Genomic DNA, 57,671 nt, shown 5'->3' on the forward strand with positions numbered 1-57,671 from the left:
AGTTGTATAGTTTACTGCTTTAACTTCGATTGTTCCATCATAGTTTCCAGTTTCAGTTCCTGGCGGAATATTTAATGAAATCCAGACAGGCCTAACTGATCTGCCTGGCACATCAAAGCGATCAAAGGCTTCAAACCTGTCAGGCATAAGGTAAAGATTTTTATAAGGACTCGCTCCGCAGGTTACATCTTTAGCGGCGTACGGATAGTTGCTTATAACATAACGAACCATGTTGACCTGCAGGTTGCTTTTGCTTAAAATGCTGCCTTTGTCATTCTTTAAATCTTTTATTATAAAACGAACCTGTTGCAATGTGTCGGGCGACCAAACGAGTACTACAGCATTAAGCCTTTCTCCCTTCCAGCCCGTTCCTTTCCATGACTGTGTCTCATTTGATAGTTCGGGCACTTCGCTTCTGAAATACAGTTGATCTGTTGATGCAAATGATACATGTATGCCCTTTGCCTGTTTCTTCCATGCTTCGGAATCTAACGTAGTATCAAACGTATATTCCTGCTGGTAATGTGCAGCAGGAACTGGTATTTTTGAAAAGTCAACTTGCCCTTTAAAAGCTTGCCCCACAGCAATTCCTGAGTATAAAAGGCAGAAGAAAAAGATTGTTGCTATATTTTTCATATTCGTTCTTTTGGCAAAAAAAGGCCTGTATATTTTGTAAACATGTTTTGCCTTGTTGTTTCTGTAATGCCGTTTTCTTAAGATTTTGTTGCCGAATTATCATTGTTGAGATGCTTAGAAGGTTCTTGCACTTATTCATCTCTATTCATTAATTGAACATTTTGCCTTAAAAATATAATACGAAGGTAACAAGTAGTTATTGCGCAAGCCACATTAAAAAGCAAGCAAATTTATGAACATTTGTGCCACTGCAGGTTGTTGACTAACATCCATAATAAACTCGAAAAAAAGGTTTATTCTAAAAATTATTAGAAATATTTGAACGGTTAGTAAAAAAACTGTTACCTGGATAATTGATTTTATACATCACCTCATTCATGTTTTTGTACTATGTATAACTATTTATTCATAAAAAACAAATTTTAAATAACAACGATGCATTTAAATAGAAAGACGGAGAATTGATCTGTTATATAAAATAATAAATTTAAATAAATAGGCACTATTTATAAATAAATGCCGTTTAGGTATAGACTTGATATTGAAAAGTACTTGCAGTTAGATTAATAGACAATGGACTTAAAAATTAAACATATAATCTTAGCAGACGATGATTATGATGATAAAGATCTGCTGGAAGAAGCGATTAAAAAGAACTGTCCTGATGTATTATTCACACATGCAGATAACAGCACTACTTTGTTCGATTTATTAAAATCCTCTCCTGCACCCGATATTATTATCCTGGATATCAATATGCCTTATCTTAATGGAAATGAATGCTTGCAAATAATAAAAGGTAATAATGCATTGAAAGGAATTAAGGTTATAATGTATTCTACTTCATCTAATAAAACTGATATAGAAGAATCATTCTTACATGGAGCTGACCATTATGTAATAAAACCGGATAATATTGAAGCCTTACATAAACTTGCGAAAGATATATGCAATGGAACAATAAAATCAGGTGAAAGATATTAATGGCTCCTTGACGATAAGGATATAGAAACAAATCTTCCCATAAGCCAACTTCAAACAATTATTTTAAAAGCCCGCTGTTACTTGTAACCTTTTTTATTTCGATTTACTCCAATGTAAAAAACTCAAGAAATGAAAAAGATAAAAGATTTTATGGGAATCGTTGTTGCCTTCAGCATAATAACCATCGTAACCATTACCCCCGTTTATGCACAGCAAAAATCAAAATTGACTGATCCGGAAATAGCTTCGGCTGCCGTAGTAGCTAATCAAAACGATATAGATTTTGCAAAAATTGCAAGACAGAAATCTAAAAATGAAGAAGTTTTGAAATTTGCAGAAACAATGGCAAAAGACCATAAGGCTGTAATTGACCAGGCCGTGGCACTGGTTACAAAACTGAAGGTCACACCTAAAGACAATACACTAAGTAGAAAGTTAACAGCAGATGCTGCTAATACAAAAAAGATGCTTCTTTCAAAATCGGCAAAGAGTTTTGACAAAGCATATATTGATAATGAAGTAGGTTATCATAAAGCTGTTATAGCAACGGTAGAAACTGTACTGATACCACAATCAACAAATGAGGAATTAAAGGGTTTATTGCAAAATGTTGTACCGGCACTGAAAGCTCATCTTGAACATGCAGAAATGGTTCAAAAAATGTTTGCATCTAAATGAGAAGATTATTAAAAATATCGAAAAAAGGGGTAGCAGTCCTTTTTGCAATTACCTGCCTTTACAGCTGTACCTCGCCTGAAGAAAGAATTAAGAAAAATGAAGTGGCGGTAAGTACTAAAGCTCACACTGTGGTAATACAACAAATGAAATTTGCGCCAGCAGAACTTATCGTAAATGAAGGCGATACTGTAACATGGATCAACAGGGATATTGTAGATCATAATGTAACTGAGGAAGCAAACAAAGAATGGTCATCCTCAAACCTGCGACAGGGGAAGACGTGGAGTATGGTCGTAAAGAAAGCTGCTACTTATTTTTGTACTATTCATCCTGTAATGAAGGGTAAATTAATTGTAAAACAGTGAAACTAGTCCTTATATTTCAGCAACTAAAAGTCTTTTAATTGCAACTTCAGTCTGCCGCCAAATCCATAGGTAAATTTTTAATTGTTGAAAGCTCCACCAACAGACAATAGAGGAAAGAATTGAAGTCATTCTCAAATGTTTCAATAACCGTATTCTTCACAGATAACTTTACCAGGCAAATTTCTGGCATTAGTAAAAGGTATATGTAATTTTGACTCCAGAAAAAACATTGCTCAAATAAATAGAATGAATGGAAAAGTTTGAAACATTATGCGTACATCCTCTTGGAAAAGAAGACAGTTTAGAAGGTTCTGTTACCTCTGTAATTTTTCCCTCTGCTGCATACAATTACCTTGATAACGACGAACTGCAGTACCCCGGATTTTACTCAACTTATAACCAAAAAAGGCTTGGGCAGATCATTGCCACGCTTGAAGGCGGTGATTGGGGAATAGTATTCAGCTCCGGAATGGCAGCTATAAGTACAGCTATTTTATCGTTTGTACAGAAGAATGATCATGTTATTTTTTCAAGGGATTTATATGGGGGAACCTGGCAATTTGCGGAACAGGAACTTCCTAAAAGAAGTATTTCGTGCAGCTTTGCAGATAATACTTTGGAAAGTTTCCGGTCTTTAGTGCGGGAGAATACAAAGCTTATTTATATAGAAACTCCCTCAAACCCCTTGCTGAATATTGTTCCTCTGAAAGAAATTGCAGAGTTCGCGAAAAAGCAAGGCATCGTTACCATTGTAGATAATACTTTTGCCTCACCCATCAATCAACAGCCATTATCACACGGTATCGATATCGCTGTTCATAGTGGCACTAAGTATCTTGGTGGCCATAACGATCTTCCCTTCGGTGCATTGACCTCTGGTATTCCGTCTCAGAAAGATGCGATTTATGCAACTGCAAAAATGTATGGCGGCTCTCTTTCTCCGTATCAATGTTACCTGGTTGAGCGCAGCTTAAAAACTTTAGCCTTAAGAATTCACAAACAAAATGATAATGCTTTGCAACTTGCAAAATACCTGTCAGCTCGTAATGCTGTTAATCAAGTCTATTATCCCGGCCTTCCCTCACACAAAGGTTATGAGATAGCTGTGAAACAAATGGCGGGTTTTGGGGGAATGTTATCTTTTGAATTAGATGTTTCTCCTGAAAACCTGGTTGTCTTTATGAAAAATCTTTCATTAATTCAGCCGGCATTAAGCCTCGGAGGAGTTGAAAGTTTAATTTGTGCCTCCGCTGCAACATCTCACAAAAGGCTGACTGCAGACCAAAGGCTTAGTCTTGGAATAAAAGATAATCTATTGCGATTATCAGTTGGTATTGAAGATATAAATGATTTAATCACAGATATTGATTTAGCTATTTCAAAAGTTGCATAACTCAGACTTTTGTTACCTGCGAAAACTTGGATATTAGTTGTGTTTTTAGAACTTTTTAGGAAAAAAATTAAAAATCTGTTGCTGGCCTCACTAACAGTCTTTTATTATTGAAACTGTTAAAACAGTGTATATAAAATTTAAAAATATTCTTTAGGACTGGTAATAGAAGCTTTCAAAGAATAAATAATTAAATTTTTGTAACCTACCAGGCTGCCGGGGTCTCTAATAGTATTAAAAAGGTAAAAAAAATTATTAGTCAGAGAATTTGATATTAATTATGAAAACTTTTAACGTACTAATACGAAAAGACATTATGACAACATACCGACAGTTGCCGGAAGTCGAACTAATCCACAGGGTTATTAGTGGTGACATTGCTTTGTTTGAGGTGCTGATAAGAAAGTACAATCCTTACTTATATAAAATTGGAAGGTCATATAGATTTAACCATGAGGATGTTCAAGATCTTATGCAGGATACTTTTATCAATGCTTACCAAAACCTTTCGAAGCTTGAGAAAAAGGAATATTTTAAAACCTGGTTAATAAGGATTATGTTGAATGAATGCTATAAAAAGAGGCATAAAGCTATAGCACGAAAAGAGGTTGCAACAGATACTTTTTCATACGAAATAAATATACCGATGTTTTTAAGCAATAGCAATAGTGATACGGAAAAAAAAGTTGGTAACAGGGAACTGAATAGTGTGATTGAGAATGCTATTCAGGAAATACCAATTAACTACCGGATGGTATTTTCTTTAAGGGAATTAAATGGATTGAGTGTACTTGAAACCGCAAAGGCATTAAATATTACCGAAACAAACGTCAAGGTGAGACTTAACAGGGCAAAGGCGCTGCTTAGAAAAGAAGTTGAAAAAATGTACACTCCTGAAGATATTTTCGAGTTTAACCTTGTTTATTGCGATGCTATCGTTGCAAGGGTGATGGAACGGATAACAAACAAATAATTTTGAGACTTGTATCAAAAAACTACATTTTAAAGTACATCAATTAATTGTACAGCAACTCCTGCCATTCTTTTCACAATTAAAGTAGTAATGAGTAGGCCTGTAAGGACAGCGCCTGTGCATGAATTTAAATGGATAATGTTTCTGCTTCAACTAAAAAAAATTACAAATGCTTGTAATTATCGAGAGCGCGTCATCCAAATAACACCGCTCCGGCGCTCGATCATTCAGAATGATTTGCCAATACATTTTGTAAATTGAAACGTTTTTCTGTAATTATTAATTGAGAAGATTATTATAACTTACTGCCTCAAAAATTAAAACAGGCAAAATGAGGCAATTATCTGTGATACCATTAATGGTATTGTTAATGATATTCGGTTCTTTCGAAAATGGCGGACACAGCAAAGGTAATGTTAATGGTAGCCTGCCACCTTCCAATCCTTTTTTTACCGAAAGCAGTCTCCCTTACCACGCTCCACCTTTTGATAAAATAAAAGATACTGATTTTAAGCCTGCGCTTGAAGAAGGCATAAAAGAGCAACTTGCAGAAATTGAAAAAATTGCTGATAACTCTGCCGCGCCTACTTTTGAAAACACGCTTGTAGCAATGGAAAAAAGCGGACAGCTGTTAACACGGGTAAACAACGTGTTCAATGTACTAACCGGGGCGAATACAAATCCTGAATTGCAAAAAATACAAGAAGAGGTAGCGCCTAAGCTGGCAGCAAACCAGGATGCGATTTATTTAAATTCAAAGTTGTTTAAACGTATAGAAACGATTTATAACAATCGCATTAAGTTAAAAACTGACGATGAATCTAACCGGTTGATAGAGTATACCTATCAGCAATTTTTATTGGCAGGGGCAAAACTATCAGATGCGGATAAAACAAATCTGAAAAGGTTGAACGAGGAAGAGGCTTCTCTTAGCGCTAAGTTTACCAATCAACTGCTTGCTGCTGCAAAGGCTGGCGCATTAGTAGTAAGCGACTCCTCGGAACTGGCAGGTCTGTCTAAGGCAGATTTTGATGCTTACGCACAAAAGGCGAGGACAAATAAACTTGCAGGAAAATGGCTCATCCCTTTACAAAATACTACCCAGCAACCTGCCTTGCAGTCGCTGTCAAATCGAACTACCCGTCAAAGACTTTTCGAGGCTTCATGGAACCGTGCAGAAAAGAAAGACTCCAATGATACCCGTAGCACTATTGCGAGGATGGCACAGATACGCATTGAAAAAGCAAAGCTTTTAGGATTTCCAAATTACGCCTCCTGGAAACTTCAGGATCAAATGGCTAAAACACCGGCAGCAGTTGAAGAGTTCTTTGCTCGACTGGTTCCTTCCGCTACAGCAAAGGCCAGGGGAGAAGCTGCAGAGATACAGGCTTTGATTGATAAACAAAATGGTGGATTTAAGCTCCAGCCATGGGATTGGAATTATTACGCCGAGCAGGTACGTAAAGAAAAATATAACCTCGATGAAAACGAAATCAAGCCTTACTTTGAATTGAATAAAGTGCTTGAAAATGGGGTGTTTTATGCCGCAAATCAATTGTACGGTCTGACCTTTAAAGAGCGTCATGATATACCCGTCTATCAGAAAGATGTGCGTGTTTTTGAGGTGTTTGATAAAGACAATTCTTCATTTGCCCTGTTTTATTGTGATTATTATAAAAGAGACAACAAATCTGGTGGTGCATGGATGAGTAATATGGTAAACCAGTCTAAATTATTAGGTACAAAACCGGTAATTTACAACGTCTGTAATTTTACAGAACCTGCTCCCGGACAGCCTGCCTTGATCAGTTTTGATGACGTAACTACTATGTTTCACGAATTTGGCCATGCCTTGCATGGTTTATTTGCCAAGCAGCAGTACCCATCTTTGTCAGGAACCAACGTAGCAAGAGACTTTGTTGAGTTTCCCTCTCAGTTTAATGAACATTGGGCACTCGACCCGGCGGTATTTACTAAATATGCAGTACATTATAAAACAGGTCAGTTGATGCCGGCGGCACTGGTAGAAAAAATAAAAAAAGCTGCTTCATTCAACCAGGGATACAAGCTGACAGAATTATTGGCAGCAGCAGCGCTCGATATGCAATGGCACACGCTTACAAACGCGGACTCGTTGCAGGATGTGGATAAATTTGAAACAGCCGCACTTCAAAAGACACACCTTGATTTACCTGAAGTTCCTACCCGTTACCGTTCCAGTTACTTTCTCCATATCTGGGGCAATGGGTACGGCGCGGGCTATTATGCCTACTTATGGACAAAGATGCTTGAAGAAGATGCCTATTCCTGGTTTAGCGAACATGGTGGTTTAAGCAGGACAAACGGGCAACGATTTCGTGATATGATTTTGTCTCGCGGCAATACAGAAGAGTATGGCAAAATGTTTCGTGATTTCAGGGGTCACGATCCCAATATCGAACCAATGCAAAAAGCTTTGGGATTACCTTTAAAGAATTAGCTTTCACAAAATCATATTTATCACGAGCAACAGATATTTTTTTTAAAGTAATTATATGAATATATTTATTTAGTTAAAACGGCTCGGCAGGAAATGAAAATTCCAGAAGATGCGTTAATTGAATTTTAAGTCAATAATGAATATATATATTGGAACAAATAGCCACGGTTACTTCGGGCTTGGGAAGATGCCCTTTTTATAGGTTTTAAAAAAATAAGATGGAAATAGGAAAAACCCTTAATACTATTCTTACACTCATAGGTGGTATTAGCTGGACGATTGTTTACATTCTTATCATTATTCGTTCATTTCGTGACAAAACATATGGAATGCCTTTTTGGGCTTTGGCCTTTAATTTTGGTTGGGAACTGATTTTTTCTTTTGTACTACCGGGAGATTCGCCGGGACTCCAGGGGATTATTAACAAGATATGGTTGGCTTTTGATGTATTTATTTTAATTGCTTATTTTTTGTATGGAATAAAAGAATGGCCGCAACGGATAAGTAAAAACCTTTTTTATCCATACTCATTATTTGGATTAATTATAGGTTATCTGTTTGTTTATCTGATGTCTGTAGAGTTAGATCATTCTCAAGGAATGTACGCAGCTTTTGTTCAGAACCTGATGATGTCTTTATTGTTTATAGCAATGGCAAACAACAGGAAAAGCAGGGCGGGGCAATCTATAGGTATTGCAATCTTTAAAATGATAGGCACTCTTGCCCCAACCATCCTCTACGGGGTGAAGTCTAACTTTGTTTTATTCTTGGGGTGCAGTTGTTTTGTAGTCGATATCATTTACATTTTTTTGCTTCTTTTTGTTTATAAAAGAACTGATATAAAAACATCAAAATATTCTTTTTTAGCTTAAAAAGATAAGTTAAGCCAAACTTCCTAATGACCTCGTTTAATGTTTATTTATTCGATTTGATTCTTAAGCGGGCATTGCATAAAAACTATTGCTGATACACATCGGTATTTACCAAATGTGGCAGCGGTTTTCCTTGTAATCCTGCAATGACATTTTTAGCAGCTATTACGGCCATTCCATCTCTTGCCTGCCGGGTTGCCGAACCTATATGTGGCAGCACCGCAACGTTAGGCATATTTAGTAATGGATTGTCAGGATGCATTGGTTCTGGATTAGTGACATCTAAGCCTGCTCCCCATATTGATCCACTTCTTAAAGCATCTACGAGATCATCTTCGTTATGAATCGCCCCTCTTGCTGTATTAATGAAAATCGAATTGTTTTTCATTTTACCGTAAACATTCTTATCAAATTTGCCTTTTGTTTCATCTGTAAGTGCTGTATGTATAGAAAGCACATCGCTCTGTTGAAGTAATTCATCAAACGAAACTTTTACTGCATTTAACTCCTTTTCAGCTTCGAGGTTATTATGCCGGTTGCAATAGATCACCTTCATTTTATAAGCTCCAACACAACGCCTTGCCATTTCTGTTCCTATTTTCCCCAACCCCCAAATGCCTAACGTGCATCCCTGCAATTCTATACCCAAATTGTTGGTAGGATCATAAAATCCCCATTCATTACTGAGAATCTTCTTATGAAGAAAGAATGCTTTCCGTGATACCGCCAGCATCAACAAGAAAGCGACATCGGCCGTTGCGGCGCTTAATACATCCGGCGTATTTCCAACAGGTATTTTAAGGCGGGTTGCCTCCGCAACGTCTACCCTGTCATATCCGACTGAATACAAGGAAATAACTTTTAAATGTGCGCATTCGTGCAAAAACTTGTCGTTTATATCATTAGAACCTGCGCTCAAGAGTGCATCATTTTCTTTACATCGCGCTACCAATTCCTCCGGAGTCATATTTCTTTTTTCTGTCCATTGGCTTACAGTTAATCCTGCATCCTTCATCATTTGTATACCAATTTCAGGTATCACTCTTGTTACATATACTTTCATCCTACACATTTTTAAGGCGCAAATAAACTTTTTTATTTTTTCTAATTACTTATTCTATTACATTTATTGTTCCAGCAATCAAAGTATTGCAAGGGCTGGCATATGTAGAATCAGTGTATCATAAAATCTAATGAAAGTAAGACCAAATGGAAAAAACAATTGCTCCGTCGAGATGGTATCGCCTTATACCAATAGCTTTTATCACTTATAGTCTTGCCTACCTCGATCGGGCCAATTTTGGTTTTGGCGCAGCAAGCGGCATGGCTGAGGATTTGCACATTACGCCTTCCATGTCCTCGTTATTAGCTTCGCTGTTTTTCCTGGGCTATTTCTTCTTTCAATTGCCCGGAGCGCTTTATGCCGCAAATAAAAGTGCAAAAAAATTGATTTTTTGGTCTCTTATACTATGGGGTGCAATGGCTACGGCAACAGGCCTGATCAGTAATGTAAGTTATCTGATAGTTATACGGTTTACACTGGGTGTGGTGGAAAGTGCAGTTATGCCTGCTATGCTTATTTTTTTAAGCAGGTGGTTTACAAAAGCTGAACGGTCACGCGCCAATACTTTTTTAATTCTTGGGAACCCTGCAACTATACTTTGGATGTCTGTTTTGTCTGGCTACCTGATCAATGCAGTCGGCTGGCGATGGATGTTTATTTTTGAAGGCTTTCCCGCAATCATCTGGGCATTCTTCTGGTGGCGGATTGTAGAAGATAAACCTAAAAATGCAAAATGGTTAACAGAAGATGAAAAGCAAACATTGGAGCAACGGTTACAACAAGAGCAGGCGGGTATAAAACCCGTTAAAAACTTTGCTAAAGCATTTAAATCAAGAATTGTTATTTTGCTGAGCCTGCAATATGCATTATGGAGCATTGGGGTTTATGGCTTTGTAATGTGGCTTCCCTCTATCATAAAAGCAGCACCTGACATGGATATCGTAAGTACAGGCTGGTTGTCTTCAGTTCCTTATGTATTGGCTATAATTGGCATGTTAACTGCTTCATATTTTTCTGATAAAACACTCAACAGGAAAGCGTTTGTCTGGCCTTTTCTGTTAATTGGTGCAATAGCTTTCTATTGTTCATACTTACTCGGTACTCATCATTTCTGGATTTCTTTTGTGCTACTCATTATTGCCGGCGGAGCTATGTATGCTCCGTATGGACCTTTTTTTGCAATTATTCCTGAAATTTTACCGCAAAATGTAGCCGGCGGAGCAATGGCGCTAATCAACAGTTTCGGCGCATTAGGATCCTTTGTTGGTTCTTATATTGTTGGCTACTTAAATGGAACAACCGGCGGATTTAGTGCCTCTTATATTTTTATGGCCGGATCATTACTTCTTTCTGCTATCATTACTATTATTGCAGTAAAAGCTCCTGTTTCTGTAACTAAACCAAAGTTGGTAGAAATATAATTGTAAGGAGAAGAAACAGCCTGTCAAGTAAATATCTATATAAAAAGGCTATCATAACAAAAGACTATGCGAGAACGCTTTTTTTGAAACCTGCATTAGTTGTGATAGTAATGCAGGTTCTGTTTCAACGCGGATCGGCATCTATTTGTGTTAATAAAAATACTGTTACAAATACTTTTGTACTATTATTCTCTTTTTGAAAATCTGTGGCGCTTTTGTAACTACAGCAGTTATAACGGTTATTCCGGATCCTTTGGTTTACCTGTAAAAGGGTTAATTGTACCTTCTTCTTCAAGAGGTTCTTTTGGGTCAATGAATCCTTTTAATTCTGTAAGTTGAGGATCGGTTTTATTTGTTTCAATCCTTTTTGCATCTCTCGCTTCTTTATCTTCAGAAGCTTTTTGATTTTCGTTTTTTGAATCTGGTGTTAAACTCATAATAAATAATTTTAGATGTTATTATTTTTTGTAACAAAGGAAATAGAACAAAGGTTCAATAAACGGGAAGCATTTAAGTTAAAATAGTCTACAAATATGGTAAAACCGAAAAGAAAAATCTTTAAAGCAAACAGATGCAGTACGGAAATTAACAGCTGAAGATATTTTTCCCGGTAAAAAAACTTTGCTTTTTAAAAGTTCTATAGTCTTTGTAATTTCAGAAGTAAATCAACATAATTTTTATCTCTCAATTTTAATGATTCTCTCAGGTTTATGTATGCTTTTTACATAAGAAGAGGTTATACCTTTATTATCTATTATTTTAATTTATGATAAAAGAAATTAATCCAGGCGATACAGCCCTCTCAGCTAATGCTTATAAAGATAATTCCACATCTACTTATAATTTTTTAAAAAGTTTGGAAATCAGAGAAAACAACTCTGGGGTATCGACAGGATTGCAATGGTTGAAAAGTAAAGGAGAAACGATAGCATCCCATTCTCCTGTTGATGGAAAATTAATTGCAGTTGTTACCAGCGCTGACAGGGAAAGCTATACAACTGTAATCAATAAAGCCGGTGAAGCTTTTAAACTGTGGAAAATGTGGCCTTCTCCAAAGAGGGGTGAGGTCGTAAGGCAGGTGGGTGATGCGTTGAGGCGATATAAACAGCCTTTAGGCAAATTGGTAAGTTATGAAATGGGCAAGAGCCTACAGGAAGGATATGGAGAGGTTCAGGAGATGATAGACATATGCGATTTCGCCGTAGGTCTGTCCAGGCAGCTGCATGGGTTTACTATGCATAGCGAAAGACCTGGGCATCGCATGTATGAGCAGTGGCACCCTTTAGGCATTGTAGGCATTATCACCGCATTTAACTTTCCGGTTGCTGTTTGGAGTTGGAATACAATGCTGGCCCTGGTCTGCGGCGATGTGTGTGTATGGAAGCCAAGCGAAAAAACGCCTTTATGCGGCATTGCCTGCCAAAATATAATTGCAGAAGTTTTTCAAAAAAACAATGTGCCGGAAGGAGTTTGCTCTTTAGTACAGGGTGGTCGTGAATTGGGAGAATGGATGGCAAACGATACAAATATTCCATTAGTTTCTGCAACTGGTTCTACAAAAATGGGTAAGTCCGTTGCTGCTGCCGTTGGAGCGAGGTTAGGTCGGTCTTTACTTGAGCTAGGAGGCAACAATGCTATAATAATAAGTAAAGATGCAGACCTTGATATGTCATTAATCGGCTGCGTTTTCGGAGCGGTTGGCACAGCAGGTCAACGTTGCACCAGTACACGCCGACTAATTATTCACGAGAGCATATATGATATATTTAAAGACAAACTTGTAAAAGCGTATCATCAGCTAAGAATTGGGGATCCTTTAGATGAAAACAATCACGTGGGACCTTTAATTGATAAAGAGGCTGTAAGTATGTACCTGGCAGCAATAGAACGATGTAAAAAAGAGGGCGGTAATTTTATTGTTGAGCCGGGAGTCTTGAAAGGTAAAGGTTTTGAAAGCGGCTGTTATGTAAGACCATGTATAGCTGAAGTAACAAAAGACATGGACATAGTGCAGCATGAAACCTTTGCCCCGGTATTATACCTGATAAAATACCATGACCTGGAAGAAGCTATTGCCATCCAGAATGGTGTTCCTCAAGGGTTGTCATCGGCTATGATGACATTAAACCTAAGGGAGGCGGAGCAATTCTTGTCGTCCGCAGGAAGTGATTGCGGCATTGCTAATGTAAATATTGGAACAAGCGGGGCAGAAATAGGAGGGGCCTTTGGCGGAGAAAAAGAGACTGGCGGAGGGCGTGAAAGTGGTAGCGATGCCTGGAGAACTTACATGCGTCGTCAAACTAATACAATAAATTATTCAACAAACCTTCCACTTGCTCAAGGGATAAAGTTTGACTTGTAAACATTTGCATACAATTGGTGCTATAAACATTGTTATCATCTATTTGTCTGAATCTGCTTGCCGTAACTCAAAAAAAAGCAGTTTTAAAAATCAAAAATCATTATTAATTTAGTATGTTCTAATTAATTATATCCTAAAACTTTACAGGCTGATTTTTGAAATAAAAACAATTCTCAATTTTGTAGATTAAAATCAGTTCGATTATAATGCATATCGGGAAAAAGTTTCTTCTAACCGGATTATTGTTTGTCAATACCATTGTTTTTGGACAATCGGATTCCTTAAAAGGCTGGCATTTGCGCGATGAGCAAACAGACAGTTTACATGGCATAAGTATAAATAAAACTTACCAGTTTTTAAAAGGCAGGAAAAGTAAACAGGTTATTGTCGCTGTTATAGATAGCGGTGTAGATACTACCCAGGAAGACTTAACAAGCGTCTTATGGAAAAACCCTAAGGAAATTGCAGGCAACGGTATAGACGAAGATGGTAATGGATATATAGATGACGTGCATGGCTGGAACTTTTTGGGGGGTAAAGATGGGCGCAATATTAAAACAGAATCCGCAGAGGCTACGAGAATTTACCATCGGTATAAAAGCAAATTTGCTAATAAGCAAATTAATGAAACGGAATTGTCTGGCAACGAAAAGGAACAATATGAACTGTGGAAGCAAGCTGCTGGAATTATTAGCGCTAAACCCGAGGATGAGGTTGAATTAATGTTTCTTGAAATGGCCTTCAAAGCAGTTAAAAAACATGAAAAAGCATTGAAACAAGCTATGAAGAAAGATACCTTCACAATAGCCGATGTTGAAAAATTTTCACCTGAATCTTCTTCAGCTCAAAAGGCAAAACTGTCTTATCTCACCTTCATGAAACTAACCGGTATAGAAAGCGAAGAAACTAATACCAGCACTTTTTCTCAATTGGAAGAATATATCGACCAAAAGAAAAAAACAATTGCAGCAAAGGACTCGGCTCCAGAAAATCAAAGGGAAGAAATTGTAAAAGACGATTATAATAACATTAATGACCGATTTTATGGCAATAATGATATAATGGGTCCTTCACCCATGCATGGTACACACGTAAGCGGCATTATCGCGGCGCAAAGAGGAAATGGAATAGGTGCAGACGGCGTTGCCGACAATGTAAAAATAATGATGATCAGGGCCGTTCCGGATGGTGATGAATATGATAAGGATATTGCCCTCGCAATAAAGTATGCGGTTGATAACGGGGCCAAAGTAATTAATATGAGTTTTGGGAAAGGAATTTCTCCTGAAAAAAAATGGGTGGACAGTGCAGTAAGGTATGCGGAACTAAAAGATGTTTTAATTGTACACGCGGCAGGAAATGATGCAGAAAATAATGATACTACAGGCAATTTTCCTAACCCCGACCTCAAAGTTTTACACCGTAAAGCAACCAATTTTATTACCGTTGGTGCAAGCAGCGACCCAAAGGTTAGCGGTGATTATATTGGAGATTTCAGTAACTACGGCAAAAACAGCGTTGATATTTTTGCTCCTGGCGTAAAAATTTATTCCACTTTACCTGGTCACAGTTCTTACGGATTTCTGCGCGGAACGAGTATGGCTTCACCTGTTGTAGCGGGCGTTGCTGCCGTTATCCGTTCTTACTTTCCTAACCTGTCTGCCAGCCAGGTGAAGTATGTAATTGAAAAATCTGCTGTTCAAGATACAGCCATCACAGTGACCAGGCCGGGTACTAAAGAACGAATGAAAATGACTGAACTTTGTACTTCAGGCGGATGGTTAAACGCTTACAATGCAGTGAAAGTTGCAGCATCTTTACAACCTGAAAAAAAGGAAATCAGAAAACAAGTGCTGCCTAAATCAACATTTAAAAATATTCCGGTAAAACAATAATATGCCTAATCTTACTCCTGGCACTTACCCTGCTTTTATTACAGGCTACTTAGGTTTTGTAAACGCTGACACAGTGCAGGAAGCAGTTGAAAAATATTCTGCTGGTATAGCCGATTTCTTTAAAAGTATTCCGGATAATAAAGTTAGTTATCGATATGCAGAAGGTAAATGGAATATAAAAGAAATGCTGCAGCATATTATAGATGCTGAAAGAATATTTGCTTATCGGGCTCTAAGAATTGCCAGGCACGATAAAACTCCATTGGCTGGTTTTGATGAAAACAGTTATGCTGAATATGCTAACGCCGATGCAAGAACCTGGGAAGATTTATTACAGGAATTTGAGGCCGTACGAAATTCAACTGACCTTTTATTACAAAGTTTTACAGAAGATCAGCTCCGACAAACCGGTACTACTAATGGGGAACCCAATTCAGTTGAAGCACTTTCATTTTTGGTATTTGGCCATATTCTCCATCATATAAATATTCTGAAGGAAAGATATCTGTAAATCTTATCAGATCTGATATCTTTCCTTTATCTATAACTATGTTTTGTTATTGTGAAAAAAACATAGTTCTTACAATTACATTTTCCTAATATTACCCCTTTTGCAAAAAATATAAGTAATTAGTAAAAAATATATTAGCTGCTTTACGAATATTTGCAGTTTAAATAAAACAATAATGATTTTATCTGACGAACGGATTTTGGAAGAGATGAAAAAAGGCACCATTAAAATTGCACCTTACGAAAGAGAGAGTCTTGGCAGCAACAGCTACGATGTGCATCTTGGTAAATGGCTGGCGACGTACGTTGATGAGATTTTAGATGCAAAAAAGCATAATACAATAAGATATTTTGAAATACCTGAGGAAGGATTTGTATTGCTTCCCAACCATTTTTACCTGGGGGCTACAGATGAATATACTGAAACCCATGCTCATGTTCCTTTTTTAGAAGGCAAGTCTTCAACAGGCCGTCTGGGCATCGACATTCATGCAACTGCGGGTAAAGGAGATGTAGGTTTTTGCGGCAACTGGACGCTTGAAATATCGTGCAAGCAACCCGTTCGCATTTACAAGGGAATGCCTATCGGACAACTAATTTACTTTCCGGTAGATGGAGACGTACAGGTAAAATATAACAGCAAAGCAAATGCTAAATACAGCGGGCAGCCCAACAAGCCAATTGAAAGCATGATGTGGAAAAATAAGTTTTAATTGACAATATCTGCATGGTTTTAAAAATGCGGTTATTATATTTTCCCGTATTTTTTTGAATAAGCGATCAGCCATCCTGTTACCTCATTATAACTTTTTACGCCCTTACTTTGTTGGTTTGCCTTTAAGTAATGGTCGTAGAAAACTTTTATGATAGGTTCTATTATATTGTCGCTTTTTTGCCAATATTCCCTCAACTCTTTTATATCGCTTTTAACTAAAGGGCTTAGTTTGTTGTAGTTCTCTTTAGCAGCGACTGAATCTTTTTGATAAAGTTCACCATTGGCATAATTGAATAAATCAAAATACGTAGAATAGTGAAATAACGTATCTGTTGATTGCGTCGCGGCAAGGTATCCTACAAAATTTGCTTCACTCTCGCTCGCATATCCTAGCTGGTGGGCAATCTCGTGGCATGTAACGTAAGGAATTAGAAAGTTGGGCATAGTTAAGTTTAACTGTGCTTCTCCCGTAAAAGGGTTATAATATCCAAGAAACCCAAGGTAGTTTCCCATTCTCCCAAATAAAGAACGTTTCACTGATCTTGTATCGTAGGCTAAAAAGGAAAAACCGGCAGAGGTAGATTGGCGGTAAGCCGTTTGAGCCTCAGAGAAAATTTTGGGATAAGGTTTATATTTAATTCTCCCATTACCTAACATCACCCGGCACTCATTTACTTTTTTTAATAAATTTTCTGTAAGCACTTTTAAATCCTCAACATTATGCTTCTTGCTATTTAATTGTAACTGGTAAGCTATTCCCGGGCGATTATAGTTTAGTCCCCATGAAAGATTGAAATAGATATAAATTATGCAAAAGAAAAAAAAAGCTTTTTGAATCGTTTTTCTTACATCTTCTCTTTCAATCTGCTTATGTATCAGTTTTTTAAATAGCTTAACAACATTTAACAATAGCAAAACTCCTGCTGTTAAATATAAAATATCACCTACACTAATAGGTATCCACCCAAATGTAGTACGGTATAGCCACGAAATATTCGGGTAAACACCCCTGCTATAGTTTTTTTCGATCCAGTGAGGATAAAAAGTAGCAACCTTTATAAATACAATGATAATCAGGAGGCAAAATGCCGCGCTGATTGTCACTATTTTAAAATTATTACCTTTTTTCATACTTGAATAACGAAGTTAAGGGTAGCAGTTAAATTTGAAATTGTAAATTTGTGCTATTTCAGTTATAGTAAAGACGAGTAAAAAATCAGCGGGTTTAAAAGGAGTTGCACGAGTGCCGAATGAATTATTCTAACATTCTGCTAATTATTCAAAGGAAAATTGCTACCTTTGCATGCCCAAAAAAATGACTATGAGCCACCGGAGAGAATATGAGATTGCTTTTGTCGGATTGAAGCCCGGGGAGCATTTTTTTACCTACGAGATAACGGACAAATTTTTTGAACCCTTTCAAGAACAGGATTTTAAAAATTGCCAGGCAACGGTAAAGCTAAAGTTAGATAAGAAAACGGGCTTTATGCTGCTTAAGTTCGATGTCGATGGGCATGTAGAATTGATTTGTGACAGATGCGGGAACAATTTGAAGTTACAATTGTGGGATGAATTTAATATCGTTGTAAAAATGGTAGATGATCCTGATGTAATGAATGAAAGGGAAGAAGACCCGGACATTTATTATATAAGCAAAGGAGAAAGCCATTTACATGTAGCAGATTGGATTTATGAATTTATCAACCTAAGCATCCCGATGCAGAGAATGTGCAAAGAAGATGAAATGGGTGGCCCACAATGCAACATAGAGGTGCTTGATAAACTTAAAAAGATGGAAGATGATGCGCAATCAGCAGAAACAAAATCCATCTGGAAAGGACTTGACCAATTTAAAGATTTACAATAAATTTTTTTGATATTTTAAAAAGTAAGATATGCCTAATCCTAAAAGGAGACATTCCCAACAACGCAGCGCTAAAAGAAGAACACATTATAAAGCTGAATCAGTTACTTTAAGCAGAGACACTACAACAGGTGAATTGCATGTGCGTCACCGTGCCCACGTAAGCGAAGGTAAATTGTATTATAAGGGTAGAGTGGTTTCTGAAAAAGCACCTTTAAAAGCCTGATAAAAAGAACCAAGAACAGAATTATCCATACCTCAAAAAGGATGGATAATTTTTTATTTGTGTAAAGCGGTTTCCGCTAGCGGATTTTCGTTGATTTTATCGAGCAGAAGATGGAAATTCTAACACTAATTGTTTAGCTCTTGAGCTGTATACTTTTAACGCCACTAGTTTTCCCGGGCAAACTTTATGTCTTTCGGTGGGTCGTTTCTATGAAACGCATTGTTTTATCTCCAATCCTTATAGTTGTGTAAATTGCAATAAATTTTTTTATGGATTTTGGAAAAGTGTCTCCGGAAGAATTGAAAACAATTAATTTATGCTTACCAGATGATCCTAAAGAAAACTCCGCCGTTTTAAAAGGCAGGAGAGTAGATACGCCCAAAGTGTATGTTGGTTGTGCAAAATGGGGCCGAACAGAATGGATTGGAAAAATCTACCCGGAGGGAACGAAAGAGGCAAAATTTCTTGATCATTATGTAGAGCATTACAATAGCATTGAGCTTAATGCAACTCATTATAAAATTTATCCGCCCTCTTCCATTCAAAAATGGGCAGAAAAGGCTGAAGGAAAAGATTTTGTTTTTTGCCCCAAAGTGCCTCAAACTATCAGTCACTATAGTTCTTTTGTAAACATAGAAGATAAAACCAACTCTTTTCTTGACGGAATTTTAGCCTTTGGAAAACATTTGGGTCCTGTTTTTTTGCAGGTAAGTGATAAATTTAGTCCTAAACGAAAAGAAAGCCTTTTCAATTATTTGGAAAGGCTTCCACGCGATTTGCAGTTTTTTGTAGAAGTAAGAAATCCCGACTGGTTTACAAAAGAAGAGAGTGAAAAGCTGGTAAACACTTTGAGAAAATTAAATGTCGGGTACGTAATTACAGATACTGCCGGCAGACGCGATTGTGTTCACATGCATTTAACCATTCCAAAAGCTTTTGTAAGATTTGTTGGTAATAGTCTTGACCCTACCGACTATGCAAGAATAGACGCCTGGGTGCAACAGGCGAAGATTTGGCTAGATAATGGACTCGAAGAGTTATACTTTTTTATGCATATGCACGATGAGACCTATTCTCCTGAACTTTCTTCTTATCTGATTCAGAATCTTAATACTGTTTGTGGATTGTCATTAAAGGAACCTTTGTTTATATCTGACTTAAAAGAAGAAACAAAGAAAAAAACAATCAAATCACAAAAAGGTTTGTTTCCCGATTCTTAAAAACCCTACATCACAGATTTCCAGCACGGGTCATATTTTCCTGTTTTTCCGATAGCTACATTTTGTTTAATTATAAATTTCCTTAATTTCCATAATGCTTAACCTCGTTTTGCATTCTTCAAGGTTGTCATTAGTAGATTCCGAATTTAGAATTAACTGCTCCATAAGCATTAACAGTTTTAACAGTCTTTGCTCTAATATTGAAGAAATATCTAAAGAACTCTTGTTATTTAATTCGTGTTGAAACAGGATATTAAATTTATCATAATATTTTCGGATCTCGTTTAAATACTGTTCCATTTCAGCTTGCATATCTGTTATATCTTCACTACAAAATGATGTGTTTTCTTCTTTTACTTCATTAGAAAATAGCAACTTTAGCTTATTCAATACATCTTGCTGCACTTTTACCTGAAAATTATTGATGAATAGCGAAAAGGGCTTTAATAAATACAGGATTTCGTTGAAATAACCAGCCGTAAACGGCTCATCAGAAACATGGGAAGAAAATTGTTTTACTAGTTTAGCCACAAAGCCTGACAGCCGTCTGCTGCACGGATTATCAATATTCTCCAGTTTCATAATTACCCTATCGGTAGCTTCTGAATGGCTTAAATTTTCTACCAGCCACTTTTCAAAAAGTATTATTTCGTTTCCATCGCCTTTAAACTTTCTGATATGAAAATTTTTATACTGGTATTCCTGTGCACATAAGCACAGTGTATATTGCTTACGAAATTGTTTAATAAAGTTGGTGTGTAAATTTGCGTTTTGCATAATTAAAAGGTTTATTAAAAGTAGCAAAGGCTTCATGCACATAACGAATAAGATCAATAAAAGCTACAATTACTGTGCATATCAACTTACATCGGGTTGTAACTCGTGCCGGCCTTTTTACTTTATAGGTTTTTGCTTTTTATTTAATTTTAAAAATAAGAGTAATAATTAAGTTTTATTAATCCCATCCCTGCTACCAGTTAACAAACTTTATCATCATAAGCAAAACTTTTTCACTGCCTAGTATTGATTTCCATTTTCCCAAAAAGTTTCTTTATTTTAAAAAATTAAGACCTTTTTTCTCGGGTCTGGACTCTATCCACAAACAAAATTGTTCAAATTCTCTAATAGTTATTATGATTGTAATCAATATATAAGGTGATTAAGAGCTATGTTATTAATGTTACATGTTGGCGAAAAATATCAATTCCTGTTTCTTTATTAGTAGGCAGTCTTTTGTAAAAACAAGCAATTATGGTAACTGTAAAAGGTATTTAGAAGGAGAAATATGGATATTGGCATTGGAAGAAAACGTGCCTGGAATCACAATTTAAGTTGTATATTGTTAACGTTATATGACTTTTTTTTAAGTTACACTTAGTTTTTCTACCTTTGTGCTTTAATTCGCTTACCTTAAAAATCTTATTGAGGCATGTTGCAACACAATTTGTTAGAAAAATTACAGATTACAAATCAAAAAAACTTTCTTATTCAGGGTCTTCCTTCCTCAATTGAAAAGCAATTTATAAAATTATCTTATTCAAAAAATGTTACTCCGCTTTTAAGAATTAGAAAAATCGATTTTGCACTTGTTTTTGCTATTAATTGCAATCAATTAAATTGTATTTTAAAAGATGTTATTCCAAGTTTGAGCAAAGAAGGAAAACTTTGGGTAGCGTATCCTAAAACTGCAAGTAAGATAGCAAGTGATCTTAATCGCGATTGCAATTGGGAAGTTTTGGTTCAGAATAATTTTGAAAGTATTTGTGAGGTTACGTTAGATCATGTATGGACTGCTTTAGAGTTTAAAAAGACAGAGGCGAAAGAAGGGGAAACAACACAGGAAGTGCAAAAAATCGAAGTTGCAAAATTCGATTTTGATAAAAACCTTGTTGTACCGTCGGCAGAATTAGAAAAAATATTTACCTCTCACAAAAAAGCGAGGGAAGTTTTTCAAAATCTGTCACAGGTTAATCAAAAAGAATATGTAGAATGGATTGAGGGGGCAAAAAGAAAAGATACCAAAAACAGGCGTTTAGAAGCTACGGTTGAAAAGCTATTGGCCGGTAAAAAAAGCCCTTTGGAAAAGTAAGAGTTTATTTAATACTAGGAAAGTGCATTCAAATTGGATGCACTTTTTTTATTTAAGGCACTTTTAAGTCCATCTTATGTTTCCTTGGGTGGTGTAATTACTTTCAGAAAAAGGTATTTTTTCTTCAACTTTTTCAGAAGTTCTTATTTAAAAATCACTGTTCCTAACAGCTGCGTAATTTTCTGTTCTTCAACTTTAAGAACATTATGTATCTTGATCATGTCTATTTGTTCTTCATACGTTCTTGCTTTCTCAAGGTCTCTTTGGTTTTCATCAAACATCTTTTTTATTTTTCTAAGCTTAAAATAGTTAAGGCTCATAAGCACATCCTGCCTGCTGATATCCCGGTTGTTTATGTTCATTCCTTCCATTTTAGCGTCCCAGTTAGGGCTTAATTCGTATTTCTGTACGCTTAAGTCTATAACAAGTTTCCTTATGGTTGGGTCTTCGTGGTATAAAAGGGTCTTTGCAGATGGCTGCAAACCTTTATAATAATAGTCTTTATATACGTTGAAAAGATTTTCTAAATCAGGATTTTCAATGTGATAATGCTCGAGTTCTTCAAATATATACTCCGCCATTGTTTTTTCCTCATCCCATTGCAATAACCCGTACTCGAGTAAAGCCCGCACCAGATCACGCTCCTGGTACTCGTCATCGACAAGTAAAGAAGATGTGTCGCTTGGTGCAACACTATCATTTTCAGTTACAGCCGGCGATGGAATAGTTTCGATTTGCCTGCTTTCTTCCTTTGTTATTCTTTCGCGTTTTAGCTTATTTACAAGGTTAGTAAGGCCTCCTTCATCTATTTTAAGTATGCTGGCACATTGCCTCACATAGTCTTGCTGTTTTGTAAAATCTTCAGCTTTATTAAACTTACTTAATGTCTCAGCTACATGATTTACTACGGTGGAACGTTTGGAAGTGTCATTTCCAGCATCTTTTAACATCACCTCCAACTGAAAAATAATAAAATCTTTTCTATTTACGTCTACGAATTCCCGGAAAGATGTTGCACCAATTTTCTTTACATAACTATCAGGATCTTCATTGTCAGGTATAAGAACAAGTTTTACATTCAATCCTTCCTCAATGGCCATATCAAGCCCTCTTAAGGCCGCTTTTACACCGGCAGCATCTCCATCGTAAATAATAGTAAGATTGCTAGTATGCTTTCTTATTAAGCGTAACTGGTCTGTTGTTAATGAAGTGCCACCACTTGCAACCACATTTTCTATTCCAGCCTGGTGAAGGCTCACTACATCTGTATACCCTTCAACCAGTAAACATTCGTCGTACTTGTTTATAGCTTGCCGGGCAAAATAAGTGCCGTATAGGATCTTGCTTTTTACATATATTTCATTCTCAGGTGTGTTAATGTATTTTGGTGCTCTATCATTAGATTTAATCACCCTGGCACCAAAGCCGATAATTTTGCCGCTTTGGTTGTGTATGGGGAAAATGATCCGGCCGCGGTAGTTATCCATTACCTGATCATTTCTGACGACTACCAGTCCGGCTTTTTGAGCATATTCAATATTAAATTGGTTGGTAATAAGTGCACGGGTAAGATCATCCTTTGCCTCAGGACTGTATCCTATTTGAAATTTTTTTATTATTTCGTCTCTGAAACCCCGATGCTTAAGATAAGTAAGAGCAATAGCTCTGCCTTCTTCGGTCTCTGTTAAGTTAGTTGAAAAATGTTTTTGTGCAAAAGCGTTTAAGATAAAAAGACTTTCAGCAACCTCTTGTTGTTGTTTTACTTCCGGTGTCGTTTGGGTTTCTTCAATTTCAATATTATAACGGGCTGCGATCCATTTTAAAGCTTCTACGTAGCTATACTTCTCATGTTCCATGATAAACCCAATCGCATTACCGCTTTTGCCGCATCCAAAGCACTTGTAAATTTCTTTGGAGGGTGAAACAGTAAATGAAGGAGATTTTTCATTATGAAAAGGGCAGTTGCCAAGGTAATTCACTCCACGTTTTTTTAACTTAACAAATTCACCAATTATCTCTACTATATCTATTCTGTTGGTTATTTGTTGTATAGTATTTTGTGTTATCATTACTTTAAATAATAGGGAATAAATCATTAATGATCAATCCCGTAACTAATAATATTTTAATTTTTAAGCCCAAGCGCACTCTAATAGTCCTGCGACAATACTTATAAAGCTGTAGGAGTGTTCCCACGCGTGACGCCTCTTTTTTTATAATCTGATATACTCCTCGCAGTTATTTAGGCCTAAATTTTTGTAACGCATCAATTGTTTTAAAAAGTATTTTGTATTCAGTAGAAATAATTGAAAGAGTTATTCGATTCAATTTAAGGCTTGGCCGTAAATGAAATCGTAATATTTTTTGTTAGAGAAATCTTATTAACAATTTTCCTATTTGTTCTCCTTTTGAATAGTAATTAAAATATATTCAATTTTTGCCGCCCCTCATAACGGAAAGGGATGTTAAGGTAAAATCCTCCTCTACCCATACGAGTTGTTCCGCGCGCTCCAATCAGAACCTCATTACTCATTAAAAGGTTTAGGGAATTTTTCAACACATTTTTCATTTCTACATCTAAACTGGCAGGCAGGGTAAACTCTGTTGCTCCGCCGATATGCATAGTAGTATCCAATAAAAATTTTCCTACATAACTACTGTCAAGATAAACGTCACAATCCACCTTTTTCAAATCTACCGGAAAACTATTAGGATTAAAAAAAACAAAGTCCATAGATACTCTTGATTTATTCAAACCAAAATTATCGAGGTGAAAATTTTTTAAATCCCTGTACTGAAAGGCCAGGGGCGTTTTGCAGGAGTAGCAAAATATTATAATGATTACGAGAAGAAGAGGTAGCAGTTTTTTCATTAAAGAATTTGGTGCAAAATAAGCACTTTCTATGGAAGCTCCGACAAGCCGGTAAAAAAGGGACTATATTTGTTGCTAAGTTATTTAGGCGAGAAGGTGATATAAATATAAATAAGGGCGCGCTTATGTTTCTAAATATCTTAGTTTTAATATTTATAGTACAATTAGTTAAAATTCAATTGTTTAATTGTTGTTTCTTATATATTAACTTAAATATAAAACGTGCGTTATTATTATTATTTCAGCAAGTTTAATGAGCGCATCTTAACTTAGTCTTTTAATTCTAATTAGTATGTCTTTAATTATTGAATGTCAATGCTTTCCGTGTGTTGGTTACATTGAAAAGTTAATTCGGTATAAATATATAAAAATAGAGCAATGTGAGAGTTTCCAAAAGATGAGTTTTAGAAACCGTTATATTATTTTGGGAGCAAATGGTATTCAAAATCTCACTGTTCCGGTAGTAGGTGGACGTGAACAGAAAACACTAATAAAAGAAGTTAGAATTGACAACTCAACTGATTGGCAAACAAAGCACTGGCGTAGTTTACTTTCAGCATATAGTAAAGCTCCTTTTTTCAATTATTATTCTCAGGATATAAAAGATCTTATCTATTCAAAGGAAGAAAACCTGTTTTCTTTTAATATTAATATTTTAAACTGGGTTTGCAACACATTGAGAATTAATCCGGTAATAGCATTTACTGAAGAGTTTAATTTAGAGTACTCAGTTGAGGACGATTGCCGGAACTATTTTTTGCCTAAATCTTTTCAAAAGGTTGAAGAAACGTTTCCCTATTATTCGCAGGTTTTTGAAGATCGTACGGGATTTCACCCTAACTTGAGTATAATTGATTTGATATTGTGCGAGGGACCAAATTCTCTGAATTTAATACGACAATTTTCTAAATAAAGACCAAAAGCCCGTTCCCGTTTCCAGGCATATCTTTATTTATTAATGTTTTAAATTGTGTACGAAAAGCAGTATTTTTCTTTCTATGCAGCGAAAGCTTATATATGTAATTTTCCTGCTGTTTGTTTATTTATTTGGTAAGGCTCAGGACTTTTCAAATAAGGGCAAAGAGTTTTGGGTTGGGTATGGATACCATCAGTCAATGACAAACTCAGCTAACCCGCAGGATATGGTCCTTTACTTTACCTCAGATGTCGCTGCAACAGTCAAAGTAGACATACCGGGAATAGGATGGTCGAGGACCTACCAGGTTGCCGCCAATAGCGTAACGGAGTCTGATGCTATGCCAAAAAGCGGAACACAGGATGCAAGATTACTTTCAGAGCAGGTATACAATGCCGGTATTCATATAACCAGTGACAATCCTATTGTTGCATATGCACATATTTATAGTACGAGTGTTTCCGGCGCTTCTTTGTTGTTTCCTGTAAACACATTGGGCCAGGATTATTATTCTTTGAATTTTACCCAAAAAACAAATGCTCCTGAGTCAAACTCCTGGGCGTTTGTTATCGCTACTGAAGATAACACGCTTGTTGAAATAACGCCTTCTGCTAAAACGCAAACTCATGCTGCCGGTCAGCCTTTTACTGTTGCGCTCAATAAAGGGCAGATCTTTAATGTAATGGGTGCAACTACAGGAAATGATGGAGTGGATCTTTCAGGAACAAGAATTCGTTCAATAAGTACAGGAAGTGCCGGTTGTAAGAGGATAGCAGTTTACTCGGGAAGCGGCCGCTCGTCGATCGCCTGTGATTATAGCACTTTTCCATCATCTGATAACTTATTTCAGCAGGCATTTCCACAAAACGTGTGGGGAAAAAAGTTTCTGACTGTTCCTACTTCCGAGCTTTCGAATAATTATTTCAGAATTGCGGTAAGTGACCCTACAACTGTGGTAACGATAGATGGAGTTCGCGCCACTAATCTTATAAATAATTTCTACTACGAGATAATGGCGAATGCTCCAAAAAGCATTCTTTCGGATAAACCTATTATGGTTGCCCAGTATATAACTTCGGCAGATGCATGTAATAACGTGTCAGATGGAAAAGGAGATCCTGAGATGATTTATATAAGCCCCGTTGAACAAACTATTGATAAGATCACTTTAAACTCAACAAGCCATTACCAAATAACTTCCCACTATATTAATGTTGTTATTAAAACTTCGGCTGTTAACAGCTTTACTCTTGATGGTGCAAGTTCTCCCTCTGCTTTCAAAACCCACCCGGCAGATCCCGCTTTTTCTTATGCGGTATTTCCCGTAAAGCAAGGTTCTCATAGTCTCAAGGCCGATTCGGGTTTTAATGCAATAGCCTATGGGTACGGCGTAAAGGAATCATATGGATATAATGCCGGTACCAACATTAAAAATTTGCATGAATTCGTAAGTGTTAAAAATCCTTACGCGGTAAGTACTACTACCTGCAGCAATACTCCTTTCTTTTTGGCTGTTACATTACCATATAAGCCAACTTCACTGGTATGGGATTTTGGTAATCTTCAAAACCTTACCCCGTCTCAAAATATTACAGAAAATAATCCTGTAGCTGACAGCAGTTATATTACCGACGGAAAAACTTTATATGTTTATAGACTGAAAGTTGCATTGACGTATAGCGCTACAGGCACTTTCCCCGTTAAAATCTTTGCCAACAATCAAAGCAGTGATGGTTGTAATGGTGAACAGGAAATAGACTACGATGTGCAAGTGTTTACAGCCCCAAAAGCCAGTTTTTCAATTGCACCTGCTGGTTGTGCTACTGACACTGTCAAATTTGCCGATGCTTCAAACGGTAATGGTAATGCGATTATAAAGTGGAAATGGGACTTTGGAGATGCAACTACCGATACCGTTGCCAATCCTTCAAAAACCTATAAGAATGCCGGAACATACAATGTAAAACTCACTTCTATAAATAACATTGGTTGCTTCGCTGATACGACAATGCCTTTTGCGCTCGCCTCACCGCCGGTGGCTAAATTTGGTTTTACTGCGCCTGAGTGCGTAAACAATGTAATCAGCTTTACTGACTTGTCAACTATATCGCAAGGTAATATCGCAAAGTGGAATTGGAAATTTGGAAATGGAGATTCCATTACAAATAGCACAAATGCGTCACCATCCACAATTTATCATACCCCTGGAGCATACAGTGTTAATCTACAAGTAGAAAATGCTGCAGGCTGTAAAAGCAATATCGCCTCCCAAACTATTACTGTACATTCTAGTCCCGTTGTAGACTTTAGTATGCCTGGAGTCTGTTTACCTGCCGGAGTAGCTCAATTTACTAATCTTTCTACTATAAATGATGGTACTGAAAATTCATTGACATATGTATGGGATTTTGGTGATGGAGTAACGTCTACAGAGAAAAGTCCCGCACATGTTTATAAGACTGCCGATTCTGTTAATGTAAATCTTAAAGCCACTTCTGTTTTTGGATGTTCTACAGACTCTGTAAAGATTTTATCAAACATTTACGCTCAACCTCATGCCGATTTTGCGGCTAGTACAACAAAAGTTTGTGAAGGAGATAGTGTTGCGTTTACTGATGCCAGTTCGGCCCCTAAAAGTTCTGTAAACACCTGGTTTTGGAATTTTGGCGACGGCTCTACCAGTAATGTTCAAAATCCGGTAAAAAAATTCCCATCAGCGGGCCCTTATATTGTTACTCTCTATATAAAATCAGCATCCGGATGTATGTCAGATACTATTCAAAAAACGATTACTGTAAACAAAGCTCCAACAGCGGGTTTTACTGTTGCAGCCTCTGCTTGTGAAAAACAAGCGGTAACGATCAATAATCAATCATCGTCTTCGTCAGGAAATATTACCAACTCGTATTGGACTTTTGGTGACGGAACTACAGCAAACAATCAAAATGGAGCTTCTTTTCCGAAAACTTATCAAAACCCCGGAAGTTATACTATACAACTTGCTGTGCAAGATGCCAACGGTTGCCAAAGTGATACAACTGGACATACAGTAACTATTAATGCAGCACCGGTTGCAAATTTCATATCGCCTGTAGCTTGTGTAAATGATCCTGCTGCTACTTTTACTGACAGCAGTTATATTCCCGGATATTCAGATGGCGCTTTAACATATAGCTGGAATTTCGGCGATCAGAATGCAACAGCTTTAAATCCTAATACAGCAACAGACCAAAATCCAAAGCACAAGTTTTCTTCACCAGGTTACTATAATATTTCTCTGACAACTACTTCAAGTACAGGATGTTCTTCTACTGTAACAAAACCTTTTACCGTAAATGGAGTTCCGGAGGCGGCATTTACCGTACTAGACAGCTCAGTCATTTGCAGTAATTCCAAGGTGCTTATTCAAAATAATTCTACCGTAACTCCGGGAGTGATAACAAAAATTGAAATTGTATGGGATGCTGATAATGCGCCTGGTACATTTGATACCGACAATAATCCTTCTGCAGCTGAGGTATATTCTCATAGTTACTCTTCTTCATTATCAACCAAAAAAACCTACAATATAAAAATGCGTGCATTTTCAGGAATAAATTGTGTAGGTGAAAAAGTATTGCCAATAACTGTACAACCATCTCCGAAAGTTACTTTTTCTACTATTCCGGGTATATGCTTAAGTGACAGTGCTTACACAATTACCCAGGCACGGGAGACAACAGGACTTACAGGTATGTTTGTTTTTTCAGGAAAAGGTGTTTTGCCAAATGGACATTTTTATCCTTCGACTGCTGGTGCAGGTGTTTCAACCATAAAATATACATTTACATCCAATGACGGTTGTAAAGATTCAGCTGAACAAACTATTGAAGTTGTACAGAACCCAACCATTAAGTTACCGGCAAAGGTTTATTCACTGGAAGGTGGTTCAATAAAGCTGGAGCCGGAAATAATAGGTAATATTTCCAAATATTTTTGGTCTCCAGGTACCTGGCTTGATAATGCCAATATAAAAACTCCAACAAGTACTCCATCAGCAGATATTACCTACAATCTCACAGTTAGCACTCCTGAAGGATGTACTGCATATGGAAGTGTACTGGTTTCTTTTCTTACTGCTCCAATCATTCCTACAGCATTTTCACCAAATGGTGATGGCATAAATGATGTTTGGAATATTCCTTCGCTGCAATCTTTTAGCAACTGTACGGTACAGATATTTAACAGGTACGGAAAAATTGTATTTTCTTCAACAGGTTACAGTAAACCGTGGGATGGAAGTTATAATGGGAGCATTTTACCGGTAGGTGTTTACTATTATATTATAAATGCAGGTAATGGTAAAAGACCCTATAGTGGCTCTTTAACTATTTTGAAATAGAAAAAACAGGAAAGACATGTAGAAAAATTAATTATCATTCTTGAAATACTAACATTCCTTGTAAAACCGTTTCTAATACATTTATTCGAATTCCTTTAATTTTAAATAATGAAAAGAAAGCTACTGAGTGTTATTGCGTGTTGTGTAGGGATTGCTTCTTTTTCCCAACAACTACCTCATTATACGCAATATATCTTAAATGGCTATATCTTAAACCCGGCGCTTGCTGGAATAGAAAATTATACTGATGTAAAAATCAGTCATAGGCACCAGTGGGTCGGCATAGAAGGAGCGCCTGTTACCACTTATTTAACTATTCATGGTCCACTCAAAAAAAGTGATTACGAGCGGGAAACTGCTACAGGTTTTCATGCCTCGGGAGAAAATCCCCGTGGGAAAGCCTATTGGCAAGAGTATACTAAGGCAGACCCGCACGCAGGAATTGGTTTAACTATATTAAACGACCGTACAGGACCTTTAAATCGTTTTGCTGCCTACGGCACGTTTGCATATCATTTGGGTATTTCTCCAAAAACAAGTATTTCGGCAGGTATCTCCGCGGGACTAAAAAATACCTCTCTCAACGCAAGTAAACTTTCTTTTGATATCCCTGTCGATCCGGCAGTTGCGGGAAGCGGCTATTTAAATAGAATAAGTCCTGATATAAATGCGGGTTTGTACTTATATTCTGCTGATTATTTTGTTGGTCTTTCAGCACAAAATATTATTCCTACCAAACTGAAATTTGCAGAAGATACTGTGAAGCTTGTAGGAGGCAGACTTTTACCCCATCTTTTCTTAATGGCAGGTTACAAGTATTTCCTTACAGATGATATTACTTTTCTTCCCAGTGGCTTATTAAAATACATTTCTTCAACACCGGTCAGTTTTGATATCAATGCTAAATTTCAATACCAAGATTTTATTTGGGTAGGAGGAAGCTACCGTTACCAGGACAGTTTTTCTGCTATGGTTGGTATAAATATAAGTAATGCACTAAACATAGGCTATTCATACGACATTACCACTTCGCGACTCAATACAGTAAGTAATGGCTCTCATGAAATTGTTGTAGGTTTCCTTTTAGGAAATAAATTTGGAGACTGGTGCCCAAGAAATTTATGGTAGCGAGTTCAACTTTCAGCGCGTTAAATTCTTATAATTACAAAATGATTAGCTTCTTCTTCAAAGAGTCTTTGTTCTCGTTCATTTAAATTAAAAGGTTTAGCACTTTTCAGTTTTAAACTACTGTTATCTTCTACAGGTGTTTTATCAATCTTTTTTCCTCCTTTTGGTTTGAAAAATAAGGTGCCCGGTGCGGCCTTTGGCTCTGTTGAAAGTTCAAAAGAAAAACTATGTGGTTCTTCAATGAAAGGAAGATTATAAATAACTGCAGGCATCTTTAAATTATTGTTATAATAAAAACGAGGGTTTCTTTCAGCTTCTCTATTTCTTTGTTTTTCTGCTTTTTCTGCCCGCAATTGTAATTCTTTCGCTAGATGCTCTAATTTATTCATGGTGCCGAAAGCAAATTCAGACCTTATTCTTGCCTGGTTTACTTTTGCAGCATTTCTTTTCGCATGTTCTCCTAAGGTTATTTCAGTTTTTGAATTTATCAGTTGTATTTTAATGTTCTTCAATTGATCAAAAGCTGCTTTTATTTCTGCAATAACCCTTTTTTGGTCAAGTAATGTTTTGTTTTCTTCAAACACATGTTGGGCCAGTTCTTTAAGTTGTTCTTCTGCCAGGGCTACTTCCTGATCTTTTTCTGCCGCAACATTAAATTTAACTTCATCTAATACCGGGTTTAATACTTCAATGTTTTTTTCTACGTTTTCTGCAGCAGGAAATTCCGGATCATTTAATGATGCACGATTTGCTTCTGCAGGTACTTGCCTACGCAAATTTTTTCTGTTGTTATTAAGTTTTGTACCCCTGCTGACAAGGGGAAATAAATTATCCGAAATGTTGTTTTTTGAAACTTTTTCAGTTGCCTGTTTTTTAGAAACTAATATTTTTTCTGAAAAAGGTGCAATAAAAAAATCAGGATTATACAAAGGATTATGTACAATTTCCATCATAGGTTTTGCAATTACTTGTCTGGGGGAAGTTGAAACGGTTGACGCGTTTATATGATGATTTGCCGACAATATGGCGAGTGATCCTAAAACTGTTAACATAACCAATAAAGCCATCAACTGGTATCTGTAATTGAAAAAGGTTTTATCCTTTTTTTCAATCATTCTTATTATCCTGTTAAGCAATACTTTTTTGTTATCTGCAGCCTTAAGGGCTAATAAAGGTGAAGATTGAAAAGTTGCTATTTGCAGTAAGGCATTGGCATAAGAAGCTGGATTATATTGATATTGTAAAACCCAGTCATCACAACAATTTTCTCTTTCGCGTTTTAAGTGCCTGTTAATTAAATGCATAAAAGGATTAAAAAACAGTGTAATCTCAATTAAGGCAAGAAAAAGATTAAACAGGTAATCAAAACGTTTTATATGTGCAAGTTCGTGCAGAATCACTGCTTCCAGTTGATGTGTAGTCAGGTGATTAAGGCTTGCTATTGGAATTAATATAACTGGTTTTAAAAAGCCGATTGTCAAAGGAGTGTGCACCAATTCAGAAAGGTAAATTTTCACTTCGTGTTTTATACCAAGTTGAGTCGATAGTTGTTTTACAAATAATCGCCAGTTAGCTTCAATTTTTTGTATTCCTCTTGTTTTAAGCGATATGGTGATATTATAAACCCTAACCCATTTGAGACATAACAATAAAAGTATCAGCAGGTAGGCAACAGATAAATAGGGTAGAAGACGTTCGCCGTGAATAATTCCCGCAAAAAATTTTTCTCTGATTGTTAACCCATTATTTACAGTTAACGCAAAAGATATTTTTTTCTGCTCTAAAAAGTAGATTTCCTGTAATTGAATAAAACGCCGCAAATAAAAAGTGAAGGTAGCTGTAAACCCAATGAAACCTACCGACTGTATTAATAGGCCAGCTAAATATTTTTTTTGAGAAGATAATTTTAAAAGAGTATGAATTGATACATATATAAGCCATAAACCTGCAAACTGCCAGAGGCTGTTAATGATAGTATACCCCAAAGCCTGCAGAAAAGGTGACTGGGTTAACTGTAACATGTTACTGCTTTTTCAGATTATTGAGATATTGTTGTATTTCATCAATCTCTTCTTTGGTTGGTGACTGGCTACCAAGCGCCTGCATTACCAATTGAGAAGAAGAACCTCCAAAAAGACTGTTTATCATTCGGCCAACAAACTGACTTTGTGTTTTTTCCTTACTAATATTTGCCTGGTAAATGTGGGTTTTTGCAGAATCGTCTCTGGTAACCAAGCCTTTCTCAAACATAATCTGCATTAGCTTAAGTGTAGTTGTATAACCTGCATCTTTTGATTGTAGTATTATTTCATGCACTTCTCTTACGGTTGCTTTACCTTTTTCCCAAAGCACCTGTAAAATTTCTAATTCTCCCTCTGTTGGTTTAACCTGCTTTGCCATATACGAGTAATTTCGTATCAATAGTAAAAATTATTCTTCAAACCATTTTACCTGCATTATTAGTTAACTTAAAATTAACAGTCGCTGAAAAGTTAAATGTTAATAGTTATAGGACGTAAATTCCTCAAGATTGTTACCACAGGCATTATTCAACCTTATGTCTACTCGTTGTTAAAAAAGTCAAGCTTTATTTATTGCTCACACATGCATTCGTATAATCACATATGTTACTATACACAAAAACAGGAGAATGAGAATAGCAAGTACAGACCATTGAAGATCTTTTAGCCGTTTTCTGTTTAGCCGTTGTTTTTTGTGGCGCAACAGGTGAGGTAGTTTCTGGTTTAATTGATGCACGTGATTGTGTAACTTTTCTTTGTCTTTTATTTGCTGCAAACCTTCAACAGCATCAGTCTCAAAAGATCCTGTAAGTTTTTTTTCAAAAGAGTTTTTCTCTTCTTCCGGCAGATTTTCATGTAGATATCTTAGCAGTTCTTCATCTGTTAGTTTTCCTTCTTTATGTGATAATATGTCTTTCCATTCATCCATTTACTTTCAGCTTTTTTTTCTCCACAATTAATTTTAAATTTCTCTTTCCGTTTTGAATGTAACTTTTTACCTGTGACACATTATATCCGGTCAGGTCTGTTATCTGTTGATATGATTTCTGGTCAAAATAAAATAATTTCAGACATAACCTTTGCTCCTCATTCAGCTCGCTTAGCCCTTCTTCGACTAACGAAAGTGCCTTGTCTTTTTCAAATAGCTCAGTCTTAATGTTCATTTCTTCATAAGCAACTACATCATCTGTCAGTTCTATTGGTGTACGTCCCTGCCTGTCTCGAATTCTCATGAGGCAAAGATTTTTAGCCAGCATATATAACCAGCTTTTAAAAAACTCAACTTTATATTTTGGTATTTCTGTTATTACTTTCAAAAATATTTGCTGTACCGCATCTTTGGCCTCTTCTTCATCTTTAAGATATTTCATACAGACTCCCAGTAATAACATTGTATATCGTTTAAGAAGAATTCCTAACCATTCATTATTCCGGTCACAATAAAACTTAGTTAGGAGTTCTTTATCTTCGATATGTGCAAATGCATCTTTAGCCACGCTTTAAGGTAAGTAATTTTTTAAATGAGATGCTGCTAAAGATATTTTCCATAATGCTTTTAACACTATTATTATGGCTTTTTTAATTTGTATGGTTCCTGTTTGTCCTATACGGGCAGACGCTTCACACAGAAGTGAGCAGGTGAGCCAATTGCTGTTTGGGGAAAAATGTGAATTACTGGAAAGATCAAACGAGTTTGTTAGGGTAAGAGTACTGTATGATAGTTATGAAGGCTGGTGCCAGCAAACGCAGGTCCAAGAAACAGAGGTAGAAATATTTTCTGAGAATAAACGGCTGGCAGGGGAGTGGGTTAATAAAATATTAATACACGGACAATCCATGTATGTTCCTTTTGCAAGCTCTTTGACCTTTTTAACTGACAAAGGCGTAGCCGCAAAATATAATCTTGCCTACAATGGTATTTATATTAATCCAAGTTCAAATTCGATTACGAACAGTTTGATTAAAAAGTTTGCATTTATGTTTTTAAATACTCCCTACCTGTGGGGAGGACGATCGGTTTTTGGAATTGACTGCAGTGGTTTTACCCAACAGGTTTTTCAATGCATGAACCTTCCGTTATTTAGAGACGCTTATCAACAGGCCGACCAGGGAGAAACAGTTGAAGATCTCGAGGATGCAAAATGTGGGGACATTGCTTTTTTTGATAACGAAGCCGGAAGGATCACCCATACGGGAATTCTGCTCGATTCAAATACTATTATTCATGCCTCGGGCAAGGTGAGAATTGATGCGATCGATAAACTAGGCATCGTACACCTTGATAATGGCGGAAGAACACATCATTTGAAAACAGTAAAGAGGATAATTAAAACCGTAATTATCGATTGATTACATAGGAGATGTAAAAGATACTAAAGGAATAAAGGTGATTTTTCTTTTCTAGAAATAAATGTGAAAGCGCGCTTTTTTCTGTTGTGCTTCTTCCTGATAACAAAAGAAGCACAACAGTAATGAAGCTATATTTTATTTGCCGCAACAGAGCCAGCTTTAAAAGTCTGCTGGTATAAGTCCATTGCCTCCTGAATAATCTTTAATGCCATGGTTTTGTCCTGGAACTCTTCGACTTTTACAGCTTTATTTTCGAGCGTTTTGTATTCTTCAAAAAAGTGACGCAGTTCACCAAAGAAATGTTTTGGTAATTCTTCTATATTATTTATGTAATTAATAGAAGGGTCATGTGCTGCAACAGCAATAATTTTATCATCAGCATCACCGCCGTCGATCATTTGCATTACACCTATCACCTTTGCAGTAACAAGGCACATTGGTACGATGCTTAAGCTTGATATAACAAGAATATCTAAAGGATCTTTATCATCACCATAGGTCTGAGGGATAAAGCCGTAATTGGTGGGGTAGTAAAAAGATGAATAAATTACCCTGTCTAACTTTAAGAGACCGCTTGGTTTATCTATTTCATATTTTGCTCTTGATCCCTGCGGTATTTCTATCACTGCATTCACAATTCTTGGTGCCTGCTCTCCGCATTCTACTCCATGCCATGGGTGCAGAACGTTTTGTATTGTATTCATATAGTGTTTAAATGTTCTTTTTTTTAATAAATTGCTTACCTGTATAAAATATACTGCTACAGCAAATAAAACCAAGACGCTATTGCATATATTAAGGCTGCAATATTACGTTTTTAGCTTCTAAAATCAGAAAAAGAAGTAAATCAGGGGCTAATAGTATAAATATTTGAAAGATGTCGTAAAGAAAAAGACTTTTTAAAGGTTCCCGGAAAAGGTATACTTAAAATCTACTTTCCAATCACCTTTATATTTAATTACTTTTAGTTTTTGAGGTATGTTCTTAAATGAATTGCTAAAATGAATGATGGTAACACTATCTGGTATTACATCATCAACTTCAGAAATATTTATGGAAGCCTTGCTGTAAGATGCCTTTTCCTGCTCACTTATTTTATTAAATTCCTGCTTCCATTTATTCAGCCAGTATTGATTGTCCTGGTCTTGCAGCATATATTTATTAGCCGTATTGAATTTTCCTTTCAATGATTGCTCTATAAATTCTCTTCCCGCATCAAAAGCATTTTCAGGTTTATGAAATTCATCTTCTTTGTTTGTACAGGAAAAAACGAAAAGACATGCAAAAATTGTTAATAGATATTTCATTTAGAGATAAATTAAAAAAATAACAAAAATTCGGTTAATAAGAATTATACTGTTTAAATTGACAAAGGCTGCAAATGTATGCAGCCTTTGTGTTTTATATTTCGAATTATTCCTGGTTTATTTACCTGTTGTTGCCATGAAATCCGTGCACCTGTTCGGTTTCTTTATCGCGATCATATGCTTTTATAATTGCTTTTACAAGCCTGTGACGAACTACGTCTTCCTCATCAAGTTCTATGTGTGCAATACCATCAATGTTTTTAAGAATACGGGTTGCTTTTTCCAGCCCGCTTCTTTGGTTTTTAGGTAAGTCAACCTGGGTCGGGTCACCTGTTATAATTGCTTTAGCGCTGGCACCTATTCTTGTCAGAAACATTTTCAACTGAAGGTCGTTTGTATTCTGCGCCTCATCAAGAATAATAAAAGCATTATCCAGTGTACGTCCGCGCATATAAGCCAATGGTGCGATCTCTATGGTGCGGGTACTCATATAGTAGCCAAGCTTGTCGGCAGGTATCATATCATCTAGAGCATCATACAATGGACGTAAGTAAGGATCAATTTTTTCTTTAAGATCGCCGGGCAAAAATCCAAGATTTTCTCCTGCTTCTACTGCGGGGCGGGTAAGAATTATTTTCTTTACCACCTTGTTTTTTAAAGCTCTTACCGCCATTGCTACAGCGGTGTAAGTTTTTCCGGTTCCTGCAGGACCAATGGCGAAAAGAATATCGTTTCTGTCACCTGCCTGTACCATTTTTTTCTGATTTGCCGTTCTTGCCCTTACGGTTTTGCCATTTGGCCCGAATACAAGTATATCAGTTGGATTTCGATCGACAAAATTGTCAATAACCTCTGCATCATCGCCTCCCAGTATTTGTTCAAAATAATTTTCACTCAGGTGGCCATTTCGCTCAAGATATTGAAGAATCAAATCAATTTTTTCTTTGGCTGTTTCTATTTGTTCAGGTGCACCGCTTAGTTTTATCTGTGTTCCCCGGCTTAAGATTTTTAATAGGGGAAATTTCTTTTTAAGGAGATCCAGTTTTCCATTGTTTACACCAAAAAATTCAATAGGATTAACTGTTTCGAGATTAATAATAGTTTCTGTCAAATTTTCTATGGATTTTATTTTTTTATTAATAGCACTGATGTTGGTAAACCTGTCAGCACCTTTTCCTTTGTAATCAAATATAATCAATAACGCCTCAAATTCTATACTAGTTTATACACAACATGTGAATTTGCTGTGAAAACTATGATGGAAGTTTTTAATATAATTTTTATATTATGAAATACTAAATTTGTCAAGAAGACTTGTGGTTCTTCGAAGTTATTTCAAAGCTGATTCCATTGATTGTTCATCTATTGTCAGAAAATTGTATTTGAGGACTAATTTTATTAAAGCAACATATTAATTACTGTTTTACTACAGGATAACCTTTATCTATCCAATCCGCTTTAATGTTATGTGGCAGATCGAGGAGGTAGTAGTTTGTAAATTTCATATCTTTTAAAGCAGCAATGGCTGGTCTTACGTTAGGACAATGTTCAAAAGGGCAGCAACCACAATAAATAACAATTTTTGCATCTTTTGGCATTGACTGCAATTTGGCTTTTAAGGTATCTACGTTCTCCTTTTCTTTTGTCATTCCGATTGCAATAGAATTTGGAATAGTAACTCCTGGTCCTACGCTGATTATTATGGGTACGTCTTTTCCTGATTCAATAACCCGGGCCAGGTCTGCAGGCTCAAGTAATTGCTTGCTTGTCCAATTTTCAGGGTTTTGTGCAAAAACTTTTTGTGTGATTGTTATTAATGCTATAAGGACAATAAACTTTACTATTTTTTGTGTTTTCATTCTAAAATTTTGCATAAAGGTAAAGGCAGTTGTTCTAAATGATTATTAAACTTATTGTGAATTCTTTTTTGATTTTATTATATTATTAAGTATTGTTAAGTTGGTCATCAACACCAATATAACTGCTAAGAATAAAAACTGACTCTTATTCTTATTATTGTATTTACCATTCTGTTTCAAATAAACTCTTGTCATCAATTTCGCAATCCGCCTTTTTTCTACTCCGTTCTTCCTCATTTTAGTCTCGTTGGTACAAGTTATTTGCCGTTCGTCTTTACACACATATTTATGCGATTGTCACTTGCTCTTTTCAACATTTTTTTTGCAATCAAATTTAAAAAACCAACACAAATTAAATGTTTATGAAAAAGATGTATTTAGTACTGGCAACCTTTATTATTACTACGGCTGCTTTTAGCCAGGTTCGCATTGGCGGTCAAATTATCGGGAATGCAAGCAGTGTTTCATTTAAGTCTACAGAAATTCCGAACGCCAAAAAATCTTTACAACCGGCTTTTGGAGCAGGCATAGTTGCAGATGTTCCTTTAGTAAGTAACTTAAGTCTTCGGCCTTCTTTAAACTATCTTCAAAAGAAGAACAGTATCGAGTTTGAAAACTCAGGAAAAACCAACAAGATGAAAACTTCATTAAACTACCTTGAGCTGCCCTTGGATGTAGTATACACAATTCCATTAAAAGTTGCGAAAGTTTATTTTGGTGCAGGGCCTTCTTTAAGTTATGGCTTAAGTGGGAAGATGAAATATACAGGATTTGTAGAAGGTGAAGACGGGCAACCTGTTGCTGTAAATGAAAGTGTTGAAGCTTTTAAAAAAGAAGACAAGGGTGGTGCAGGCTTAAGCCGTATGGATGTGAGTGCCCATGTAACAGGGGGGCTTCAATTCGTTAACGGAATTTTTGTAAATGCAGGTTATCTCGGCAGTCTACGCAATCTGGCATCAGGAGATGGAAAGTATAAAAATTATGGTTTTCAATTAACTCTTGGATACTTTTTAAAGTAGTAAGTCTTTTTACTTAAGATTTGTAGGAGGCCACCTTGAGAAGACGGCCTCTTTTTATATTATTAATAGTGGCTGTCTTATCGGCAATTCAACCCTTCATTAATGGTCTAAGAACTCTATTTCAATACTCTTATCAAAAATTTCAAGTCGCTTCTGTAAATAGTGTTTTCTTTTGCGCCGCTGTACTATGTATTCTTTCTAAAGTTGGATCATTAAAAATGATGATCTTTTATTATTGGTCGTACTTTATGATTAATAGACATGCGAGGGAAAAAAATTTATTTTAATAAAACCTGCCTCAAATAGTGTTAAGTAATCATTAAAATCGTTTATTTCGCAAATGATTAATAGCAGTAAAACTGTTAAAAATCTTTGTTGCTGTTGCAGCATTGTTGATTTTCATGCTGTCTTCGTTGTTTCATTGCTAACTAATTGCGAAACCAAATGTATTTATCCAGCAAAGCTCCTTCTTTTTATACTTTTTGCCTTCACATTCCTTTTGATATTAAAATTCTTGGTCAAGATAAATTTTTCACTCGGACCTATCATTCAAAATAAAACCTGTTATGAAATTAATTGAACACTTATCCTTTCTATGGAGAAAAAAAAGACTGCTTTTACCGGGCTTTCTGTTATTTTCTTTACATACTGTTTTCGCACAGTCTGGAACTAAAATACCTATTACCGGCACTATTGTAGACAGCGCCGGAGTTGGAATACCAACGGTGACCGTGACAGAAAAAGGAACTAAAAATTCTACAGCAACCAGTACTACGGGTGGCTTTTCTATGAATATTGCTGGCCCACGGTCTGTTCTGGTAGTAACATCGGTTGGTTATGCTCCGCAAGAAGTACGGGTGGGCACACAAACCAGTTTAATAATCAGGCTGCAGCAAACCAGTGAGGCACTGGGTGAAGTAGTAGTTGTAGGTTATGGTACGCAAAAGAAAGGTTCGTTAACAGGATCAATTGCAACTGTAACCAGTAAAGATTTAGACCGTGTACATGGAGGTTCTACAGTTAGTACAGGGCTGGCTGGTAAACTGGCCGGAGTCACTTTTCGTATGCCGGAAGGCAGACCTGGTGCATCTGCAAATATCCAGATACGTAATATGGGTACTCCCTTATACGTTATCGATGGTATTCAACAGGATGAAGGCCAGTTTAATAACCTTGCGCCGAATGACATTGAAAGCATTTCCGTTTTAAAAGATGCTTCGGCAGCTATTTATGGAGTTCGTGCCGCAAACGGGGTAGTGGTGGTAACTACAAAAAAAGGTGCAACCGGCCGTAATACCATTAATATAGATGCTTATTCAGGCTGGCAAAACTGGTATCGTTTCCCCAATGTAGTTAATAATTCATACGACTACATGCGATACCGCGCAGAGGCTGAAGTAAATACGAATGGCAGCACCAACATCACTCAATCTGAATTGGATAAGTACAAGGCGGGCACTGATCCCGCTTATAGAAGCTTTGATTGGCGTAAATATGTTCTTAGAAAAAATGCTCCGCAAAACTCGGTAAACATAAATATCAACGGAGGATCAGATAAAGTTACTTATTACGTTTCTGCTACCAACTTGTTTCAAAATTCTATGTTGGGAAGAGAGTATAAATTTAACCGTTCAAATATTCAGTCAAATGTAACAGCAAAGTTATCTAATCGGCTAAAGGTTGGTGTTGATATGAACGGACGGGTTGAGAGCAGGGAAAACCCAGGTGTGCCTGGGGGAGATGATTACTTTTTGGCAAGGTTTGCTGTATTAAGAAATACACCACTCGAAAGACCTTATGCTAATGATAATCCAAATTACCTGAATAACATTGGTCATACAGAAACAAACTATGCTTTTCTTAATGAAAAAATTTCCGGTAAATTCCGCAGCGACTGGAGGGTTTTGCAAACTATTCTTCATGCAGACTATGAGATACCTGGAATCAAAGGGTTAACCTTAAGAGGAGCTTATTCTTACTACATAGCTGACGAGTTAGAAAATAACCAGGAGTACACGTATAATGCTTATACCTATAACCCTGATACTAAAAATTATGATATTACGGGAGGCAGCACCAACCCCTGGAGAGACCGTGAGCAGATTAAACAGATAAATACCAACGCGCAGCTTCAATTAAATTATAGCAATACATTCGGTGAACATACCATAGGTGCTACAGTAGTTTCTGAAAGAATTAAAAATCATCGCACCAGGAACTGGCTTCACGCTTCACCTATTTCAAACAACCTGCCTCTTATTTACTTCCCTACTATGGATCAATACCAGGACGAGGATAATACAGAGTCTCGTATAGGTTATATCGGTCGTGTAACTTATAATTATGCAAACCGGTATTTCCTTGAAGCATCAGCACGTCGTGATGCCTCGTATCTGTTTGCGCCTGGTTTCCAGGTTGGTTATTTTCCCGGCGTTTCTGCAGGCTGGAGAATTACAGAAGAGCCTTTTATGAAACAATTGGTTGGTAATAAAAATATACTAAGCGATTTGAAATTAAGAGGTTCTTATGGTGTATTAGGAGATGATAGAAATCCTTCAAATGCCACTCTTCCTATCGTTACTCCTTATGCTTATCTCGAAGGATATAATTATAACCAGGGAACTGCTATTCTTGATGGAAATGCAGTAACTGTTTCACGGGATAAAGGTGTACCTACAACGAGAATATCGTGGTCGAAAAGCAAGATAACAGATATAGGAATGGACTTTACCATGTTAAAAGGAAAGTTAAGCGGCTCTTTTGACTATTTCTATAGAAAGCGTACTGGTTTGCTTGGCAATAAAAATGATGTTTTGGTGCCTGTTGAAATTGGTTACAGTTTACCTCAGGAGAATATTAACAGCGATGCGCAGTACGGTGAAGAGATGTCTCTGGCGTATAACGGAAAAGTCGGCCAAGTAAATTTTAATGTCGGTGGAAATGTGTCGTATACCCGTGCTAAATCCTTAAATTCTTATAATCCGCTTTTCTTTAATTCATGGGATCAATACCGTAATTCTACTGAGAACAGGTATTCGCATATTGACTGGGGCTTTATAACAGACGGACAATTTACATCGCAGGAACAGATTAACAATTATCCGGTAAATATTGATGGTAAAGGAAACCGTACATTAATTCCCGGCGACCTTATCTACAGAGATGTAAATGGTGATGGTAAGATAGATAATTATGATGAGCGACCGATTGGCTTTGGCTATGGCACCCAACCAAACATAAACTTTGGCTTTACAATCGGGCTAATGTATAAAGATTTTGATTTTAATGCTGATTTCTCGGGAGGGGCAGGATATACCTGGTTTCAAAACTGGGAAACTCGCTGGGCTTTTCAGAATAACGGAAATTTAAATACCATTTTTGAAGATAGATGGCATCGGGCTGATCTTTTTGATGTAAACAGTGCCTGGATACCAGGCAAATATCCCGCAAACAGGGTAAACCCTGGGCATGGCCATAGTGATTATGGTGGTCCGGATGGTAACCATTGGAATTCTACGTTTTGGTTGCATAATGTTAAATATGTCAGGGCGAGAACTATACAGTTAGGATATAAATTGCCATCTGTTATTTTAAACAAGGTTAAAATACAAAAGGCAAGAGTGTATCTTAATGCATATAACATGTTCTCGTTCGATAATCTTAAGCAGTACGGTGTCGACCCCGAAGTTTCAGATGACAATGGCCTTCAGTTTCCTCAAAACAAAGTTGTTAACGTGGGCATCAATATCACTTTTTAAAAAAATCCAGAGTATAAATTAATTCAATGAAAAAGTTATTATTCATAACAATGTCTGGCCTCCTTCTGGGTGCATGGGGCTGCAAAAAAGACAGTGAGTTTTTAGATATTCCTCCTATCCAGATTGTTCCTAATGAAGTTGCGTTTTCAGATCCTGCTCTCGTCTTATCTATATTAGGTGATCTTTATAACAGGCAGGTAGATTTTACCAGCCTCGACGGATATTCAGATGGAACACCGGGTTGGAGAACTTTTACTGATTTTAGTGAGAGTTTTCCTTCAGAAAATGGAAGTAATTACATCGTGCAAAGAACAGGCTGGGGGTATGGAGAGTGGGCCACCTGGGATTATGCATATATACGTGATCTTAACCTCTTTATTCAAAGAGATAGTGCAGCAACACAACTGACAGAGTCTGATAAATCACGGTTTTTAGCAGAAGCCCGTTTTCTTCGGGCTAACTATTATTTCGAACTGGTAAAAAGGATGGGCGGTGTTCCCCTGATTACAAATCCTTTGCAGTATGATTATAAGGGTGACGCTACTTCCTTGCAGGTACCGAGAGCAAAAGAATCTGAGGTATATGATTTTATAATCAGTGAAGCAGAAGCGATTAAAGACAAATTACCCGCAGACGCTAACGTAAAGTCAAGAGCAAGCAAAGCTGCAGCGCTGGCTATGGAAGCACGGGCTGCTTTATATGCAGCATCTATAGCAAAGTATGGAGCAAACACTCCCCAGGTATCGCTGCCGGGAGGTGAAGTTGGCATACCAGCAACTATGGCAAACGGTTATTATACTACTGCTTTAAAAGCTGCCCAGGAAATTATTAATGGCAATGCTGGACCTTATCAATTATATAAAGTCTTACCTGATCTTTCAGACAATTTTGCTGCTATCTTTTTAGATAAAAGCAGTGTTAACCAGGAGTCGATATTTATTGAGGATTTTAAAGTCGGAGGGAGAACGCACGGTTTCACAGTAAACGATCAGCCTTTTTCCATTTCAGATGAAAACGGTAGTTCAGATGCCGGCCGTTTGAATCCTTCATTAAACCTTGTACAATCCTTTGAAAGACTCGATAACACCTATGTACCTATTCAAACTACAGATGTTTCTGGTAATCCTGTTTATTATGCAGATCAACTTGATGCTTTTGCAGCAAGAGATGCACGCCTTGCAGGTACTGTGCTTTTACCCAATGGTCTCTTCAAAGGTAAAAGAGTGGATATTTGGGCTGGTTACCAGTTAGCTGACGGAAGTATTATCAGCAGCGACAATTACGTAAACCAGAAGCCATTACCCGGCACAACCAATCCCGTGCAGGTTGTTGGTTCCGACGGTACGGTTAACGGCCTTGAAGCAAGATCGCAAAGCGGGTTTTATATCAGAAAATACCTTGATCCTACAATTGGTTCAGGAAGAAGAGGCAGAGGCAGCGAAGTGGCATTTATTCGTTACAGATACGCTGAAGTTTTATTGAATGCAGCAGAAGCTGCGTTCGAATTAGGTCAACCTGCTGTGGCGGCGGGTTATATGAACCAGGTACGCGCAAGGGCAGGATTAACTACACCGTTAGCTGTCACAGATATTACATTCGACCGTATTGTTCATGAGCGTCGGGTTGAGTTGGCTTTTGAAGGTCATATCTTATTTGATATGAAGCGGTGGAGAATAGCACACATTGTGTGGGACGGTACACCAATGACTAAGGCTGATCTTGTTAGCAATATAGGCAAAGCTACCAAAAGAAATACGCAGCCCTGGGGTTTATGGTCTTATAAATATTACAACCCGGGAAATCCGAATAACGGTAAATGGATTTTTAAGGAAGTTCTCCCTGCGGTTGTTACTGGTGCTAACAGGTTTCAATTCGGAAACTATTATTCTACAATCAACGATAATATACGGGCAGCGAATCCTAAGATAGTAAGACAACCAAACCAATAAGCTTTTCATTTATCAAATTGCTCATCATGAAAATTAGATATTATTATATTGTTTTAATAACGTTATCCATTGCAGTTATTTCATGTAAAAAAGATAACTACGACGCTCCTTCGTCTACCTTGAAAGGACGCCTCGTTTATAAGGGCGATTCAATTGGGGTCGAAAGAGACCAGGTGCCTTACGAACTATACCAATACGGTTTTGGTAAAGTTGGCGCCATTGCTTCTTCTTTTGCTCAGGACGGTAGCTATTCTGCTCTTCTTTTCGACGGTGATTATAAGTTAATTATCCCTGGTGGTCAGGGCCCTTTTATGTGGAAGCAGACCGCTACAGGTGCGCCAGATTCCCTGGCTATCACATTAAAAGGTAGCCAGACTTTAGACCTTGAGGTTACACCTTTTTATATGATCAGAAACCCTCAAATCACGGGTTCTGCAGGTAGTGTTTCAGCTTCTTTTAAAGTAGAAAAGATTGTCACTGATTCTGTAAATCAAAAAGATATAGAGAGAGTTTCGCTTTATATTAATAAAACACAGTTTGTTTCTGGCGGTGATAATATTGCAGCCATAGACCTGGGCGGGGCAGATATTGCTGATCCAAATAATATAACTTTAAATGTAACGGTACCGGCGATCGTACCCACTCAAAATTATGTTTTTGGTCGTATTGGAGTTAAAATTGCCGGTGTTGAAGACATGATTTTTTCACCGGTTCAAAAGATTCAGTTTTAATATTTTTAATACAATTATTATCTTTTAAAATTTAATAATTAAGTCTTACCTAACTCTTACACATAGTTGATTAGTAAAAGATTTTCAATATCTCCTTATCCTTATTTAGAATTGAACGACCAGCAATTAAAAAAAATTTGCTTGTAGGTCGTTCAATTTGCATATAGAACACAATTATTTACTAAACTAAAAATGAAAGTGAAAAAATATTTATTGATTTCGTTAACCGTAGCCTTTTCTTCAGTTTATAGCGTTGCACAGCAATCAGCATGGAAGATCGCAGGAAACAAAATCGTAAGCCCCTGGGCAGAGAAAGTTAACCCGACAAGTCCTTTGGCAGAATATCCAAGACCTCAAATGGTTCGCAGCATTTGGAAGAATTTAAACGGCCTTTGGGATTACTCCGTTCTACCAAAAACAGAGGCTATGCCATCGTCTTACCAGGGAAAGATCCTTGTTCCTTTTGCAGTTGAGTCTGCTTTATCAGGGGTTGGAAAAACAGTAGGGAAAGACAGCTTGCTATGGTATAAGTCTACTTTTTCCGTCCCTTCATCTATGAAAGGAAAAAATGTGCTATTGCATTTTGGGGCAGTGGACTGGCAGACCGAGGTTTACCTTAACGGAAAAAAAGTTGGAACACATGAGGGAGGATATGATCCATTTACATTCGATATTACTTCAGCTATAAAAAAAGGGAATCAACAACTTGAAGTAAGAGTTTGGGATCCAACTGATGAGGGTCCTCAACCGCGCGGCAAGCAAGTGAAAAATCCTGAGGGAATATGGTACACACCCGTAACAGGAATATGGCAAACCGTTTGGATCGAAGCTGTTCCTAAAACCTATATTGCTTCTACAAAGCAAACTCCTGATATTGATAAGCAGACACTTACCGTGGCAGCTAATGTCGAAAACCTGCAAAGCGGAGACGTGGTGAAAGTTTCGGCATGGGATGGCATTAACAAAATTGCCGAACAATCAGCAGATGGAAGTGCACCTACTACATTGACTGTTAGTAATCCAAAACTTTGGTCACCGGAAAATCCTTTTTTATATGATTTAACCGTTTCTGTTGTACGAAAAGGAAAGGTGTTAGATGAGGTGAAAAGTTATTTTGCCATGCGTAAAACTTCACTTGCGCCTGATGCAAACGGCATTCAAAGAATGATGTTGAACAATAAGTTTGTGTTTCAGTATGGCCCTTTGGACCAAGGTTGGTGGCCTGACGGATTGTATACGGCACCAACAGACGAAGCCCTCAAGTTTGACATTGAGAAAACCAAAGAAATGGGCTTCAACATGATAAGGAAGCACATTAAAGTAGAGCCGGCACGATGGTACAACTACTGTGACAAGTTAGGCATGGTGGTGTGGCAAGACATGCCGAGCGGTGACCTGGGTAACCAGTGGGAAAACCGACCCGGTGTTATTGATAGAGCTACAGACAAAGATCGAACACCCGAGTCTGAAAATTATTATCGTAAAGACTGGAATAATATTATCGACGCACTATACAACTTTCCTTGTATTATAGTGTGGACGCCTTTTAATGAAGCCTGGGGCCAGTTTAAAACCGTAGAGATCACAAACTGGACTATGCAGAAAGATCCTTCAAGATTGGTAAACAGCGCAAGCGGGGGTAATTTTTATACTGTAGGACACATTGTTGACCTTCACAATTACCCTCATCCTGCAATGCCCCGTCCCGATCTTTTTGGATCGAAACAGGCCGTTGTTCTAGGCGAATTTGGCGGTTTAGGTTTGCCGCTCGAAGGTCACACCTGGATAGAAAAAGGTAACTGGGGATATAGAAAATTTTCAACGGCGGACAGTATGTTTACTACTTATACCTCCTACACAAAAAGGTTGGCAGAATTAATCAAACTGGGTTTATCAGCAGCAGTTTATACACAGACGACTGATGTGGAAGTAGAAACAAACGGTTTTATGACCTATGACAGAAAGGTTATAAAGATGCCGCTTGATAAGTTAAAAGAAGTAAACAGTAGACTATATGATCCGCAGCTAAGTGCTAAAAACCCTTAATGGAAAGAAAGATAATCCCCTTCAAAAATTGCTTAGCGGTATTAGTTGTTTTTATAATAAATATCGTAGAAACATCTGCGGGTATAGCACAAGATAGTCCCGTTTCCAGGGTTCATATTGCTCCCGCGCCATTATATCGCGATCCTGTAACCGATGGTGCCGCTGATCCGGTTATTATATGGAACCGTCAGGAGAAATCGTGGTGGATGTTATATACACAAAGACGAGCGAATTTGGATGCTGCTGATGTCGCTTATTGTTACGGAACACCTATCGGCATTGCATCTTCGAAAGACAATGGGCAAACCTGGGTGTACAGAGGAACACTCAAGCTCGACTTCGACCCGGGTGTAAATACATTTTGGGCACCTGATGTTGTATACCACAACGGCGAGTATCATATGTTTGTGGTGTATATAGAGGGAGTTAGAAATCACTGGGGAGGGGTGAAGCGAATGGCTCATTATACAGCAAAAAATTTATGGAATTGGAAGTTTCAGGGCTTTTTGAAGCTAACGTCGGAAAATGTAATTGATGCATCACTTTTCCAGATGCCTGATGGCAAATGGAGGATGTGGTATAAGGACGAAGCTAAAGGAAGTGCGATTATGATGGCCGAAAGTAGTGATCTATATAAATGGAACATTAATACAACCCCTGCTATCGCTGGCGCACAGGAAGGTCCAAAAATATTTCATTTCGGAGAATACTACTGGATGCTAACAGATGAGTGGCACGGAATGAGGGTGTACAGATCAAAAGACTGCAATATTTGGGAAAAGCAGGGTGTAATACTGGAAGGGCCATCACAACGAGAAGAAGATACGCCAAGCGGGGCACACGGAGACGTTATTGTAGTTGATAATAAAGCTTATGTTTTTTATTTCACTCATCCCGGCCGCAAATCACATTCTGAAGCTCCTTTGAATACTAACGGAGTTGTGCCCTACGGTCTGAGAAGATCGTCGATACAAGTGGCTTCATTACAAATAAAGAATGGTACTTTAGTAACAGACCGAAATAAGCCTTTTGATTTTTGGTTGAATAACTTGCAATAAGAACTGCTGTGGTGATATACTTTTGAGAAGTCCTCGGTAGTCCTCTCCATTAAAAAAATATCGAATGAAAAAAATTATTTTCTGTTTTGCCTTTCTTTCTGTTTTAGGATTTAAAAATTCTGATGATCGAAGCGGTGATTTTATCGTTTCAAATGTTGACGTTCCGCCGACTTCATCTTCAAACAGTTTCTATGCCGGGAACAAAGCTCCATTAACTCCTTTGAAATTTATAAAGCTACCGGCAGGTTCCATAAAACCTCAGGGATGGATCTTGAAATACCTCGAATTGCAGCGGGATGGTTTAACTGGCAATCTTGGCGAAATAAGTGCATGGCTTGATAAAAAAAATAATGCATGGTTTAGCGGTAACGGTAAGGGTGATCATGGATGGGAAGAAGTGCCTTACTGGCTGAAAGGATATGGTGATTTGGGATATATTTTGCAGGATCAAAAAATTATTGCAGAAACTAAATTATGGCTCGATAAAGTATTTCAGAGTCAAACTCCTGACGGTTATTTTGGACCACATATTGTCGAAAATCAACACCAGGAAAATAAAGGCGAGACATACGACTTATGGCCCAATATGATCATGCTTTGGTGCATGCAATCTTATTACGAATACAGCAAGGATCCCCGTGTTATTCCTTTCATGACAAAATATTTTAAATGGGAGTCTAAATTGCCTGATGAAAAGTTTTTGAAGATATACTGGGAGAACAGCAGGGGAGGAGACAATTTATACAGCGTCTATTGGTTGTATAATAGAACAGGTGATAAATTTTTACTTGATCTGGCCGAAAAAATTCATCGTAATACTGCTAATTGGTCTCAAAAGAATAATTTACCAAACTGGCATAATGTAAATATTGCCCAATGTTTTCGCGAACCTGCTACCTACTATATGCAGGTTAAAGACACTGGTTTTCTCAATGCAACCTATAATGATTTCTACCTGGTAAGAAATATATACGGACAAGTGCCCGGTGGAATGTTTGGGGCAGACGAAAATGCACGAAAAGGTTATGACGATCCAAGGCAGGCAGTGGAGGTATGCGGCATGGTGGAGCAGATGGCTTCAGACGAAATATTAACCGGGATAACAGGCGACCCAATGTGGGCCGATAATTGTGAAAATGTTGCCTTCAATACTTATCCTGCAGCAGTAATGCCCGATTTTAAAGGTTTGCGTTACCTTACTGCACCAAATATGGCAATCAGCGACAGCCGTAACCATGCTCCGGGTATTCAAAATGAAGGTCCTTTTTTAATGATGAATCCTTTCAGCAGTCGTTGTTGTCAGCACAATCATGCTCAAGGCTGGCCTTACTATGCAGAACATCTTTGGATGGCAACCCCTGATAATGGTATAGCTGCTATTTTGTATAACAGCAGTGAAGTAACGGCCAGGGTTGGTAAGGGAAAGGGACAAACTGTAACTTTAAAACAATACACAAATTATCCTTTTGATGACCATATAAAAATTGAAGTAAACACAAAAGGTGACGGCAATTTTCCTTTATACTTACGTGTTCCGGGATGGTGCGAAAAGGCAAACGTTTCAGTAAACGGTAAAATAGCAAACGTTTCTCTTAAGCCAGGTTCTTATGCACGCATAGAGAAGAAATGGAAGCAAGGCGACGTGGTGGAATTAATTCTGCCAATGCAATTAAAAAAAGAAACATGGGAAAAGAATAAAAACAGTGTTAGTATAAATTATGGTCCCCTAACATTCTCCTTGAAAATTGATGAATATTATCGCGTGGGTGATAATAAAAAGGTACAAGGTGATTCGAAATGGCAGGCAACTGCCGATCCTTCTAAATGGCCTGCTTATGAAATCTATCCTGCAAGTATGTGGAATTATGGCCTTGTCGTTAATAATTCTCCACTAGACCAGCAATTTGAAATTATTAAAAAGCCTTGGCCAGCCAATAATTATCCGTTTACACCTGATGCAGTGCCACTTGCTCTAAAGGCAAAGGGAAAAATTATTCCTGAATGGACGCTGGATAAATATGGCTTGTGCGATACTTTGCCACAAAGCCCGGTCTCTGTTACAACCAAAGAAGATCAGATAGAGCTGATCCCAATGGGGGCAGCGAGATTACGCATTTCAGCATTACCGGTGGTTAACTAAGGTTTGTTGGACTCATTTTAAAGTATTATCGAAAACGCTAAATGAATTTTTATGAAATTGTTGCAGTTTAGAAGAATTGCTTTTTGTTTGCTCGTTAGTCAGCAGGTTTTTGCACAGGTGGATAAAGCGCCTGCTTATCCTTTGATCAATCATGATCCGTATCTTAGTTTGTGGTCGTTCACTGATAAATTAAATAAATCGCCAACCAGACATTGGACAGGAACGGAACAGTCTATGATAGGAATGATAAAAGTGGATGGCAAGGTGTACCGTTTTCTGGGAAAGGAAGAAGAGCCGATGCAAACCATTCTGCCAGCAGCGGACGAAAAAGCATACGCTGCTAAATACACAGAAACAGAGCCGGCAGACGGTTGGATGAGTGCAAATTACAATGATAGCAAATGGGAAACAGGAACCGCTCCGTTTAGTGATGATAAAACAAAAGCCAAAACTTTCTGGGGAAGTAAAGACATTTGGGTTAGAAGATCGTTTACGCTGAATAACGCGAATGTTCATCAGCTTTTTCTAAAGTTGCATCACGATGATAATGTCGAGGTTTATCTAAATGGTGAAAAGGTTTATACATGCGATTGTTGGAATGGCAAAGTTGAAAATTTTCCTTTGGAAGATGCGGTTAAAACAAAGCTGAAGAAAGGACAAAATGTTCTTGCTATACATTGTGCAAATACAAAAGGAGGCGCTTGGTTAGATGCAGGCCTTGCTGATAAACCGGCACCAAAATCTTCTTCTGAAATACGACTTGCTGAGCAAAAAAGCGTAGATGTAAAAGCTACCCAAACAGCTTATACATTTACCTGTGGCGCCGTAGATCTTGCGGTCACTTTCACTTCGCCTTTAATTATGAGCGATCTTGATTTGCTGTCGCGTCCGGTATCTTATGTTTCTTTTAAAGTCCGTTCAAACGACAACAAACAACACAACGCGCAGGTGTACTTTGGTGCTTCATCGGCTATAGCTGTTAATGAGCCATTTCAGACAGTGAAAGCGCAGGAATATACATCAGGCAATTTGAATATTTTAAAAGCCGGAACCATAGAACAACCGGTTTTACAGAAAAAAGGTGATAACCTTCGCATCGATTGGGGATACATGTACGTCGCAGCAACGAAGTCGGCAAACGCTGTGCAAAGTATCACTCCCGGACGCCCCGCTTTTTCTGCTGCAGCAACTCCTAAAAATTTAACCGGTAAAAATTTATGGTTAAATACCATCATTCCTTTTGGTAAAGTATTAGGTAAGGATAAAGAAAAAATGGTGATGTTGGGTTATGATGATCTTTATTCGATCCAATACTTTAAACAGAACTTGCAGCCATGGTGGAAAAAAAGTCGAGCAACAATTGAAAAGGAAATGGAAAATGCTTCAACAGAATATAGCTCTATACTTGCTAAATGTGATTCTGCAAATAAGACAGTTTATGATGATGCTGTAAAAGCGGGCGGCGAAGAATATGCAAAATTATGTGTGATGGCTTATCGTCAGTCTATTTCGGCTCATAAGCTCGTTAGAAGTCCAAAAGGGGAAATTTTATTTTTATCTAAAGAAAATTTCAGTAATGGTTCTATCAATACGGTAGATGTCACATATCCTTCTGCACCATTATTCCTTGTATATAATCCTGATTTGTTAAAAGGAATGTTAAACGGAATATTCGAATACAGTGAAAGCGGAAGATGGACCAAACCTTTTCCTGCTCATGATCTCGGAACTTATCCGCTTGCAAATGGTCAGACATATGGAGAAGATATGCCGGTAGAGGAATGTGGAAACATGGTAATACTTACGGCAGCAATCGGTAAAGCCGAAGGTAATGCACAATATGCCCAAAAGCATTGGGAAACGATGAGTAAATGGGCAGACTTTTTAGTAAAAGAAGGTCTCGATCCTGCCAATCAATTATGTACCGATGATTTTGCAGGTCACCTTGCAAGAAATGCCAATCTATCTATAAAAGCAATAGTTGGCGTTGGTGGGTATGCTATGTTAGCAGACATGTTGGGAAAGAAAGATGTAGCTGAAAAATACCGTGGATTAGCTAAAGATATGACTACAAAATGGCTGGGATTAGCAGATGCGGGAGATCATTATGCTTTGACTTTCAATGATAAGAACACCTGGAGCCAGAAATATAATATGGTTTGGGATAAATTGTTGGGTTTGAATTTATTTCCGCAGAAAGTATACGATGAAGAAGTTGCTTATTATTTAAGCAAACAAAATCAATTCGGGTTGCCTCTCGACAGCAGGAAGACTTACACAAAATCAGACTGGATCACGTGGACGGCTACGTTGGCTAAGAATGAAAGCGATTTTAAAAGCTTAATAGACCCGGTATATAAATATGCAACAGAAACACCAACCCGGGTTCCGCTTAGTGATTGGCACGAAACGACCGATGGTAAGCAGGTCGGTTTCCAGGCGAGAAGTGTTGTAGGAGGATATTTTATAAAGGAGCTTGAGAAAATGTGGATGAAGTAATCTTAAATGGTTCAGTAGAAACACAGGCTGCTATATCATAACCTTAGGTTATTTTATAGCAGCTTTTTGCAGCGGTAAATCCTCGTGTTTGTACAGCTCCTGCCTTGATGAAGATTTCCCGCTTTATAGATCTTTGACTTGCTCTATCCTTTATTACCGGCTTAGATACTACAATTTATCGACTCATGCGTCTTTGACGTAAGTACTTAAGCTTACATAAGTTGGAATCGTTAGTTCTAAAAATCTATACTTTAGTTACTATTAGTTTAGAAGGATGCGGTAGTTCCTGCACCGCCTTATTAATTATTTGACACCAGTAATCGGCCCTTTTTCTAATAAACGAAAAGTCTTTCATGCCATCTTTGTACTCGTATAAAACGAGGTTGGCTTTTATTTGGCTGTCGACTAAAGTTACTTGTATTTGCAGCTTGCTTACCAGCTTATCAACCTGTACGGGTTTACCTTTTCTCTGTTCGTAAACATAAGTATCTTCAGTGGTTACGTTAACTGTGTTTATTTTCCATAAATCAATTAAAGCTGCTTCTTCTTTTTCCTGGCTTAAATTCATATAAAGGAGAACAAAGTTTGCCTCATCAAGTGCCAACAAATAATCGTTTATCGTTTCCTTTTCGCTTATTTCAAGCTTGTTTTTCCAAACGCAATCCGCAAATGCTGCTTTTTGCCGTGCAATTTTTTTATTGTTGCCTTTTCTATGCAATGATATAAATACGATAATGAAGAAGAATACTGTACATAAAATAATGGCAGCGATTAGTAGTGTTGAAGACATAATAATATTTTTTTCGGTAATTACCCAGTTTTGATAATAGAGTTTTTACAATGATTTTCTATTGAAAGAATTGGATAAAAATTGTTTATTTTGATAATGTTACCAGAAAGAATGATGACGGTAAATGGTTTCAACTTCTCATTAATTAATGCATATTGATTGAGCCAACTATCGCTACAATAAACTACGCATCGTTACGGGTTTGCCTTATTTGAATAGTTAGCCATTCAAATGAGCCTAAAAAACATCTTCGTAATTCGAATTAATGTTTTCGGGAAATTGAACAGCGTCTAACGACAGGAGTATTTACGTAAGGCGCCATGTCTTCTTATGACATTATAAATAGCAATAAGAAGTAATGGTAGTGTTATAACTAATGTCGCATACCACTTTTCATTTTGAATAAATGCAATTTTTAAAATGAAAGCATTTATAAAAACAAGAAGCAGTATTATAGTACCACCTATAGAAGTTTTTTTTTCTTTATCTAACATGATGATATTTTTTAGGCGTTTAAAAGGAGGTTGCACATTGGTGGAAAGCAACTGAGTTAAGAATTAACCTTCCATCATGGTGAACTAAACGATTTTTATGCTATCTCTAATTTGAATGGGCAATACTTTAGAAACAATCGTTTCCCACTTTTTAGCTTTTGCCTCCAATTGTTCGATATTAACTTGTTGCTCCTTCCTGGCATCAAAGAAGGGAAGGGAAAGTGTACCTGAACCATTTTTAAAAACAAAATGTAAGAAGATGCTTTTTAAAAACTGATGTAGTTTTTTTGTCTTTAATTCTCCTGCGTTTATGCTGTGATATTCTTTTTTAATAGTACACTTTTCCAAATTGTTTAAATTAATAATTAAACATGATGAAGTATGAGGAGTAATTTTTGCATATAACAGCTTTCTTTTTGCAACATCTAACGCAATAACATTACCACCTACTTCCTCTTTGTTTGAAATATCGAAGCTTCTTCTTTTAGCAAGTTTTGTTATGTTCCACAGCCTTTTTATTCTGCTATTAAGATTCTTAGAAAAGGGCACTATAATCGTTGTCATCCTTTAGAATATTTTAATTTATTGAATAATTATTTGAGCTCCCCGGCCCGCAGAAACAGTAATTTCTATAGCCGGAATAGTAATGAATTGGCGCCAAATAAATTTTGTAAGAGTAATTAATGTATCAGTTATTAATGCTATTGTAATGATGCTTTTAGCAGCAAAACCTTTCGCTGGTTTCGAGATATAATAATTGAAACGTTGACGTAATAACTGAAAAGAAACAATGACTTCCCCGTGCCTCGAAGAATATAGTTAGGCCGGGGTTATAGTTTTAAAGGCTTTGAGGCTGGAGTAGTAATACATTGCTGAATTGAAAGGAAGAAATTCAGTAAATGAACAGGTAAAACAATCACGGGTATCGAGTACTAAGTGATACTTGTTTATTGTTGAAAAGTTTATATTTATTGCCTTACCTGGCATGAAACAAACATAATCAATTAAAACTAATAAAATGGTTAAAACGAGACATTTTATTTCCTAGTAATCGCACTTAACACATGGACTGCCTACAAATTTGTTTGTTTATCGAACTTCCACTAATCCTTCGATCAGGTATATTGCTATGGTGCAAAGTAGACTAGAGAATGAAAAATATCTCAAAGTTCTGTCTCTTAATTATACCTTCATATTATAATAGTAAAAAAGTCATTATAGAACTATGTTTCGATCAGTAATTACCGGAACCGGAAGTTATATTCCCACTGAAGTAAAAACAAACTCACAATTCTTTTCTCAAACATTTTATACAGAAGAGAAGCAACAAATTAAACTTGACCCAAAAATAATTGTTGATAAACTGGAAAAAATAACCGGAATAGCTGAAAGGCGTTATGTTTCTGATAATCTGAAAACTTCAGATATAGCTACAATGGCGGCAAAGTTAGCTATCGAACACAGCGGAATAGATCCGGAAAGCCTGGATTTAATAATTGTTGCACAAAATTTCGGCGATATCATTAAAGGTACATTACAAAGTGATGCGGTACCAGCACTTGCCAGCAGGGTTAAACACAATTTAAAGATTAAAAATCCAAAATGTATTGGTTACGATATTTTGTTTGGTTGTCCCGGGTGGATACAAGGCATTATACACGCGGATGCTTTTTTCAAAGCGGGTATAGCAACTAAAGCATTGGTAATAGGAGCAGAAACATTGTCGCGTATAATAGATGTATATGACAGAGATAGTATGATTTTTAGCGACGGTGCAGGTGCTTCAGTTATTGAATATAAAGAGGTACAGGAAAATGGAAGCGGTATTCTTTCTGCTTCCACCTTGAGTCATTGCGAAGAAGAAGTAGATTATATAAATATGGATACTTCCTACTTTCCTGAACGCGATCCCACTTTACGTTATATGAAAATGAAAGGCAGAAAAGTGTATGAATATGCGTTAAAGAATGTGCCGCCAGCTATAAAAGAATGTATAGATAAAAGCAAGGTAAATATAGAAAATATTAAAAAAGTTTTTATACACCAGGCTAATGAGAAAATGGATGAGGCGATTATCCAGGCTTTATATAAACTGTACGGGTTTAAAGAGGCTCCAAAAGATATAATGCCCATGAGCATCGGTTATCTTGGCAATAGTTCTGTTGCTACAGTTCCGACTTTATTTGATCTTGTCTTGAAAGGGAAAGACGATCGACACTTTATACAAGAGGGAGATGTAATTGTTTTTGCATCTGTTGGTGCTGGTATGAATATAAATGCAGTTTGTTATAGGTTGTAAAGCGAAATAAAGTGCATCGAAGCTTTTGAAGCCGTCAATTTATTACTTCGTTGCGCCTTTTCTTTTTAATTCTTTTAACCCCTTTTCTGCAACTTAAGTTTCTCAACATACACACCTACGATACCACTTCGTTATCTGTAAATTATAACCTTCAAGAGAGGATAATGTTGTTTGATAGCGATCAGTATTATGATATGCTGCTACGGTAAATTAACTATCGCTTATCTTTTTAACCTATTCCTTTTATCCACTTTGCTGCTTATATTGTGAATAGTTTTTTCACAGTTTTCCTGCTAGCAGCAAAATTTTCGCG

47 protein-coding genes (1 of these 47 only partly in view) are annotated in these 57,671 nt (G+C 37.1%); 29 read left to right on the top strand and 18 right to left on the bottom strand.

The window, feature by feature from the left end; translation table 11 throughout:
• Window positions 1–636, bottom strand: the beginning of a protein-coding gene (locus B154_RS0112595) for a DUF4091 domain-containing protein (protein ID WP_018614612.1). 1,203 nt of this gene lie to the left of the window's left edge; 636 of the gene's 1,839 nt are visible here — the first part of the coding sequence; the start codon lies at window positions 634–636; its stop codon lies beyond the left edge, outside the window.
• A 573-nt stretch (window positions 637–1,209) separates the two neighbouring features.
• Between B154_RS0112595 and B154_RS28450 the strand changes: the two genes are divergently transcribed.
• The 7 genes from B154_RS28450 to B154_RS0112630 all read left to right on the top strand — a co-directional run bounded on the left by B154_RS28450 (window position 1,210) and on the right by B154_RS0112630 (window position 8,377).
• Window positions 1,210–1,620 carry a response regulator gene (locus tag B154_RS28450; RefSeq protein WP_018614613.1) on the top strand — a complete coding sequence of 137 codons (411 nt, stop codon included), beginning with the start codon at window positions 1,210–1,212 and terminating at the stop codon, window positions 1,618–1,620.
• A gap of 129 nt (window positions 1,621–1,749) precedes the next feature.
• The gene (locus tag B154_RS0112605) at window positions 1,750–2,298 is read left to right on the top strand and encodes a DUF4142 domain-containing protein (RefSeq protein ID WP_018614614.1); all 549 of its coding nucleotides are present in this window, start codon (window positions 1,750–1,752) and stop codon (window positions 2,296–2,298) included.
• On the top strand, window positions 2,295–2,663 hold the full coding sequence (locus tag B154_RS0112610) for a plastocyanin/azurin family copper-binding protein (protein WP_018614615.1): 369 nt from the start codon (window positions 2,295–2,297) through the stop codon (window positions 2,661–2,663). The genes B154_RS0112605 and B154_RS0112610 overlap by 4 nt, the downstream gene beginning before the upstream one ends.
• A gap of 250 nt (window positions 2,664–2,913) precedes the next feature.
• Window positions 2,914–4,056: a trans-sulfuration enzyme family protein gene (locus tag B154_RS0112615; protein WP_018614617.1), complete on the top strand. Its 1,143-nt coding sequence runs from the start codon at window positions 2,914–2,916 to the stop codon at window positions 4,054–4,056.
• A gap of 313 nt (window positions 4,057–4,369) precedes the next feature.
• A complete protein-coding gene (locus tag B154_RS0112620) occupies window positions 4,370–5,026 on the top strand; it encodes a sigma-70 family RNA polymerase sigma factor (protein ID WP_026260155.1) in 657 nt (218 codons plus the stop codon).
• A 331-nt stretch (window positions 5,027–5,357) separates the two neighbouring features.
• A complete protein-coding gene (gene dcp, locus B154_RS0112625; protein WP_026260156.1) occupies window positions 5,358–7,505 on the top strand; it encodes a peptidyl-dipeptidase Dcp in 2,148 nt (715 codons plus the stop codon).
• 218 nt (window positions 7,506–7,723) lie between these two features.
• Complete coding sequence (locus B154_RS0112630; RefSeq protein ID WP_018614620.1) at window positions 7,724–8,377, top strand: transmembrane-type terpene cyclase; 654 nt, start codon at window positions 7,724–7,726, stop codon at window positions 8,375–8,377.
• A gap of 85 nt (window positions 8,378–8,462) precedes the next feature.
• On the opposite strand, the gene B154_RS0112635 is transcribed toward B154_RS0112630, so the two are convergent.
• Window positions 8,463–9,440 (bottom strand): 2-hydroxyacid dehydrogenase, encoded by a 978-nt coding sequence (locus B154_RS0112635; RefSeq protein WP_018614621.1) that lies wholly within the window; start codon window positions 9,438–9,440, stop codon window positions 8,463–8,465.
• Between the two features lie 146 nt (window positions 9,441–9,586).
• Between B154_RS0112635 and B154_RS0112640 the strand changes: the two genes are divergently transcribed.
• Complete coding sequence (locus B154_RS0112640) at window positions 9,587–10,861, top strand: MFS transporter (RefSeq protein ID WP_018614622.1); 1,275 nt, start codon at window positions 9,587–9,589, stop codon at window positions 10,859–10,861.
• Window positions 10,862–11,100: 239 nt separating this feature from the next.
• On the opposite strand, the gene B154_RS0112645 is transcribed toward B154_RS0112640, so the two are convergent.
• Complete coding sequence (locus tag B154_RS0112645) at window positions 11,101–11,298, bottom strand: hypothetical protein (RefSeq protein ID WP_018614623.1); 198 nt, start codon at window positions 11,296–11,298, stop codon at window positions 11,101–11,103.
• Between the two features lie 329 nt (window positions 11,299–11,627).
• On the opposite strand from B154_RS0112645, the gene amaB reads away from it, so the two are divergent.
• The 4 genes from amaB to dcd all read left to right on the top strand — a co-directional run bounded on the left by amaB (window position 11,628) and on the right by dcd (window position 16,341).
• Window positions 11,628–13,223, top strand: coding sequence for an L-piperidine-6-carboxylate dehydrogenase (gene amaB / locus B154_RS0112650; protein WP_018614624.1), 1,596 nt, complete (start codon window positions 11,628–11,630; stop codon window positions 13,221–13,223).
• Between the two features lie 206 nt (window positions 13,224–13,429).
• A complete protein-coding gene (locus B154_RS0112655; protein ID WP_018614625.1) occupies window positions 13,430–15,118 on the top strand; it encodes a S8 family peptidase in 1,689 nt (562 codons plus the stop codon).
• A 1-nt stretch (window position 15,119) separates the two neighbouring features.
• Window positions 15,120–15,629, top strand: coding sequence for a DinB family protein (locus B154_RS0112660; RefSeq protein ID WP_018614626.1), 510 nt, complete (start codon window positions 15,120–15,122; stop codon window positions 15,627–15,629).
• A 175-nt stretch (window positions 15,630–15,804) separates the two neighbouring features.
• Window positions 15,805–16,341, top strand: coding sequence for a dCTP deaminase (gene dcd, locus B154_RS0112665; RefSeq protein ID WP_018614627.1), 537 nt, complete (start codon window positions 15,805–15,807; stop codon window positions 16,339–16,341).
• A 35-nt stretch (window positions 16,342–16,376) separates the two neighbouring features.
• Here the strand turns inward: dcd and B154_RS0112670 are convergent, their stop codons facing one another.
• Window positions 16,377–17,474 carry a DUF3810 domain-containing protein gene (locus B154_RS0112670; RefSeq protein WP_018614628.1) on the bottom strand — a complete coding sequence of 366 codons (1,098 nt, stop codon included), beginning with the start codon at window positions 17,472–17,474 and terminating at the stop codon, window positions 16,377–16,379.
• A 190-nt stretch (window positions 17,475–17,664) separates the two neighbouring features.
• Between B154_RS0112670 and B154_RS0112675 the strand changes: the two genes are divergently transcribed.
• From B154_RS0112675 to B154_RS0112685, 3 genes are all read left to right on the top strand, one after another.
• On the top strand, window positions 17,665–18,210 hold the full coding sequence (locus B154_RS0112675; RefSeq protein WP_026260159.1) for a YceD family protein: 546 nt from the start codon (window positions 17,665–17,667) through the stop codon (window positions 18,208–18,210).
• A gap of 28 nt (window positions 18,211–18,238) precedes the next feature.
• The gene (gene rpmF, locus B154_RS0112680) at window positions 18,239–18,433 is read left to right on the top strand and encodes a 50S ribosomal protein L32 (protein WP_018614630.1); all 195 of its coding nucleotides are present in this window, start codon (window positions 18,239–18,241) and stop codon (window positions 18,431–18,433) included.
• 269 nt (window positions 18,434–18,702) lie between these two features.
• Window positions 18,703–19,653: a DUF72 domain-containing protein gene (locus tag B154_RS0112685; protein ID WP_018614631.1), complete on the top strand. Its 951-nt coding sequence runs from the start codon at window positions 18,703–18,705 to the stop codon at window positions 19,651–19,653.
• A 66-nt stretch (window positions 19,654–19,719) separates the two neighbouring features.
• Here B154_RS0112685 and B154_RS0112690 read toward each other — a convergent pair whose 3' ends face one another.
• Window positions 19,720–20,430 (bottom strand): hypothetical protein, encoded by a 711-nt coding sequence (locus B154_RS0112690; protein ID WP_157580685.1) that lies wholly within the window; start codon window positions 20,428–20,430, stop codon window positions 19,720–19,722.
• A 652-nt stretch (window positions 20,431–21,082) separates the two neighbouring features.
• Here B154_RS0112690 and B154_RS28455 point away from each other — a divergent pair.
• Entirely contained in the window at window positions 21,083–21,742 is a 660-nt protein-coding gene (locus B154_RS28455) for a YdeI/OmpD-associated family protein (RefSeq protein WP_018614633.1), read from the top strand.
• 143 nt (window positions 21,743–21,885) lie between these two features.
• Here B154_RS28455 and dnaG read toward each other — a convergent pair whose 3' ends face one another.
• Both dnaG and B154_RS0112705 read right to left on the bottom strand, forming a co-directional pair.
• Entirely contained in the window at window positions 21,886–23,811 is a 1,926-nt protein-coding gene (gene dnaG, locus B154_RS0112700) for a DNA primase (RefSeq protein ID WP_026260160.1), read from the bottom strand.
• Window positions 23,812–24,161: 350 nt separating this feature from the next.
• Complete coding sequence (locus B154_RS0112705) at window positions 24,162–24,614, bottom strand: LEA/WHy family protein (RefSeq protein WP_018614635.1); 453 nt, start codon at window positions 24,612–24,614, stop codon at window positions 24,162–24,164.
• A gap of 292 nt (window positions 24,615–24,906) precedes the next feature.
• Here B154_RS0112705 and B154_RS0112715 point away from each other — a divergent pair, with 292 nt between their 5' ends.
• The 3 genes from B154_RS0112715 (at window position 24,907) to B154_RS0112725 (ending at window position 31,039) form a co-directional block, all read left to right on the top strand.
• Window positions 24,907–25,527: a WbqC family protein gene (locus B154_RS0112715; RefSeq protein WP_071595282.1), complete on the top strand. Its 621-nt coding sequence runs from the start codon at window positions 24,907–24,909 to the stop codon at window positions 25,525–25,527.
• Window positions 25,528–25,612: 85 nt separating this feature from the next.
• The gene (locus B154_RS0112720) at window positions 25,613–29,911 is read left to right on the top strand and encodes a T9SS C-terminal target domain-containing protein (protein ID WP_018614638.1); all 4,299 of its coding nucleotides are present in this window, start codon (window positions 25,613–25,615) and stop codon (window positions 29,909–29,911) included.
• 108 nt (window positions 29,912–30,019) lie between these two features.
• Window positions 30,020–31,039, top strand: a complete 1,020-nt coding sequence (locus B154_RS0112725; RefSeq protein ID WP_018614639.1) for a PorP/SprF family type IX secretion system membrane protein — start codon at window positions 30,020–30,022, stop codon at window positions 31,037–31,039.
• 20 nt (window positions 31,040–31,059) lie between these two features.
• Here B154_RS0112725 and B154_RS0112730 read toward each other — a convergent pair whose 3' ends face one another.
• The 4 genes from B154_RS0112730 to B154_RS0112745 all read right to left on the bottom strand — a co-directional run bounded on the left by B154_RS0112730 (window position 31,060) and on the right by B154_RS0112745 (window position 34,556).
• Window positions 31,060–33,060 (bottom strand): M56 family metallopeptidase, encoded by a 2,001-nt coding sequence (locus B154_RS0112730; RefSeq protein WP_018614640.1) that lies wholly within the window; start codon window positions 33,058–33,060, stop codon window positions 31,060–31,062.
• Between the two features lies 1 nt (window position 33,061).
• On the bottom strand, window positions 33,062–33,439 hold the full coding sequence (locus B154_RS0112735; protein WP_018614641.1) for a BlaI/MecI/CopY family transcriptional regulator: 378 nt from the start codon (window positions 33,437–33,439) through the stop codon (window positions 33,062–33,064).
• 198 nt (window positions 33,440–33,637) lie between these two features.
• The gene (locus B154_RS0112740) at window positions 33,638–33,988 is read right to left on the bottom strand and encodes a hypothetical protein (RefSeq protein WP_018614642.1); all 351 of its coding nucleotides are present in this window, start codon (window positions 33,986–33,988) and stop codon (window positions 33,638–33,640) included.
• Window positions 33,981–34,556, bottom strand: a complete 576-nt coding sequence (locus tag B154_RS0112745) for an RNA polymerase sigma factor (RefSeq protein WP_018614643.1) — start codon at window positions 34,554–34,556, stop codon at window positions 33,981–33,983. Before B154_RS0112745 ends, B154_RS0112740 begins: the two co-directional genes overlap by 8 nt.
• Before the next feature lie 73 nt (window positions 34,557–34,629).
• Between B154_RS0112745 and B154_RS0112750 the strand changes: the two genes are divergently transcribed.
• On the top strand, window positions 34,630–35,409 hold the full coding sequence (locus B154_RS0112750) for a C40 family peptidase (protein WP_018614644.1): 780 nt from the start codon (window positions 34,630–34,632) through the stop codon (window positions 35,407–35,409).
• A 128-nt stretch (window positions 35,410–35,537) separates the two neighbouring features.
• Here B154_RS0112750 and B154_RS0112755 read toward each other — a convergent pair whose 3' ends face one another.
• The 4 genes from B154_RS0112755 to B154_RS0112770 form a co-directional block, all read right to left on the bottom strand.
• Complete coding sequence (locus B154_RS0112755; RefSeq protein ID WP_026260162.1) at window positions 35,538–36,113, bottom strand: inorganic diphosphatase; 576 nt, start codon at window positions 36,111–36,113, stop codon at window positions 35,538–35,540.
• Between the two features lie 195 nt (window positions 36,114–36,308).
• The gene (locus B154_RS0112760; protein WP_018614646.1) at window positions 36,309–36,716 is read right to left on the bottom strand and encodes a DUF4878 domain-containing protein; all 408 of its coding nucleotides are present in this window, start codon (window positions 36,714–36,716) and stop codon (window positions 36,309–36,311) included.
• Window positions 36,717–36,837: 121 nt separating this feature from the next.
• Window positions 36,838–37,914: a PhoH family protein gene (locus B154_RS0112765; RefSeq protein ID WP_018614647.1), complete on the bottom strand. Its 1,077-nt coding sequence runs from the start codon at window positions 37,912–37,914 to the stop codon at window positions 36,838–36,840.
• Between the two features lie 217 nt (window positions 37,915–38,131).
• Window positions 38,132–38,575: a rhodanese-like domain-containing protein gene (locus tag B154_RS0112770; protein WP_018614648.1), complete on the bottom strand. Its 444-nt coding sequence runs from the start codon at window positions 38,573–38,575 to the stop codon at window positions 38,132–38,134.
• A 362-nt stretch (window positions 38,576–38,937) separates the two neighbouring features.
• Between B154_RS0112770 and B154_RS30700 the strand changes: the two genes are divergently transcribed.
• The 8 genes from B154_RS30700 (at window position 38,938) to B154_RS0112820 (ending at window position 53,775) form a co-directional block, all read left to right on the top strand.
• A complete protein-coding gene (locus B154_RS30700; protein ID WP_169337664.1) occupies window positions 38,938–39,594 on the top strand; it encodes a porin family protein in 657 nt (218 codons plus the stop codon).
• 566 nt (window positions 39,595–40,160) lie between these two features.
• Window positions 40,161–43,352 carry a SusC/RagA family TonB-linked outer membrane protein gene (locus B154_RS0112790; RefSeq protein ID WP_018614651.1) on the top strand — a complete coding sequence of 1,064 codons (3,192 nt, stop codon included), beginning with the start codon at window positions 40,161–40,163 and terminating at the stop codon, window positions 43,350–43,352.
• A 26-nt stretch (window positions 43,353–43,378) separates the two neighbouring features.
• Complete coding sequence (locus B154_RS0112795) at window positions 43,379–45,301, top strand: RagB/SusD family nutrient uptake outer membrane protein (protein WP_026260165.1); 1,923 nt, start codon at window positions 43,379–43,381, stop codon at window positions 45,299–45,301.
• A 26-nt stretch (window positions 45,302–45,327) separates the two neighbouring features.
• Window positions 45,328–46,032, top strand: a complete 705-nt coding sequence (locus tag B154_RS0112800; RefSeq protein WP_018614653.1) for a DUF3823 domain-containing protein — start codon at window positions 45,328–45,330, stop codon at window positions 46,030–46,032.
• Between the two features lie 192 nt (window positions 46,033–46,224).
• Window positions 46,225–48,078, top strand: a complete 1,854-nt coding sequence (locus B154_RS0112805) for a glycoside hydrolase family 2 (protein ID WP_018614654.1) — start codon at window positions 46,225–46,227, stop codon at window positions 48,076–48,078.
• Window positions 48,078–49,136 (top strand): family 43 glycosylhydrolase, encoded by a 1,059-nt coding sequence (locus B154_RS0112810; protein ID WP_018614655.1) that lies wholly within the window; start codon window positions 48,078–48,080, stop codon window positions 49,134–49,136. Before B154_RS0112805 ends, B154_RS0112810 begins: the two co-directional genes overlap by 1 nt.
• Window positions 49,137–49,200: 64 nt before the next feature.
• Window positions 49,201–51,276 carry a beta-L-arabinofuranosidase domain-containing protein gene (locus tag B154_RS0112815; protein WP_018614656.1) on the top strand — a complete coding sequence of 692 codons (2,076 nt, stop codon included), beginning with the start codon at window positions 49,201–49,203 and terminating at the stop codon, window positions 51,274–51,276.
• A gap of 51 nt (window positions 51,277–51,327) precedes the next feature.
• The gene (locus tag B154_RS0112820) at window positions 51,328–53,775 is read left to right on the top strand and encodes a glutaminase domain-containing protein (protein WP_018614657.1); all 2,448 of its coding nucleotides are present in this window, start codon (window positions 51,328–51,330) and stop codon (window positions 53,773–53,775) included.
• A gap of 244 nt (window positions 53,776–54,019) precedes the next feature.
• On the opposite strand, the gene B154_RS0112825 is transcribed toward B154_RS0112820, so the two are convergent.
• The 3 genes from B154_RS0112825 to B154_RS0112835 all read right to left on the bottom strand — a co-directional run bounded on the left by B154_RS0112825 (window position 54,020) and on the right by B154_RS0112835 (window position 55,623).
• Window positions 54,020–54,565, bottom strand: a complete 546-nt coding sequence (locus B154_RS0112825) for a hypothetical protein (RefSeq protein ID WP_018614658.1) — start codon at window positions 54,563–54,565, stop codon at window positions 54,020–54,022.
• A gap of 290 nt (window positions 54,566–54,855) precedes the next feature.
• Window positions 54,856–55,059 (bottom strand): hypothetical protein, encoded by a 204-nt coding sequence (locus B154_RS0112830; RefSeq protein ID WP_018614659.1) that lies wholly within the window; start codon window positions 55,057–55,059, stop codon window positions 54,856–54,858.
• Window positions 55,060–55,143: 84 nt separating this feature from the next.
• Window positions 55,144–55,623, bottom strand: coding sequence for a hypothetical protein (locus B154_RS0112835; protein ID WP_018614660.1), 480 nt, complete (start codon window positions 55,621–55,623; stop codon window positions 55,144–55,146).
• A gap of 661 nt (window positions 55,624–56,284) precedes the next feature.
• On the opposite strand from B154_RS0112835, the gene B154_RS0112840 reads away from it, so the two are divergent.
• Window positions 56,285–57,358, top strand: a complete 1,074-nt coding sequence (locus tag B154_RS0112840) for a 3-oxoacyl-ACP synthase III family protein (RefSeq protein WP_018614661.1) — start codon at window positions 56,285–56,287, stop codon at window positions 57,356–57,358.
• The last annotated feature ends 313 nt before the right edge of the window (window positions 57,359–57,671 follow it).

This window comes from Segetibacter koreensis DSM 18137 (genome assembly GCF_000374045.1).
Classification (GTDB): domain Bacteria; phylum Bacteroidota; class Bacteroidia; order Chitinophagales; family Chitinophagaceae; genus Segetibacter; species Segetibacter koreensis.

What these genes read in the sequence shown, in the direction of transcription:
- amaB (WP_018614624.1), top strand. Translation starts at nt 11,628, where the DNA reads ATGATAAAAGAAATTAATCCAGGCGATACAGCCCTCTCAGCTAATGCT.
- B154_RS0112605 (WP_018614614.1), top strand. Translation starts at nt 1,750, where the DNA reads ATGAAAAAGATAAAAGATTTTATGGGAATCGTTGTTGCCTTCAGCATA.
- dcd (WP_018614627.1), top strand. Translation starts at nt 15,805, where the DNA reads ATGATTTTATCTGACGAACGGATTTTGGAAGAGATGAAAAAAGGCACC.
- B154_RS0112655 (WP_018614625.1), top strand. Translation starts at nt 13,430, where the DNA reads ATGCATATCGGGAAAAAGTTTCTTCTAACCGGATTATTGTTTGTCAAT.
- B154_RS0112820 (WP_018614657.1), top strand. Translation starts at nt 51,328, where the DNA reads ATGAAATTGTTGCAGTTTAGAAGAATTGCTTTTTGTTTGCTCGTTAGT.
- B154_RS0112645 (WP_018614623.1), bottom strand. Translation starts at nt 11,298, where the DNA reads ATGAGTTTAACACCAGATTCAAAAAACGAAAATCAAAAAGCTTCTGAA.
- B154_RS0112675 (WP_026260159.1), top strand. Translation starts at nt 17,665, where the DNA reads ATGAGCCACCGGAGAGAATATGAGATTGCTTTTGTCGGATTGAAGCCC.
- B154_RS0112725 (WP_018614639.1), top strand. Translation starts at nt 30,020, where the DNA reads ATGAAAAGAAAGCTACTGAGTGTTATTGCGTGTTGTGTAGGGATTGCT.
- B154_RS0112735 (WP_018614641.1), bottom strand. Translation starts at nt 33,439, where the DNA reads ATGGCAAAGCAGGTTAAACCAACAGAGGGAGAATTAGAAATTTTACAG.
- B154_RS0112750 (WP_018614644.1), top strand. Translation starts at nt 34,630, where the DNA reads ATGGCTTTTTTAATTTGTATGGTTCCTGTTTGTCCTATACGGGCAGAC.
- B154_RS0112755 (WP_026260162.1), bottom strand. Translation starts at nt 36,113, where the DNA reads ATGAATACAATACAAAACGTTCTGCACCCATGGCATGGAGTAGAATGC.
- B154_RS0112640 (WP_018614622.1), top strand. Translation starts at nt 9,587, where the DNA reads ATGGAAAAAACAATTGCTCCGTCGAGATGGTATCGCCTTATACCAATA.
- B154_RS0112740 (WP_018614642.1), bottom strand. Translation starts at nt 33,988, where the DNA reads ATGGATGAATGGAAAGACATATTATCACATAAAGAAGGAAAACTAACA.
- dcp (WP_026260156.1), top strand. Translation starts at nt 5,358, where the DNA reads ATGAGGCAATTATCTGTGATACCATTAATGGTATTGTTAATGATATTC.
- B154_RS30700 (WP_169337664.1), top strand. Translation starts at nt 38,938, where the DNA reads ATGAAAAAGATGTATTTAGTACTGGCAACCTTTATTATTACTACGGCT.
- B154_RS0112840 (WP_018614661.1), top strand. Translation starts at nt 56,285, where the DNA reads ATGTTTCGATCAGTAATTACCGGAACCGGAAGTTATATTCCCACTGAA.
- B154_RS0112705 (WP_018614635.1), bottom strand. Translation starts at nt 24,614, where the DNA reads ATGAAAAAACTGCTACCTCTTCTTCTCGTAATCATTATAATATTTTGC.
- B154_RS0112760 (WP_018614646.1), bottom strand. Translation starts at nt 36,716, where the DNA reads ATGAAATATCTATTAACAATTTTTGCATGTCTTTTCGTTTTTTCCTGT.
- B154_RS0112610 (WP_018614615.1), top strand. Translation starts at nt 2,295, where the DNA reads ATGAGAAGATTATTAAAAATATCGAAAAAAGGGGTAGCAGTCCTTTTT.
- B154_RS0112815 (WP_018614656.1), top strand. Translation starts at nt 49,201, where the DNA reads ATGAAAAAAATTATTTTCTGTTTTGCCTTTCTTTCTGTTTTAGGATTT.
- dnaG (WP_026260160.1), bottom strand. Translation starts at nt 23,811, where the DNA reads ATGATAACACAAAATACTATACAACAAATAACCAACAGAATAGATATA.
- B154_RS0112660 (WP_018614626.1), top strand. Translation starts at nt 15,120, where the DNA reads ATGCCTAATCTTACTCCTGGCACTTACCCTGCTTTTATTACAGGCTAC.
- B154_RS0112795 (WP_026260165.1), top strand. Translation starts at nt 43,379, where the DNA reads ATGAAAAAGTTATTATTCATAACAATGTCTGGCCTCCTTCTGGGTGCA.
- B154_RS0112670 (WP_018614628.1), bottom strand. Translation starts at nt 17,474, where the DNA reads ATGAAAAAAGGTAATAATTTTAAAATAGTGACAATCAGCGCGGCATTT.
- B154_RS0112810 (WP_018614655.1), top strand. Translation starts at nt 48,078, where the DNA reads ATGGAAAGAAAGATAATCCCCTTCAAAAATTGCTTAGCGGTATTAGTT.
- B154_RS0112690 (WP_157580685.1), bottom strand. Translation starts at nt 20,430, where the DNA reads ATGCAAAACGCAAATTTACACACCAACTTTATTAAACAATTTCGTAAG.
- B154_RS0112715 (WP_071595282.1), top strand. Translation starts at nt 24,907, where the DNA reads ATGTCTTTAATTATTGAATGTCAATGCTTTCCGTGTGTTGGTTACATT.
- B154_RS0112835 (WP_018614660.1), bottom strand. Translation starts at nt 55,623, where the DNA reads ATGACAACGATTATAGTGCCCTTTTCTAAGAATCTTAATAGCAGAATA.
- rpmF (WP_018614630.1), top strand. Translation starts at nt 18,239, where the DNA reads ATGCCTAATCCTAAAAGGAGACATTCCCAACAACGCAGCGCTAAAAGA.
- B154_RS0112630 (WP_018614620.1), top strand. Translation starts at nt 7,724, where the DNA reads ATGGAAATAGGAAAAACCCTTAATACTATTCTTACACTCATAGGTGGT.
- B154_RS0112730 (WP_018614640.1), bottom strand. Translation starts at nt 33,060, where the DNA reads ATGTTACAGTTAACCCAGTCACCTTTTCTGCAGGCTTTGGGGTATACT.
- B154_RS0112635 (WP_018614621.1), bottom strand. Translation starts at nt 9,440, where the DNA reads ATGAAAGTATATGTAACAAGAGTGATACCTGAAATTGGTATACAAATG.
- B154_RS0112830 (WP_018614659.1), bottom strand. Translation starts at nt 55,059, where the DNA reads ATGTTAGATAAAGAAAAAAAAACTTCTATAGGTGGTACTATAATACTG.
- B154_RS0112790 (WP_018614651.1), top strand. Translation starts at nt 40,161, where the DNA reads ATGAAATTAATTGAACACTTATCCTTTCTATGGAGAAAAAAAAGACTG.
- B154_RS0112620 (WP_026260155.1), top strand. Translation starts at nt 4,370, where the DNA reads ATGACAACATACCGACAGTTGCCGGAAGTCGAACTAATCCACAGGGTT.
- B154_RS0112825 (WP_018614658.1), bottom strand. Translation starts at nt 54,565, where the DNA reads ATGTCTTCAACACTACTAATCGCTGCCATTATTTTATGTACAGTATTC.
- B154_RS0112805 (WP_018614654.1), top strand. Translation starts at nt 46,225, where the DNA reads ATGAAAGTGAAAAAATATTTATTGATTTCGTTAACCGTAGCCTTTTCT.
- B154_RS0112800 (WP_018614653.1), top strand. Translation starts at nt 45,328, where the DNA reads ATGAAAATTAGATATTATTATATTGTTTTAATAACGTTATCCATTGCA.
- B154_RS28450 (WP_018614613.1), top strand. Translation starts at nt 1,210, where the DNA reads ATGGACTTAAAAATTAAACATATAATCTTAGCAGACGATGATTATGAT.
- B154_RS0112615 (WP_018614617.1), top strand. Translation starts at nt 2,914, where the DNA reads ATGGAAAAGTTTGAAACATTATGCGTACATCCTCTTGGAAAAGAAGAC.
- B154_RS0112720 (WP_018614638.1), top strand. Translation starts at nt 25,613, where the DNA reads ATGCAGCGAAAGCTTATATATGTAATTTTCCTGCTGTTTGTTTATTTA.
- B154_RS28455 (WP_018614633.1), top strand. Translation starts at nt 21,083, where the DNA reads ATGTTGCAACACAATTTGTTAGAAAAATTACAGATTACAAATCAAAAA.
- B154_RS0112685 (WP_018614631.1), top strand. Translation starts at nt 18,703, where the DNA reads ATGGATTTTGGAAAAGTGTCTCCGGAAGAATTGAAAACAATTAATTTA.
- B154_RS0112770 (WP_018614648.1), bottom strand. Translation starts at nt 38,575, where the DNA reads ATGAAAACACAAAAAATAGTAAAGTTTATTGTCCTTATAGCATTAATA.